The sequence below is a fragment of the Aureimonas sp. AU12 genome, from assembly GCF_001463705.1.
Taxonomy (GTDB): Bacteria; Pseudomonadota; Alphaproteobacteria; order Rhizobiales; family Rhizobiaceae; genus Aureimonas.
In genome coordinates this window covers 1-56,915 of the sequence record NZ_BBWH01000052.1, presented here as the reverse complement: position 1 = coordinate 56,915, position 56,915 = coordinate 1, and the positions used below count along the sequence as shown (strand labels likewise).

Here is a 56,915-nt window from a genome sequence, read left to right as displayed (position 1 = left end):
GCGCCCACTACCTCTAGGCGCCCACCCCTCTCTAGGCGCTCTGCGAACCCATTCCGGCGGCGTCCTCGCATGCCCCGGGATGGCGCTCGTCGCGGTCCCGGTGCAGGCATGGCCGCCCGATCCCGCCGTTTCTCCATCGTCTTTCCGACTTCGATCATCGAGCGGCTCCGCATCGACCCTGCGGCGGCTCCCGTTAGACTTCATCCCGCCGAGACCGATCCAGTGCCCGGGCCTTGCCCGCTCGCCGCGATCCATCCGAAATGCGCCGTGCGCCTTCGTCTTCGGCAGCTTGCGGGCCTTTCGAAACCCTTCGCTCTTCCTCATCGACGATCGGCCCGTCAGCCCTTGCGTGGCCGCGCCGCCACAGCCGGACTTTGTCGGAGGCTTGCGCGATAAACGTTCAGGTTGCATCGCTGCAAGCTTGACGACAGGCGCGTGCGCTAGAGGTTTTTTCGAAGGCCAATGGAACTTTAATCGGCCTTAACAGATTGGCGCAAGCTCCTGACATTGCATCAGGTTTGAGGCAAGGTCGTAACGTCCCGTTAACCCTATAGTGATTTTTGGGGATGGCTCGATTCGGCTCCGAGCGGTTATCTTTTCCCTAACGAAACGCAAGACATGCGGCGGGGCCAAGATGATCGTAGTTGTGGACAATCGTGAGCTGGTCACGAACGGTTACAAGTCTCTCTTCGGTACGGAAGGCGTTTCCTCGGCCGGGTTCGGCGTCGAAGAGTTCCGCGACTGGGTCGAGACCGCGTCCGACACCGACATCTCCGCCGTCGAGGCTTTCCTGCTCGGCGACTTCCCCGAGCGCTCCACCTTCACCCGCCTCGTGCGGTCTCGCTCCGCGGCGCCGATGATCGCGCTGGCCGAGGCGAAGGCCCTCAATTCCACCCTCGATCTCTTTGCCGCCGGCATCGACGACGTCGTCGCCAAGCCGGTCCACGTCAAGGAGATCCTGGCCCGGGTCGGCGCCATCCGCCGCCGCGAGGTCGCCATCGACCGCAACCGCACCTCGGCCGACGAGATCTGCGTCTTCTCCGACGGCCGCGACGCCGAAGTCGCCGGCCAGCCGATGGTCCTGCCGCGCCGCGAGCGCCGCATCCTGGAATATCTGGTCGCCAATAAGGGCCGCCGCGTCTCCAAGCAGCAGCTGTTCAGCGCCATCTACGGCATCTTCGACGAGAACGTCGAAGAGAACGTCATCGAAAGCCACATCTCGAAGCTGCGCAAGAAGCTCAAGATGCGCCTCGGCTACGATCCGGTCTCGTCGAAGCGCTACCTCGGCTACGGCATCGGCGTCTGACACGCGAGCCTGGTCCGAACCTTCCTGCCCCATCGATCCCAACTCAAGTAACCCGGCGCCTAGCGTCGGGTTTTTCTTTGAGTTGTTAATAAATACTTAATAAACTAAATAACTTAATCTGGATGATGGCAGCTTCGGGCAAGGCTGCGGACCTATCCTTTAGTGCAATCTGAGAAGCGGACAAGGAGCAGGCATGAGCATCGGCGGCCTAATGCGCACGAGTGTTTCCGGTATGAACGCCCAGGCGACCCGCCTCAGCGCCGTATCCGAGAACATCGCGAATTCCAACACCAACGGCTACAAGCAGACGACGACCGAGTTCTCGTCGCAAGTGCTTGCCCATAGCGGCGGCCAGTACAATTCGGGCGCCGTGGATGCCAACGTGCGCACCCTCGTCTCCGAGCAGGGCGGCCTGACCTACACCGCCAACGCGTCGAGCTCGAAGAAGATCGACCTCGCGATCCAGGGCAACGGCTTCCTCGTGGTCGGCGACGGCCGCGGCGGCAACTTCCTCACCCGCGCCGGCTCCTTCACGCAGCAGGCCGACGGCACGCTGGTCAACGCGGCCGGTTTCACGCTTCAGGGCTACCCGGTCACGGCTGGCGGCACCGACGCCGTGCTGAACGGATATGCCGGCCTGAAGGACGTCAACATGAGCGCGGCGCTTCTCAGCGCCAACCCGACGACCTCGGGCACGCTGAGTGCCAACCTCGACAAGAGCAGCACGATCGTTGCCGCTGCCGAGCTTCCCTCTGCCAGCACCGTGGCCGGCGCGAAGGTCAGCCCGACGTCGTCGAGCTCGATCGCCACCTACGACAACTCGGGCAAACCGGTTAAGCTCGACGTCTATTACACGAAGATCGCGGACGCGACGGCTACGGAAGGCGACAAGTGGGAAGTCGCCATCTTCAACGCGGCTGACGCTTCGCCGGCCACGGGCACCGGCGCTTCGACGACGGCTCCGTTTCCCTACACGGGAGGCGCCCTCAGCGTCACGACGATGACGTTCGATCAGTCGACCTCCAAGCTCGCGAGCCTTCAATCGACGAAGCCCGCAGGTGCCGTCGCTGCCGTCAATACGACAGCGCGGGACGGGTTCATCAATGTCGATCTGTCCGGCGCCAACGGCCAGAACATCAAGCTGAACGTCAGCGACTTCACATCCTTCACGAAGGCCTACCTGCCGCTCGCGGCCAAGGTGGACGGCAACCCCGCCGAGGTCATCGACAAGGTCTCGATCGGCACCAACGGGACGATCACGGCGACCTTCACTTCGGGCACGACGCGCGATCTCTTCAAGATCCCGTTGGCCATGGTCGCGGCACCCGACAACATGGAAGCGCTGGCAGGCAACGTCTACAATGCCGGCGTCGAGTCCGGCACGGTGCTCATGGGCTTCGGCGGCTCGGGTGGTCTCGGCGACCTGATCTCGGGCGCGCTGGAGAATTCCACCGTCGATCTCGCCTCCGAGCTGACGACGATGATCGAGTCGCAGCGCTCCTATACGGCCAATTCGAAGGTCTTCCAGACCGGCTCGGAAATCATGGACGTTCTCGTCAACCTCAAGCGTTGACGCGCCCGGCAGCCCGTTCGCGGGCGGCCGCTTCTTCTTCGTAGCCGCTTTCGCCGCGCCGCACGCCCCAGCGACGGCCGGCCGTCACGACCCCTCCTTGCCCGCGGACGCCCCCCATGACGCTTTCGTCTGCCCTCAACACCGCGACCTCCTCGCTCGCCGCCACGCAGACGCAGACCGCGATCGTCTCGCGCAACGTCGCCAACGTGAACGCGGCCGGCGCGACGCGCAAATACGCCAACGTCGTCACCGGGATGGACGGCCGCGTCGAGGTGCGCTCCGTCTCGCAGTCGCAGAACAGCGCCCTGTTCCGCAACATGCTGGACACCACCTCCGCGGTGCAGGCCTCGTCCGTGGTGGCCGGAGGGCTCGACCGGATCAGCGAAGTGATCGGCGACACCGACGCCGCCGGCTCGCCGGCCGCGCTCGTCGCCAAGCTCTCCGACGCGCTCCAGACCTACGCCACGACGCCGGGCAACCAGGGCTTCGCCAGCGCCGCCGTCTCGGCCGCACAGAATCTCGCCACCGGCCTCAACCAGGCCAGCACCACGGTCGACCAGATCCGCCGCGACGCCGACGACGAGTTGAGCCTCGCCGCCGACGACATGAACAAGATCCTCGGCAACATCGAGACGCTGAACCGCCGGATCGTGTCCGGCACGATCGGCGGCACCGACGTCACCGACGAGGTCGACAAGCGCGACATCGAGATCGCCAAGCTCGCCACCTATGTCGGCGTCAACGTCCAGTCGCGCGGCGACAACGACGTGGTGATCTACACCGACTCCGGCGTCACCATGTTCGACCGCACGGCGCGTCCGGTCGAGTTCGCCAAGACCTATCCGCTGGCACCCGGCCAGACCGGTAACGTCCTGCGCATCGACGGCACGGTGGTGACCGGCGACAACGCCTATATGGGCATCTCCACCGGCAAGGTCGCCGGCCTCGTGGAACTGCGCGACAAGGCGACGGTCACCTTCCAGGCCCAGCTCGACGCGGTGGCGGGCGGGCTGATTGCGGCCTTCGCCGAGACGCACACGGTGGCGGGAACGCAGACCGCCGGCGTCTTTACCGACGCAAGCTTCACCGGCAACCTCGTCACCGCCGCGGATCTCGCCAAGCCCGGTCTTGCCGGTCGTATCAGCGTCGCGGCCGCGGTCATCGCCGATCCCTCAAAGATCCGCGACGGCGTCGATCCGACGGCCGACGCGATGGCGGGCTCGGGCGCCGCCGGCTTCTCGGGCCGTATCCTGAAGCTTCAGACGGCGCTCAACGCCGAGCGCACCTTCACCGCCGCCGGCGCCGACCCGAAGGGCTCGATCGCCGTCTTCGCGGCCTCCTCGATGGGCTGGCTGCAGGCGCAACGCGCCGAGAAGACCGCCGACACCGACTACCAGCGGACCCTTCTCGAGAAGACGCAGACGACCCTCTCGAACGAGACCGGCATCGATCTCAACACCGAGCTGACGCATCTCCTCGACCTGCAGCGGTCCTTTCAGGCCTCGTCCAAGATCATTTCCACCGTCGACCAGATGATGGCGGCCCTACTCCAGTCCATCTGACCGAGGATCGATCCGACATGAGCATCTCCAGCCTCACCCTCAGCAATTTCTCGCGCGCCTCGATCCAGAAGATCCAGTCGCAGATCCTCGACGCCAACAAGGAGTTCACGAGCGGTCGGCACGCCGATGTCGGCCTGACCCTCGGGCGCCTGACGAGCAACACGATCACCTACCGGGCGCAGGACTCGAGCATCGAGCGCACGCTGGAATCCAACAAGCTCGTGAGCTTCCGACTGGAGTCGACGCAGGACACGCTCGATGCCGTGCGCGCCACGGGCGAAAAGCTCCAGTCGACCTTCATCACCGGTGTCGCCACCCCGGCGGGCACCGCCGCGCTGGTGACCGAGGCGACGAACGCCATGCAGCAGTTCGTCGGCCTCCTCAACACCTCGGACTCCGGCCAGTATCTGTTCTCGGGCACGCAGAGCGACGTTCAGCCGATGACCGACGGGTCTGCGGCGGTCAGCACCGCCTTCGACGCGTTCCTCGCGGTCGCCGGCACGGGCGGCACGCCGGTGACGCGGGCGACGGTCTCGAAGGACGCGCTCAGCCAGTACTTCTCGTCCACCGGCTACACCGCCGGCGGCAACACCTATCGCTACGACGATCTCTTCAACGACGCGGTGGGGACGACGCCCGGCGACACCAGCTGGAACCCGGCCTTCTCCAAGGTCGACGGCGACATCGCGCAGGTCCGCATCTCGAAGACCGAGACGATCGGCACCTCCGTCAGCGTCAACGATCCGGCGATCCGCAAGACGGCTGCGGCCTATGCGATGATCACCGCGCTCGGGATCTCGGATATGGGCACCGAGGCCCGCGCCGTGGTGGCCAAGGCCGCCGCCGAGAAGCTGGCAAGCGGCATGACCGGCATCGTCAACCTGTCGGCCGAGGTCGGCGCGCGCGAGACGCGGGTCGAGGCCGCCAACACGGCGCTGACCAAGCAGCAGGACATCGTCAAGGCGTCCTACGAGAACCTCGAAGGCGTCGACCAGACCGAGGCGTCGCTGCGCATCACCACGCTCAAGACCCAGCTCGAGGCCTCCTTCGCGGTCACCGGCAAGCTCCAGGGCCTTTCCATCCTCGACTACATCTGACCCCGGCGGCGGGCGCTGGCCCGCGGCGATCACCTTCAACCCTGAACAAGGGGGCATGATTGCCCCGCCGCTTTGAGGAATGGGAATGTATCAGTTCTCCTACGCCGAGGTTGCCCAGGAAAGCTCGGCGACCGCGCGCGATCGCGAACACGAGGCCTTCGGCCACATGATCGAGTCGCTGAAGCGCGCCGAGGCCGCCGGTCCCCGCTCGCGCGAGGCGATCGACGCGATCCACGTGACGCGCAACCTCTGGTCGGTTCTGGTGGAAGACCTCGCCAGCCCCGAGAACGTGCTTCCCGAAGAGCTGCGCGCCGGCCTCATCTCGATCGGCCTCTGGGTCATGCGCGAGGCCGAGGCCATCCGGCTCGGCCGCGTCCAGAGCTTTGCGGCGATGATCGAGGTCACGACGATGATCCGCGACGGTCTGGAGGCCTGATCCCATGTCCACCCTTCGCATCACGCTGCGCGCGGGAGAACGCATCTTCGTCAACGGCGCCGTCATGCGCGTCGACCGCAAGACGCATCTGGAATTCATGAACGACGTGACGTTCCTTCTGGAAAGCCACGTGATGCAGGCCGCCGACGCCAACACGCCGCTGCGCCAGCTCTACTTCGTCGTCCAGCTGATGCTGATCGACCCGGCGGGCGCCGCCGAGGCGCGCGCCGTGTTCGAGCGCACCTACCCCGCGCTGCTCGCCGCCTTCGCCGGCGTCGAGATCCGCTCCGGGCTGCAGGACGTCGCCGACCTCGTGGGCCGCGAGCGCAATTTCGAGGCGCTGAAGCGCCTGCGGACGATCATTCCCCTCGAAGACGACATCCTGGCCGGCGAGAGCGCCGGTCTTCCCCCGGTCGAAGCGCCCGCACGCGTGCCGATCGCCGTTGGAGCCCGCTGAGCCCATGTCCAACATTTCCGCCGTCTCGGGCGCCAGCGCCGCGAGCGCCGCCACCGCCACGTCGAGCGAGATCAAGACCGGTCTCGACTACAACGCCTTCCTGCAGCTCCTCGTCGCGCAGATGAAGAACCAGGATCCGCTGAACCCCACCGATCCCACCCAGCAGATGAGCCAGCTCGCCTCGTTCTCGAACGTCGAGCAGTCGATCAAGCTGAACCAGAAGCTCGAGGCGATGACTACGCTGACGGCGCTGACGCAGGCCAACTCCCTGATCGGGCGCACCGTCACCTCCGGCGACAAGTCGGTCACCGGCGTCGTCAAGTCGATCCAGGTCACCTCCGACGGCACCATCGCCACGCTCGCCACCGGCAAGACCGTGACACTCGATACCGGCGTGAAGGTCGAATAGCCATGAACGAGGCTGACGCCATCGACATCGTCCAGTCCGCGATCTGGACCGTGGTCATCGCCTGCGGCCCCGCGGTCGGCGGCGCCATGCTGGTGGGTATCGTCATTGCGCTGTTCCAGGCGCTGACGCAGATCCAGGAGGTGACGCTCACCTTCGTGCCGAAGATCCTGGCGATCTTCGTCATCATCGCCTTCACGGCGTCCTTCACCGGGGCGCAGGTCTACGCTTTCACGCAGGAAAGCTTCTCGCGCATCGAACACGGCTACTGATCGTATTCGAAGGCATCGAGCCGTCGTCAGGCGCCCCCCGGTCCGACCGGTGGGGCGCCTTTTTCGTTTTGCGGCGCAAGGGGGCGGCGAGGGGGGCAACGCCCGCCAGCCCGGCACCAGTCCGATGGAGAATAAAGCATTAACGATCGGGTGAGGTTTGCCCGCCCGGTCCTCTTGTTCCCAGGAGCTTGCCGCATGTCGGTCGACACGCTGAAACTCGCGCCCCCGCTGCCGAAATCCTCGATGCGCGACATCGGCTTCGCCGTCGGCATCGTGGCGATGCTCGCGGTGCTGTTCGTGCCGATCCCGGCCTTCCTCATCGATGCCGGGCTGGTGATCTCGATCGCGCTGTCGATCCTCATCCTGATGGTGGCGCTGTGGATCGAGCGCCCGCTCGACTTCTCGGCCTTTCCGACCGTGCTGCTGCTCGCCACGATGCTGCGCCTGTCGCTGAACATCGCGACGACCCGCGTCATCCTCTCCAACGGCGACCAGGGCCACAACGCCGCCGGCTACGTCATCGGCGGCTTCTCGCAGTTCGTGATGGGCGGCGACTTCGTCATCGGCATCGTCGTCTTCATCATCCTGATCACCGTCAACTTCCTCGTCATCACCAAGGGCGCCACGCGTATCGCCGAAGTCGGCGCACGCTTCACCCTCGACGCCATCCCCGGCAAGCAGATGGCGATCGACGCCGATCTCTCGGCCGGCCTCATCGACGAGAAGCAGGCGCAGTCGCGCCGCCGCGAACTGGAAGAGGAATCCTCCTTCTTCGGATCGATGGACGGTGCCTCGAAGTTCGTGCGCGGCGACGCCATCGCCGGCCTCATCATCACCGCCGTCAACATCTTCGGCGGCATCATCATCGGCGTCACCCGCCACGAGATGGACGCGGCCCACGCCGCCGACGTCTTCGTCAAGCTCTCGGTCGGCGACGGTCTCGTCACGCAGATCCCCGCGCTCGTGGTGTCGCTCGCTGCCGGCCTTCTCGTCTCGAAGGGCGGCACGCGCGGCGCCGCCGAGCAGGCGATCATGACGCAGCTCGGGCACTATCCCCGCGCGCTGATGGTCGCCGCCGCGCTTCTCGGTATCCTGGCGCTGCTGCCGGGCCTGCCCTTCATGCCCTTCGCGATCGTCGCCGCTGGTCTGGCCGCGCTCGGCACGATCATCCCGCGCCGGCGCGCCGACGAGCGCCAGCGCGAACACACCGCCAAGCGCGAGCAGGACGAGCGGACCGTCGAGGCCGAGCGCCAGTCGGTGAAGGAGTCGCTTCGCATCATCGAGGTCGAGCTGGTGCTCGGCAAGCAGGTCGCGGCGCACCTGTCCTTCTCGCGCGACGAGCTGGCCAGCCGCGTCCAGAAGATGCGCCGCCGCTTCGCCTCGCGCTACGGCTTCGTCATCCCCGAGATCAAGCTGTCGGACGATCTCTCCATCGATTCCAAGTCCTATGCGATCAAGGTCCACGGCACGACGGTGGCGAGCCAGCCGCTGCGGCTCGGCGACCTCCTCATCGTGCTCGGCGAGGCGCCGACGCCCGACATTCCGCACGACCTGACGAAGGAGCCCGCCTTCGGCCTTCGCGCCGCCTGGATCTCCGACACCTTCGCCGCCGCCGCCCGCCGGGCCGGGTTCGAGCCGGTGGACACGCTGTCGATCGTCCTGACGCATCTTTCGGAAGTCCTGCGCAACAATCTGGCCCATCTCCTCTCCTACAAGGACATGCGCGCGCTGCTCGACCGGCTCGAGCCCGAGTACAAGCGCCTCATCGACGAGATCGTGCCGGCCCACATGTCGCATTCGGGGCTGCAGGCGGTGCTGAAGCTGCTGCTGGCCGAGCGCGTCTCGATCCGCAACCTGACGCTCATCCTCGAGGCCATCGCCGAGATCGCACCGCACGTGCGCCGCTCCGAGCGCATCGTCGAGCACGTGCGCACCCGCATGGCGCAGCAGATCTGCGGCGATCTCCTGCATAACGGCCAGCTCGGCGTGCTGCGCCTGGGCAACCGCTGGGACCTCGCCTTCCACCAGGCGCTCAAGCGCGATCCGAAGGGCGACGTGGTGGAGTTCGACATCGACCCGCGCCTCGTCGAGCAGTTCGCGACGGAAGCCTCGAAGGTCATCCGCGAGAAGACCGACCAGGGCGAGAACTTCGTGCTCGTCGCCTCGCCGGATGCGCGCCCCTACGTGCGGATGATGATCGAGCGCATCTTCGTCAACCTGCCGGTGCTCTCGCATCTGGAAATTGCGCGCGGCGTCGACATCAAGGCGCTGGGTTCGATCTCGTGACGCCGGAGACCGAGGCCACGATCCTGGCGGTCTTCCTCGTCTTCTGCCGGATCGGCTCCTGCCTGATGCTGCTGCCCGGCTATTCGAGCGTGCGCATTCCCTCGCAGGTCCGCCTCTTCATCGCCTTCGCCGTGGCGCTCGCCGTCTCGCCCCGGCTGATGCCGCAGATCGTGCCGCTGGTGCGCGACGCCGCAGACGACGTGCGCATCGCCATGATGGTGGGCGAGCTCTTCAACGGCCTCCTCATCGGGCTGCTGGGCCGCGTCTTCATGATCGCGCTGCAGTTTTCGGGCTCGATCGTCGCCAACTCGATCGGCATGGGCCAGACCCTCGGCGTGCCGATGGAGGACCAGGAGGCGGTGCCGGCCCTCGTCTCGCTGATCACGCTGACGGCGACGGTGATGATCTTCTCGCTCAACCTCCATGCCGAGATCGTCAACGCGCTCATCGCCTCCTACAAGGCGATGCCCGTCGAGATGGGCTTCTCGATCCGCTCCGGGCTGAACTCGCTCGTCGACAATCTCGACGAGACCTTCAAGCTGTGCCTGCGCATCGCCAGCCCGTTCGTCGTCTATGCCGTGGTGGTCAACTTCGCCATCGGCCTCGCCAACAAGATGACGCCGCAGATCCCGGTCTACTTCATCTCGCTGCCCTTCGTGCTGGCGGGCGGGCTGGTCCTCCTCGGCATCTCGGTCGGCGACTTCCTCACCCTCTTCATCGACGGCTTTCGCGCCTGGGTCCTGTTCGGATGAGCGGGGGCAGCCGTGCCGACCGGCTCGCCCGCGTCCTCGCGGTGCAGGAGCAGAAGCGCAAGCTGGAGGAATGGCGCCTCGCCGAGGCGGTCCGAGAGGAACAGCGCCTGCAGGAGAACGAGCGCGAACTGCTGGAAACGCTCGGCAACCAGTCGCTGATGCACGGGCTCTTCCTCGACGCCAAGGTCTCGGCGCTGCGGCGCAACGACGAGGCGCTCGGCAAGACGCGCGAGCATCAGGGTGTCGTGCGCGAGGCGCTGAAGCTCGCCGCCACCGCCGAGAAGCGGCTGGAGCGCGCCAGCGCCAAGGCGCGGGCCGCGGAGCGCAACGCGCGCGAGCGCAGCGACCTGCTTCTCGCCCTCGACGACCATCTCGCCGCCAGAGCATCGGACGATCGATAGGTCCTATCGGTCATCCGATGCTCAAGGGCCGCAAGTTTCGAATAAGTAGCGGCGGTTAGAAGGGAAGGCAGAGCGAAGTCGCCGCCGGTCCCGAACGATCCGCCGGTGCTTCCACCCCCATTTCCGCATCCCGACGGGACACGTCCGATGACCGTTGCCGCCGTTACCAACCTCCAGCCGGGCGAGCGCGCCGAGCAGACCCGCGCCGCGAAGGGCCCGTCGTCCGCGCCGGCATCCGACACGGCGGGCGTGAAGGCATCGGTGAGCCCGAGCTTCGCCGCCACCGTCGATGCGGCCGCGCGCACCGGCGCCGTGGCGCCGACCACCGCGCAGGCGAGCGATCCCCGCTTCTTCCACCAGACCTCGCGCTCCGGCGAACTCGAGCCGCTGCAGAAGTTCGAGAGCTTCGTGCTGCGCTCCTTCATCGAGAACATGATGCCGAGCGAGGACACCGCCTTCTTCGGCACCGGCACCGCCGGCAAGATCTGGAAATCCATGCTGGCCGAGCGCATCGGCGACGAGATGGCGGCCTCGGGCGGCATCGGCATCGCCGACATGCTGGCCAAGCACGGGCGCACGGCCGCGCCCGAGATCCCGGCAGCCGAGGGACCGGTGGTTCAGCTGGACAAACCGGGCGCCTGATCGGCGAACCGGGCAGGGCGGCGGCAGGCCGCCCGCAAGACGACTTGACGACACGGCTGCGGCCGGACGACCAAAGGGCAGGCACTTGGAAGCGGTACTCACTCAGGCCATCAACCGTCTCGAAGCCGTTCTGGCGGGGGAGACGATGGCTCTCCGCTCGGGCGACAACACCGGGCTCGGCGACATCAGCAACCGCAAGAACCAGAGCCTCATGGAGCTGTCGCGCATCGCGCGCGGCTTCGAGCCGCAGGGTGCGAGCGAGGCGATGCGCGAGCGGCTCGGCACGCTGCGCGAGCGTCTCGCCGACAACAGCCGGCTGCTGGAACTGCACATGGAAGCAACGGCCGAGGTCGCCGGCCTCATCACGCAGGCGATGACCGATGCCGAGTCGGACGGCACCTACGCCGCCACGATCGGGGGGGCGCGGCTGGTTCGATGATCAAGATCCTGGGCATCGGCATCTGGGTCTGCCTCGTGACGCTCGGCTCCGGCTATGCGGTCGCGACCCTGCGCTCCGGCGAGACCGTCGAGGCTCAGAAGGAACCCGACTATTTCGAGGGACTCGACTACAAGAAGACGGACACGATCGCCGTTCCCCTGATCTCGGAAAACGCGATCCAGGGCTACGTGCTCGCCCGCTTCGTCTACACGATCGACGGCGAGACGGCGGCCAAGCTCGCCGTGCCGCCCGATCCGATCATCCTCGACGAGGCGTTCCGCGCGGTCTACTCGGTCTCGGGCTTCGACTTCCGCAATCCCGAGCGCTACGATCTGCCGGCGCTGCTCGCCTCGATCAAGGAGGCGGTGAACACGCGCTATGGCCAGAAGGTGGTCGAGGACGTGATGATCGACAAGTTCGATTTCATGCCGAAGAACCAGATCGGCGGCGAGGCCTACAAGACCGCGGCGACGCAGTAGGGAGCGGCGCTCCTGCACCCTCTTCACGTCCCGGAAACGATGTTCGCTTAAACTCGCCTCTCGGTCGGCGCCCATGCAAAGGGGCGTCGGCCTCGATCGTCCGGAGACGCGCCGTGATATCCACCCTCCTGAACTACCGCCTCTACACGAACAACATGGCGCAGACGCTCGAGCGCCTGTCCGACCAGGCGACGGTGGCCAAGAGCGCGCAATACTACGACGACAAGATCGGCGGCGTCTCCAGCGTCGACGAGTTCCTCGGCGATTTCCGGCTCTATTCCTACGCGATGAAGGCCTACGGACTGGAGGACCAGATCGGCTCCAAGGGCCTGATGCGCAAGGTGCTGGAGAGCGATCTCTCCGACACCGCGAGCTTTGCCAACAAGCTCGTCGACAAGCGCTACGCGCAGTTCGCCTCGGCCTTCAACTTCTCGGCCTCCGCCGCCAAGCCGACGGCCCAGAGCACCGCGCAGACCGACCGCATCGTGGAAGCCTATGGCGAGCGCGTCGATCGCTCCGCACCGATCGCGGCCGCGGCGACCAGCCATTTCGAAGACGCGATGCCGACCGTCACCACGGTCGCGGCTTTCGTCGGCGATCGCCGGCTCGTCGACGTGGCCCTGCGCGCCGCGGGGGTCGCGGACCCCTCGCGTGTCACCTCGAGCTATGTCTCGGGCCTCCTCGACGGAACGATCGCGCCGACGCCCGGCACTGCCTTCGTGACCCTCAAGGGGTTCTTCACGACGGGCGCGAACGCAAGCCTCAGCCAGAACGCCGCACAGATCTCCAATCTCGTCTACCAGTACAACGAGAAGACCGGCAACGCGACGAGCCCGCAGGCGGCGCAGGCCAATATCGACTATCTCAAGGCGGTCCTCGCCAAGTCGCCGCCGGTCGCCAACGTTACCGAACTGACCGGCGACGACCGCATCCTCAAGATGATGCATGCGTCGGTCGGCCTGTCCGAGACCTACACGGCCACGTTCATCGCCGACATCCTGAAGAGCCAGGCGAATGTCGACGCCATGCCCACGGTGTCCGCCAGCGGCGAGGTGCTGCCGGCGCGCGTCGCGGCGAAAGCCAAGATGCAGGCCCTGCGCGACATGTTCCGGTTCGACGCGAACGGTGCGGTCCGCCCGTCGACGGAGACCGACGCCAACGGCGTCAGCCAGCCCTACAATGTGCCGCTGCCGCCCAAGGCCACGGAGACCTTCTTCAACGGCTACCTCGCCAACTACAAGGCGGCCGCGACGAAGGCCGACGGCAATGCCAGCGCCGTCTTCGTCGCCGGTATCGCCAAGGTGACGTCGGTCACCGACCTGATCCGCGCCGATGCAAGCGTGGTCGGCAGCACCCGGCGCACCAACCTCGAATATGTCCTCAAGGCCTTCGACATCGATCCCGCGACCGCCAGCCTGTCGACGATCCGCGCCGTCCTGACGAGCGATCCGTCCGATCCCGACAGCTACGTCTCGAAGCTAAAGGACGAGCGCTATTCGAAGCTCGCCGCCGCCTTCAACTTCGGCGAGGACGGCAAGCTGCGGGCGGAGCGCTCGGTCCAGTCCGTAACCGACCGCACCAAGACCGCGACGCTCTACAGCGCGACCTTCGGCACCGACCAGTCCGATGCGAAGAAGGCGGTCGTGAAGGCGGACACCCAGCGCTATCTCGAGGCGACCGGCGCGATCTACTCGATCGACGGGCTTCTCGCCGACGAGAAGACGGTTCGCTACGCCCTGACCGCTTATGGCGTGAAGGATACCGACATCTCCAAGGCGGATCTGCGCAAGATCCTGACGAGCGATCTCTCCGATCCCAAGAGCTTCGCCAACGCGCAGACCGACAAGGCCGTCGCGAAGTTCGCCGCCGCCTTCAACTTCGAGACGGACGGCAGCCTCGAGAACACCGGATCGGGCGCGCAAAGCGGCGCAGCCCGGCGCACGACCGACAATCTCTACCTCCTGCAGACGCTCGAGGAGCAGTCCGGCGAGACGAGCGAGGGCACGCGCCTTGCGCTCTACTTCCTGCGCAACGCGCCGAACGTCACCACCGCCTACGGCCTTCTCGCCGACAAGGCTCTCTTCCAGGTCGCCCGAACCGCGCTCGGGCTGCCCGACGGGATGAGCAGCATGGATGTCGCCAAGCAGGCCAAGCTGCTGGAAAGCCGCATCGACTTCACAGACTTCGCCGATCCCGCCAAGCTCGACAAGTTCATCGCCCGCTTCGCCGGCATGTACGATGTCGCCTCCACCGACGCGTCCTCCTCGCCGATCCTGGCCCTCTTCAACGGCGGCAGCGGCTCCGGCAGCGGGCTCCTCTCGCTCTTCTGAGCGAAAGTGTCGCTTGGAGTGCGCGCGCCGCCGGCGCGGAACCCCATCGCGCGCAAATCTCTTTCTCCTCATCAGACCGAGGAGAAAGAATCCATGTCATCCGACAAGCCAAACCGTCTCGACGATGCCCGTCTCGATGCCTCCCTCTCCGTGCTCGGAGACGACGAGGGCGGCGATCCCAAGGTCGGCCGCATCGGCTCGGCGCCCCGACCGCAGAGCCGCGACGGGTTGCAGCCCGGCGAGACCGGGGTCGCGGCCCCCGGCACGATCGAGGAAATCGATGCGCAGGATGCGCTGGACAGCCAGCGCGCGGCACGCGACTCGATCAACGACGTCGCGGGCCGTACCGGCAAGGCCTGAGCTGGCCCGTCGGAGAACCGCCGGTCTGAACAGGCCGGCGGTTCCCCTTCCTGTCGATCAGCGAAGGCTCTATGACGGGGGGCCGCGCGTGCTGTCGCCGCCGGCGGATCGACGGGACGGGCAAGGGCCATGGTTCACGACAGTTTCTTCATCCGCAAGCTCGAGCATTTCGTCACCTTCTCCCCCGAAGAGCGACAACTCTTTGCCCGCCACACACGCCGCACCGTCCAGCTTCCGCCCAAACACGAGATCTCGTCGGAAGGCGACAACCCGCAGGACGTCCATCTGATCCTTTCGGGCTTCGCCTGCCGCTACAAGATCCTCGAGGACGGCAGCCGCCAGATCGTCGCCTATCTCGTGCCCGGCGACTTCTGCGACCTGCATGTGTTCATCCTGAAGGAGATGGATCATGCGATCGCGACCCTGACCGACTGTCACGTCGCCAAGCTGTCGAGCAGCGATATCGCGGAACTCTGCGAAAAGCCCGCGATCGCCAAGGCGCTCTGGTGGTCGACGCTGGTGGACCAGTCGGTGCTGCGGGAATGGCTGGTCAATGTCGGGCGCCGCTCGGCCGAGGAGCGCATCGCCCATCTCCTGTGCGAACTCCTCGTGCGCCTGCAGAGCGTCGGTCTCGTCGATCACGACAACCGCTTCCTCTTGCCGGTGACGCAGACGGAACTCGCGGACACGATGGGTCTGACGGTGGTCAGCGTCAACAAGATGATCCGCAACCTTCGCAGCGAGGGCATGATCTCCGCCGAGGGCAAGAACCTCGTGGTGCGCGACGTCGGGCGCCTGAAGGAATTCTGCGGCTTCAACGAGACCTACCTGCACCTTCGCGAAAAGGCGCCGGCGAGCCAAGGCAACCGGGTCGCTCGTGACGAGGCGCGCGACCTCTCGTCGGCCTGACCGACCTCGCCTCCTGAGGTCTAGAAAAAAGGAGCGATCCCCGCGGATCGCCCCTTCTCCCGTCCTATCCTATCGCAAAGAGCTTTCGCTCAGTTCGCCGGCTTGGCCGCGCCGGTCGAACTGGTGCTTTCGCTGGATGGTGCGGCGGCAAAGGCGGCGGCAAGCCGCTCGTTCGCCAACGTCATCGCCTGCTTGGCCTCCGGCACCACCGTGCCCATGCCGAAGAACTCGTGCGTCACGCCGGCATAGGTCTTCTGCTCCACGGGAACGCCGGCGGCGCGAAGGTGCTCGGCATAGGTCTCGCCTTCCGAGCGCAGCGGATCGATCTGCGCATTGATCACCGTCGCGGCAGGCAGGCCCTGCAGCTCGGTGCGTCCCACGAGGTTGAGGCGTGGATCGGCCGATTGCGACTGCTCTGCCAACACGTTGGTGAAGAACCACTCCATCGCCGGCTTCGACAAGGGCTTGGCCTCGGCGTTCTCGACATAGGACGGGGTCTTCAGGTCGTTGCCCGCGACGGGATAGACGAGAAGCTGGTGGATCGGCTGGATGATCCTGGCGTCGCGCGCCATGATCGCGACGTTCGCCGCCATGTTGCCGCCCGCGCTCTCGCCGGCGACGGCCAGACGCGTCGTGTCGGCGTTGAGCGAGCCGGAGTTCTCGACGATCCACTGATAGGCCGCGAAACCGTCCTCATGTGCCGCCGGGAACTTGTGCTCGGGCGCATGGCGATAATCGACCGAGACCACGACGGCTTTCGCACCAGCCGCGATCGCGCGGGGCGAGGCGTCGTAGGTGTCGAGATCGGCGATCACCCAGCCGCCGCCATGGTAGTAGACGACGAGCGGGAAGGGCCCTTGGCCTTCCGGGGTGTAGACACGGGCATCGACCTCGCCGGCGGCGCCGGGGATCTTGATGTCGCGCGTTTTCACCGCCTGAACGGCGGCGCCCGGCTGGATGTTCTTCTCCTTCATGATCGCCATGACGGCGTCGGCAGGCGTCGGCTGGGCGCGGGTCTCGGCCACCGGAAGCGTGCCGAGCGGCTTGGCGCCGAGCGCGGCGAGCTTGTCGAGAACCGACTTCATCTCGGCTGTCGGCTGCGCCATCGTGCGGGCGGCGGCGGCGGTGGAGGTCGAGGCTGGCGGCGTCGCGGTCTGGGCGGAGGCGGCGGACAGGCCGAGGGCGAACGTGCCGGCGATCGCGGCCAGCATCGTGGCGCTGCGAAGGGTCGTGCGGACCATGGGGGTCTCCTGAGTTGATGTCATGGGAAGGGAAGGCCACGACGCAGACGCCTGTTCCGAAACAAGGCTTGCCCAGCCTGCCTAACTGTCTGTGCGGCTAAATATATTGGCTGCGATCATCTGGTGCGATCGGCTTCGGTCGCGGCAAGGCCGCGCACTTGTGCCCGCGCTGCGCGAGCCGCTAAGACGGCGACCATGGTTCCGCCCATTCGCCCGCTCCGATGATCGATCCCACCGACGCCGCGCCGCTCAATGCCGAGCTCGATCGCTGGGAGGAGGGGGGCCTGACCCTGCCGCTCTGGTGGCGCGACGACGACGCGGCCGACGACACGCCGGCCCTTCGCCGCCTCATGGCGCTGGCCGATCGCCACCGCGCGGTGCCGGCCCTCGCCGTGATCCCCGAGCCGGCGACGCCGGCGCTGGCCGCGGTTCTTTCGGGTGGGGACGCCCATGTCCTCCAGCACGGCTGGCGCCATCGCAACCACGCCGCGCCCGGCGGGCGAGCGGTGGAGTGCGGCGGGGATCGCGACCTCCAGCCCATCCTCGACGAGTTCGCAGGTGGGCGCGAGCGCCTCGCCGCGCTCTTCGGCGACCGCTTCCTGCCGGTGATGGTGCCGCCTTGGAACCGGATCGAGCCGCGCGTGAGCCAAGCGTTGCCCGCCGCCGGCTATATCGGCCTCAGCACCTTCGGCCCGCCCGAGGCCGCCCCGCCCGGCCTTCGCGCCATCAACGGCGATCTCGATGTGGTCAGGTGGAAAGGCGGCGCGCGCTTTGCCGGGGCGACCAAGCTCTGCCGCTCGATGGTGGAGGATCTGGCGCTCCGCCGCGCCGCCGGGGATGGTCGACCCTTCGCTCTCCTCACCCACCATCTCGCCCATGATGAGGCGACGTGGGACTTCCTCGCCGCCCTCCTGCCGATGCTCTCGCGCCATCCCGCCGTGCGCTGGCGCGACGCCGCCACGCTGTTCGCGCCGCTCGCATGAGCGCCCTCGTACGCCCGGCGGGCGAGGCCGATATCGAGCCGGTGGCCGATCTCCTCCATCGGCTGATGAACCCGAAGATCCCGCCCGAGCGCTGGCGGCGGATCCTCGCCTATCCCTGGCGCCCGGTCGATGCCGAGCGCGGCTGGCTGGTGGAGGAGGCCGGCACCGTGGTCGGCTTCATGGCGACGATCTATTCCGATCGCGAGACCTCGGTCGGGCGCCGGCGCTTCTGCGATCTCGGCGCCTGGTATCTCCAGCGCGACCACCGCGGCACCGGCATCGGAGAGGCGCTGCTGCGCGCCGGCATGGCGCAGCCCGGCACGACCTACGCCACGATGACCGCCCGCCGCGCCACCGGTCGGCGCATCCGCGGGCTGGGCTTCACCATTCTCGACGACACCCGCCGCCTGTTTCGCCCGCAGGCCGGCGGCGCGCGCCTCTCGCTCCAGAGGCCCGAGCCCGAACGGCTGGACCCCCGCTCGCGCCGCATCCTTGGCGATCACCGGGGCCTTGGCTTGGATATGCTGAGCTTCGAGGCGGGCGGCGCGCCCGTGCTCCTCGTCCTCCAGAACAAGCGCAAGGGCGAGAACATCCTCTATCGCGAGCTTCTCCACTGCTCCGACCTCGGCGTCCTCGCGGCCTCCGCACAGGCGCTCGCCGATACGCTCTGCGGGCCCGCGTCGGAGGTGCTGGCCATCGATTCGCGCTTCCTCCCTGTGCATGTGTCGCCGGGCGAAATCGAGGTGATCCCGCTGGCCCGGTGGGTCCGCACGCCCGACGTACCCCCCGCGGATGTGGATCATCTCTATGCCGAGACGCTGCTTCTCGACTTGAAGCTTCCCTGACCGCCCCGCTCTCTGCCATGATCGCGGCGCGATCGCCGTCTCGGCCTGCGCGACACGCCTGACCGGAACCTTCATGCCGCCTCTTCTCAGCGTCGAAGACCTCTCCATCGAGTTTCGAACGCTCGAGGGGCGGTTTCGCGCCGTGAACGAACTCTCCTTCGCCGTCGAGGAGGGTCGCACTCTTGCGGTGATCGGCGAGTCCGGTTCGGGCAAGTCGGTGACGGCGCAGGCGATCCTGGGCCTCCTGCCGCCCGCCGCCTTCCAGCTCGGCGGCCGCATCCTCTTCCATGACAAAGGCGCCGCGCCCGTCGACCTCGCCACGCTGCCGCGCAACGGTCCCGCCTTCGGGGCGATCCGGGGCGACCGCATCGCCATGATCTTCCAAGAGCCCACCGCCGCGCTCTCGCCGCTCCACACGGTGGGCGACCAGATCGGCGAGGTGCTGCGGCGTCATCGCGGCATCGGCGCGAGCCAAGCCCGTTCGGCGGCGATCGAGATGCTCGGCCGCGTCGGCTTCGCCAAGCCGGAGAAGGCGGTGGACTCCTACGCGTTCGAACTGTCGGGCGGGCTCTGTCAGCGCGCCATGATCGCCATCGCGATGATCTGCCGCCCGGCGCTGATCATCGCGGACGAACCCACCACCGCGCTCGACGTCACCGTGCAAGCCGAAATCCTCAAGTTGCTGCGCGATCTCCAGCAGGCCGAGGGCACCGCGATCCTCCTCATCGCCCACGATCTCGGCGTCGTCGCCAACATGGCCGACGACATGATCGTGGTGCATCACGGCGAGACGATGGAGCGCGGGTCGGCGCGCGAGCTCTTCGCCCGCCCGCGCCACGCCTATCTGAAGGCGCTGATGGCCTCGGTGCCGCGCCTCGACATGGGGCCGGACGAGCGGCTGAAGCCGCTGCGCGAGATCGCCGTCGGGGGCACCGTGACCCGCTGGGCCGAGGCGCGCGCCGCCGCGCGGCAGGCCGGCGCCGGGGAGGCCGCGATGGGAACGCCGCTCGTGCGGCTTCGCACGGTGCGCAAGACCTTCGGCGAGCGCCGCGGCTTCGCCGTCAAGGGTGCGGCGGCGGCCCCGGCCGTCGCCGACGTCGATCTCGACATCTTCCGCGGCGAGTGTCTCGGCCTCGTCGGCGAGAGCGGCTGCGGCAAGACCACGCTGTCGCGCATCTTGGCGCGCTCCGAGACGCCGGACAGCGGCACCGTCGAGATGATGGGCGAGGACGGCTGGGAGGATCTTCTGGCGCTGCGCGGCGACGATCTGCGCCGCTGGCGCCGCCGGGTGCAATACGTCTTCCAGAACCCCTATCTGGCGCTCAATCCGCGCATGACCGTGGAGCAGATCCTCTCCGAGCCGCTCGTCATCCACGGGATCGGCACGCCGCAGAGCCGGCGCGCGCGGGTGCGCGATCTCCTGGCGCTCGTCGGATTGCAGGATGCCCATCTCGGGCGCTTCCCCCACAGCTTCTCGGGCGGCCAGCGCCAGCGCATCGGCATCGCGCGGGCGCTGGCGCTGGAGCCCGACCTCATCCTCTTCGACGAGCCCGTCTCGGCGCTCGACGTCTCGGTGCAGGCGCAGATCCTCAACCTCCTGAAGGATCTGCGGCGCGAACTCGGTCTGACCTATCTCTTCGTTTCCCACAATCTGGCGGTGGTCGACTATCTCGCCGACCGCATCGCCGTGATGGCGGCGGGGCGTCTGGTGGAGGTGGCGCCGCGCGAGACGCTGTTCCGCGCGCCCCTCCATCCCTACACGAAGAAGCTCATCGCCTCGGTGCCCGAGCCCGACCCGGACCGGCCCATCGACTTTTCCGCCTTCGGGCCGGGGCGCTCGCGCGATCCCGCCAGTTGGGGCTGGCCCTTCTCGATGGCCGGTGCGCCCGCCCCGAGCCAGCCGGAAGGGCCGGAGCCGCATCTCCTCGATCTCGGCGGCGGCCATGCGGTGCGCGCCTTTGCCGCCGGCCGCGAGGGCCTGCGGCCGTGAGCCGCCCGTTCGCTCCGCCGTTGCATGGCGCTGCGCCGCGTGCGAGCGTCGAAACGCAAGCGAAGCGCCAGCGCGAACAGGCGCTTGGGGCCGCGCTTCGCCCACCACTGACCGCTCCGGAGTCTTCGATGGCGACGCCCCGCCGCCTCATCGCCCGCTTCGCCCGCACGGCCCCGCCGCTGGCGGCGCTGACGCTCGTCGCATGCCTTGGCCTCGCGCAAAGCCCGGCACGCGCGGCCGTGGCCGAGCCGCCGGCCCTGGCCGACACGGTCGCGGCCGGAACGCTGGCGCCGATGGCCGAGCGCCTGCCGGCCGAGCCGCTGGTGGTCGACATGCCCGCCACCGGCCGCGAGATCGGCCGCTACGGCGGTTCGCTGCGCATCATCGAGGCGCAGGCCCGCGACACCCGCCGCATGGTGGTGTTCGGTTATGCGCGCCTCGTCGGCTACACGCCGGATGGACGCATCGAGCCCGATCTCGCCCGCGCGGTGGATGTCGAGGCGGGCCGGATCTTCACGATCCACCTGCGCCGGGGCCACAAATGGTCGGACGGCGCGCCCTTCACCGCCGAGGACTTCCGCTACTACTGGGAGGACGTCGTCAACGATCCCAAGCTCGGCAAGAACGGCCTGCCGCGCGAGCTTCTGGTCGACGGCGAGGGGCCGCGCGTCAGCTTCCCCGACGACGTGACGATCCGCTACGAGTGGACGAAGCCGAACCCGTTCTTCCTGCCGGCCATGGCGCGCTCTCTGGCGCTCGAGATCTTCCGGCCCGCCCATTATCTCAAGCAGTTTCACCAGAAATACGCCGATCCCGCTTCGCTCGAGGCGCGCGTAGCGGCGGAAGGCCAGCGCAACTGGGTAGCGCTGCACTTCAAGTTCGATCAGCCCTACAAGAACGCCAATGTCGAACTGCCGTCGCTGCAGCCCTGGGTGCTCGCGACCACGCCGCCTGCCGACCGCTATCTCTTCCGCCGCAATCCCTACTTCCACCGGGTCGACGAGACGGGGCAGCAGCTCCCCTATATCGACGAGGTGGCAATGACCATCGCCAGTCCCGGTCTCATCCCGGCGATGGTCGGGGCGGGCGCCGCCGACCTGCAGGCGAACTACATGACCTTCGGCAATTACGCCTTCGTCAAGCACGCGAGCGAGCGCTGGGACTACGACGTCCTGCGCTGGCACAGCGGCCGGGGGGCGCGCGTCGCGCTGTTTCCCGATCTCAACGTCGTCGACGAGACCTGGCGCACCCTGTTCCAGTCCGCCGACTTCCGCCGCGCCCTGTCGCTGGCGATCAACCGCGAGGACATCAACCAGGCCATCTACTACGGCCTCGCGCGGCCGACGAACGACACGGTCCTGCCGGCCTCGCCGCTCTGGACGCCCGACCTGTCGCAGCGCTTCGCGACCTACGATCCCGCCGCCGCCATCGCGCTTCTCGACGCGATGGGCCTGCGCAAGCGCGACACCGGCGGCATCCGCATCCTGCCCGACGGCCGCTCGGCCAACATCGTCGTCGAGGTCGGCGGCGAGGAGGGCGAGCAGGTCGACGTTCTCCAGCTCGTCGCCGAGGACTGGCGCAAGATCGGCATCGGCCTCGTCCTGAAAACGGTGGAGAAGGACACGCTGAGCTCGCGCCTCGCTGCCGGATCGACGCTCATGTCGGTGGGCCCGGGCCTCGAGAACGGTCTGGCCAAGCCGGTGGACAGCCCGGCGGAACTCGCCCCGACCGATTCCTCGCAGGCCTCCTGGCCGGCCTGGGGGCTCCATTTCGAAAGCGGCGGCAAGCTCGGCGCCGAGCCCTCGCTGCCTTTCGCCCGCGAGCTGCTGGCCTTGAACATGCGCTGGCGCGAGACGCTGATCGAGGGCGAGAAGCGCGAGATCTGGCGCCGCATGCTGGAGATCAACGCCGCCGAGATGCCGCGCATCGGCATCGTCGCGGGCGTCGACCAGATCGTCGTGGCGTCCCGGCGCCTGCGCAACCTGCCGCGCGAGGCGACCTACAACTGGGAGCCCGGCGCCCTCTTCGGCACCTACCGGCCCGACACGTTCTTCTTCGCCGACGACCGGCAGGCCGCCGGGGCGCTGCCGACGCCCCAAGCGGACGCGCCCTGACCCCATGCTGCGCTATCTCGCCGTCCGCTTCCTCACCATGCTGTCGACGCTCGCCGTCATCAGCGTCCTCGTCTTCACCATCATCCAGCTGCCGCCCGGCGACTACCTGACGAGCTACATCGCGGAACTGCGCGCCGAAGGCGAGACGAACACCGACGAGAAGGTGGCGTTCTTGCGCGAGATGTACGGGCTCGATCGCTCGCTGCCCGAGCAGTATCTCACCTGGGTCTCCGATTTCGCGCGCGGCGATTTCGGCTATTCCTTCGAGTACCAGCGCCCGGTTTCCGAGGTCGTCGGCGACCGGCTGTTCCTGACGATGGTGCTGAACTTCGCCACAGTCTTCTTCATCTACCTCGTGGCCTTTCCGGTTGGGCTCTATGTCGCCGCGCGCCAGCACAGCGCCGCCGACCACGGGCTGACGCTGCTCGGCTATCTCGGATTGGCGACGCCCAACTTCCTCCTCGCGCTCATCCTCCTCTACGTCTCGAACGCCGTGTTCGGCGTCTCGATCGGCGGGCTGATGGATCCCGCTTACATGGACGAAGGCTGGTCGGCGGCAAAGATCGTCTCGCTGATGACGCATCTCATCGTGCCCGTCGTGGTCATCGGCATGTCCGGCACGGCGGCGATGATCCAGCGCCTGCGCGCCAATCTCCTCGACGAGCTGCGCAAGCCCTACGTCGTGGCGGCGCGCGCACGCGGCCTGCCGGAGGGCCGGGTGATGCGCAAGTATGCGCTGCGCTCGGCCCTCAATCCGTTCGTCTCCGACATTGGCGACCTGCTGCCGCAGGTCGTCTCCGGCTCGGTCATCATCTCCGTCATCATGTCGCTGCCCACCACCGGGCCGATGCTGCTCTCCTCGCTGCGCAGCCAGGACATGTATCTGGCCGGATCCTTCCTCATGTTCCTCGCGATCCTCACCGTGGCCGGCATGCTCGTCTCCGACATCGTCCTGGCCTTCGTCGATCCGCGCGTGCGCCTTGCGGGGGCGAGACGCCGATGAGCGATCTCACCGGCCACTGGGTCTCGCCCAAGCCCTTCGACCCCGGTCGCACCACGGCCGAGCTGTCGTCGGTCTCGACGGCGTATCTCGACGCCTCGCAGCGCCGGCTCTTCTGGTGGCGCTTCCGGCGGCACCGGCTGGCCATCGTGTCGCTGGCCTTCCTGGCGCTCGCCTATCTCTGCGTCGTCTTCGCCGAGTTCGTCGCGCCCGCCGGCGTCGCGACGCGCGACACGCAGCACATCTTCATGCCGCCGCAGCGCGTCCATCTCTTCCACGAGGGCAGCCTCGTCGGGCCCTTCGTCTACCCGATGGTCGGGCGGCTCGACATGGACACGCTGGAGCGCCTCTACGAGGTCGATCGCACGACGCCGATGCCGCTGCGCTTCCTCTGCCACCACGAGCCCTACCGGTTCTGGGGCCTGTGGGAGAGCGATCGCCACCTCGTCTGTCCGCCGCAGGGCGGCACGGCCTTCCTCCTCGGCACTGATCGGCTGGGGCGCGACATCTTCTCGCGCCTCGTCCACGGCGCGCGGATCTCGCTCACCGTCGGCCTCGTTGGCGTCACCCTGTCGCTGATCCTTGGCCTCGCGCTCGGCGGGCTCGCGGGCTATCGTGGCGGCTGGGCCGACTGGATCCTGCAGCGCGTCACGGAAGTGCTGCGCTCGCTGCCGCAACTGCCGCTCTGGCTGGCGCTCTCCGCCGCGCTGCCGGTGACGATGAGCCCGATTCTTGTCTATTTCTGCATCACCGCCATCCTAGCCTTCCTCGAATGGCCGGGGCTGGCGCGCGCGGTGCGCTCGAAGCTGCTCAGCCTTCGCGAGGAGGATTTCTGCCGCGCCGCCGAGATGATGGGGGCGAGCGACGCGCGCATCATCTCGCGCCACCTCCTGCCGAACTTCATGAGCCACATCATCGTCTCGGCCTCGCTCGCCATCCCGACGATGATCCTCGCCGAAACGGCGCTTTCGTTCCTCGGCCTGGGCTTGCGCGCGCCGATCACCAGCTGGGGCGTCATGCTGTCGGAGGCGCAGAACATCGAGGCCGTGGCGCTCTACCCCTGGCTCCTGATGCCGATGCTGCCGGTCATGCTGACGGTGCTCGCCTTCTCCTTCCTCGGAGACGGCCTGCGCGACGCGCTCGACCCGCTCGCCGCCAGCTGACGGCTTTTCAGGCCGCCGAGGCGATGGCCGCGGGAACGGCGAGGCCGTAGAGCGCCACCGGCTCGCGCATGCCGCGTAGCGGATAGGAACCGAGGCACCGCCAGTCGGCCGCCGCGTGCGCGATCACCTCTTGCGTCGCCAGCACGGGAACGCCGAGTTCCTTCGTCATGCGCTCGATGCGCTCGACCTCGTTGGCGCTGGGGCCGACCACCGAGAAGGACAGGCGCTGGGGAATGCCGATATTGCCGAGGCGCACGTCGCCGACGCACATGGCGATGCCGAAGTCGATGGGCACCGCGCCCTCGCCGGCGCGCCGAAGATTGACCGCGTGACCGGCCGCGACCGCCGCCGCCGCCGCCGAGACCGCCCGCCGCGCGACCTCGCCCGTCGCGCCCGCCGCCTCGTCCATCGGGAAGATCGCCATCACGGCGTCGCCGATGAAGGCGAGGATCTCGCCGCCGGCCTCCACCACCGAGCGCCCGGTGCAGGCGAAATAGTCGTTGAGGAGGGCGAGATAGCTTTCCTCGCCGAGCTCCTCCGCCAGCCCCGTCGAGTTGCGCAGGTCCGAGTACCAGACGAGCGCGCGCACGTGGCTGCCGCTGCCGAGCCGGATGCGCCCGCCCAGCACCTCGCGAGCAATCGTCGGCCCCAGATAAGTGTCGGCGACGTTCGAGATGAGGCGCGGATAGATCATCAGCTTGCAGAGCAGCGCCATGTAGCGCTGCAGGCTGCGCAGCGTGTCCACCACCGTGTCGTGGAAACCGCCCGGCGCCTTCGTCGCCCAGGTGACGTAGAGGCCGAAATCCTGATCGTCGCGGCGCAGCAGCGAGGCGTCCGTGAACATCGGCGTGCGCAGCGCGATGAGGTCGCGGTAGCCCTGAAGCCGCAGTTCCTCGAAGAGCGGAAACTGCAGGTCGCCGGCGTCGCGCTCGAGGCGCGAGCGCAGGAAGCGCTCGTCATGGTCGAGCATCCACTTGACCGGGCTGCGCCGCCATTCGTCGCTGTCGCGGTCCTGATGGTCGAAGCGCTGCGAGGACAGGCCCTCGTCCTCCTTCCAGACCACGGTCTCCGCCTCGAACAGGGGATGCAGCGTCGGCCAGGAAAGGCGGCAGCGGTCGATGGGAATGCCGACCTTGCGCAGGCGATGCACGAGCGCCTCGAGCGTCGCCTCGATGCTCCGCTCCGCCAGCGCCTCTTCGAGGAGCCAGTCGCCGATCTCGAGAATCTTCGCGGTCGATATGCTCAAGCCGTCTCACTCCCTGCATCGCGTCGGGGCGCGCGTTCCTGCAGCGTCCCGACATTGAGGACGCTGTCCCTGCGACAGGAATTCGTCATCAAAGCGGCCCGAGCGCGATCTCCAGCCCGACGCGCGCCGCGATCGTGCCCGGCCGCTGGCCTTGCGCCTTTGCTTCGATCACCCGCAGTTCGGCATCGCTGCGCTTATGGGAATGATGGAACAGCACGAGTTGCCCGACCCCGGCGCGCTCGGCGATGCGCAGACCCTCCTCGACGGAGGAATGGCCGTAGCCCTTGTAGGTCTCCATCTCGGCGTCGACGAAGGTCGTGTCGTAGACGAGGATGTCGGCCCCCGCGACGAAGGCGTCGAGCGCGGGATTGGCGACCCCCGGTACGTGCTCGTGGTCGGTGGCGTAGACGATCGAGCGGCCGCGCCAGCGCACCCGGTAGGCCACGGCCCCGTCGGGATGGTCGAGCCGATGCGTGTCGATGACGAGGCCGGGCTCGGGCTCGAACCGGTCGCCCGGCCGGAAGGAGCGGTAGTCGATGGCGGCGCGGAAGACCTTCGGCGTCACGGGATGGAAGGGCGCGCGCATGTAGTCGGCGACGAGCCCGGCGCAGTCGTGGTCGTCCAGCATGTGGCCGGCATGGATCCGGGCGCTGACGCCCTCGAAGTAGAGCGGCGCAAAATAGGGCAGGCCGAGAATGTGGTCGTAGTGGGTGTGGGTGAAGTAGAGGTCGATGTCGGTGGCGCCCTCGGCGACCAGCGACTGCCCGAGCGCCAGAATGCCGGACCCCGCGTCGAAGGCGAGGCGCCGTGCACCGGCGCGGATCTCGACGCAGGAGGTGCGCGCCCCGTATTCCGAGGGATCGTCCGGCGCCCACGGGATGCTGCCCCGCGCGCCCCAGATCACGAGCCGCAGTTCATCGAGAACAGGCGTCGGCGGACCGTCAGACGGCAGGGCCGCCTCCCGATCGCGACAGGACGAGTTCTGCGGTGGTGCGGCTCAGCCGCAGCGCCAGTTCGCGCAGCATGGTGCGCGCCATGCCGGGGAAGGCGTCGAGGAGGTCCGACAGGCAGTCCTTCGAGATGCGCAGCGTCTTCAGCGCCGTGAGCGAGCGCACGGTGGCGGTGCGGGGCATGTCGCAGAGGATGCCGATCTCGCCGACGATGTCGTTGGGGCCGAGCCGCGCCAGCTCGATTTCGCCGACCGGCGTTTCCGCCACGATCGCGACCTCGCCGGACAGGATGAGATAGGCGCTGTCGCCGGGGTCGCCCTGGCGGAAGATCGTCTCGCCGGGGCCGAAGAGGGCGATGTCGGAGGTGAAGGCGATGAGCTTCAGCTTCTGCGGCTCGATCCCCTGGAACAGCGGGATGCGTCGCAGGATCTCGACTTCATGGCTCAGCTGACTCATCGAAGGCACCGTCTTCCCGAGAGACCGGGACTGGTCTCGTTGTCCATCACGCTCTCGCCACCTGCGACGATAGGACGGCGGGTTCCTCCCGCGCAAGCCGCACGTCCGCTGCGATCTCGCCCCGTTCGAAACGCACGAGGCGGTCGAAGAGTTCGGCATGCCCGTCGTAGCTCACCACCCAGAACGTGCCGAAGGGTCGGGCGGGGTCGCGGGCCCGCGCCAGCATCGCCTTGATGATGGCGCGCTGCGTGTCGAGATCGAGCGCCGAGAGGCAGCGATTGGCCACGAGATAGTCGGGCGCCTTCAGGATGGCGCGGGCGAGCCCGAGCTTCTGCTGCTGGCCGAGCGTCAGCCGCTTGGCCCCGGCGCCGATGTCGAAGTCGAGCGCCACCTCCTGCACGACGTCGGCAAGGCCCGCCTCGGCGATCGCCGCGAGGAGGTGTTCCTCCACCGCGTCCGCCGCGCTGGCGGTGGTCTGCGAGACGCGGCCGAAGATGACGTTGTCCTGGATGTTGGCGGCCGGGTTGAAGCGGTCGATGTCGTAGAAGACGATCGTCTGCGCCACGTCCCGCGAGGCCTGATCGTGGAAGAGCCGGCGGGCCTCGACGATGCGCGCGCGCAGCGTGTCGTCGATGAGGCCGAGGCGATAGCGCGGCTCGACGTAGTTCAGCGCCAGTCGGATCAGCTTGGTGCGGTCGGCCGCCACCTGATCGGCGTCCCGCGCGCCGGTGCGCGTCAGGATCTGGCGATAGTCGTCGATCTCCTCGGGGCGGATGATGTCCATGCGGCGCAGGAGCGGGCTGGATTCGCCCATGTCGCCGAAGAGTTCGACGAGCGTCTCGGCGATCGAGCGCCCGATCGTGGCGAGATCGTTGCCGAGCCCGGTCTGCTGCAGCACGCGGCGCGCGTCTCCGCTGACGAGAAGCCGCGTCGCCGCGATCTCGTCCTGGAAGGAGGCACCGAAGACGACGTTCTCGATGATCGAGGCGTTGGCGAGGTAGCGGTCGGGATCGAAGGCCTCGACCTCTCGTGCGATGCCCGCCTTTTCCAGCCGCTCGCGGAAGATGCGGCGCGCCCGCAGCACGGCGCCGGCCGCCCCGTCGCGCTCGGCCTCCGGGATGCGCCGCCGCAGCCCGAATCGCGCGACGTCGCGGTCGAGCCGCACGATGCGCAGCACCTCGGCGATGGCATGGGCGCGGTCGGCCGCCGAACTGCCGCCGACGGCCTCGGTGTCGATCCAGTCGTCGCGCGGGTCGAGCGGCGTGTTGCCGGCCGCCAGCGTCTCCATACGCAGCAGCTGCTCGGACTTGCCCTCGCGGATCGCCGGCTGCCCGCGCGGATGGTGCTTGAGCGAATAGAGCAGCGCGTCGCGCAGGCTCGACTGCGGATAGAAGGTCGCCGCGTCGGCATAGGCGAGGCGCCGCCCCGTCACCGCCTCGGGATAGGAGGTGAGCGCGCGCCCGGCGAGCCAGATCTCGCCCGACGTCGCCAACTGTAGCGAGACGAGCGCCTCGGCCACCTTCTCGCCGCCGTCGCCGACCGGGCCGGTGGCCGCCACGGTTTCACGAAGGGGTAGTTCGAGGCTGATGTCGTTGACGAGCTGGAGCCCCGAATCGTCGCGGATCGTCAGGTTGCGCAGCGCGAAGGCACCGACCAGCGGCGCCACGCTCTCGGCCACCGGCGCCTGCCGGCTTTCGTCGGCGAGGTCGTCCACCTCGAACTGCTCGGCCACCTGCTCGTATTTGACGTTCACATCGAGGCGCATCAGGTCCCAGTCGATGAGATCCTTCAGCGGCGCCGGCAGTTCGCGATAGGCGGCGATGACGGCGACGAGCTCGCCGATGTCGAGCCGGCCCGTGACCGCGAAATAGCCGCCGAACATATAGAAGATGAAGGGTGTCGCCTGGCTCAGGAAGTTGTTCAGGAACTTGACGAAGAATTTCCACTGGTAGATGTCGAAGCGGATGAGGAAGATGCCGCCGAGATCGTTGGCGATCTTCGCCCGCACAAAGTTCGAGGCGTCGTTGGTGCGGATCGAGGGCATGCTCTCGATGATCTCGCCGACGCTGCCCGCAAGCCGCCGTGCCGCGAGCTGGCGCTGACGGCCGAGCACGAGAAGCCGGCGCCGCATGCGCGGGATCAGCGCCACCTGCACGATCGTCGCGGCAAAGGCGATCAGCCCGAGCGTGACGCTCTGCACGAAGATGAATACCATCGCCGTCAGGATCTGGCTCATCAGGTAGATCGGCTGCACGAAGGCATCGCCGATGAAGCCGCCGATCGGCTCCAGCTCGTCCTTCACCATCGAGGCGACCTCGGAGGAGCGCAGCCGCCGGAACTGGCGCATGGGAAAGCGCAGCAGCCGGTCGACCAGTTCGTAGCGCATGCGCCGCAGCATCCGCTCGCCGAGCCGGCCCTTGTAGATGTTCAGGTAGAATTTGAACGCGCCGTTGATGACGACGAAGACGAGGAACAGCGTCGAGAGAACGAACAGAGCCTCCAGCCGCTCGAACTCAATGCCGTGGAACACCTCCCATTCCGGCGTACCGAACCAGCGCTCCGACAGGGGAACGGCGAAGCGTAGATAGGTCTGCGTCGCGCCGTCCGCCTCGAAGCCGCTGCCCTGGATCGGGCCGTTGATGATGAGCTTGGGGATGTTCAGCGAATAGAACAGCGGCGGGATCGACAGGAGCACGACCACGAGCATCCAGATCTGCTGGCGGCGGGTGTGTTTCCAGACGTAGCGGTAGAGGGATGAGGCCATGATGCCGGCTGGGTACTCCTCGCCGCGTCAGGTTACCAGCGCCCTGTCGCGCTGCACAGATGCCCCCGTTCGAGCGCGGGCTCGTGTCGGTTGCCAGCGGGCGGGGGAGGGGCTAGGCCGCAAGGGGCGAGGGCGACGACGCACGCGCTCGGCTCGATGAGACGGACGCGTCGGTTGCCGGCGGAAGGTGACGAACACGGGAGCGGGCGGTGGACGAGCGGGAAGACGGGGCACCGGCGATCGCCTTCCATGCGCCGCTGAAGGCGCCGGGCCACGGCGTGCCGTCGGGCGACCGCGAGATGGCGCGGCTGATGCTGCGCGCCCTCGATCGCGCCGGCTTCGCCCCGAGCCTCGCCAGCCCGTTCCGCTCTTTCGACGCCGCCGGTGATCCCGCCTTCCAGGCCGCATGCCAAAGCGCGGCGCAGCGCGAAATCGAGCGGCTCGTCGCGGCGTTCCGCGTCCTGCCGTCCGCGGCCCGCCCCCGCCTCTGGTTCACCTATCACGGGTACTATAAGGCGCCCGACCTCATCGGGCCCGCCGTCGCCGACGCGCTTGGCATCCCCTATGTCGTGGCCGAGGGCTCGCACGCCGCCAAGCGCGCGAACGGTCCGTGGGCGGCGTGGCACGCCGCCTGCGAGCGCGCGCTGCGTCGCGCCGACCTCCATCTTCTCCTCAACCCAGCCGATCGCGCCGGGCTCGAAACGCTGGCCCCGCGCGGCATCGCCGAGTTGCCGCCGTTTCTCGATCCCGCCGACTGGCCGGTGCCGGAGACCGCGCGCGAGCATAGGGAACCGGTGCGGCTGCTGGCCGTCGCGATGATGCGCGAGGGCGACAAGCTCGCCTCCTACCGTCTGCTGGCCGGGGCCCTCGGGTCGCTCGGTGGCGACTGGCGGCTCGCCATCGTCGGCGACGGCGCAGCGCGCGCCGAGGTCGAGCGCCTCTTCGCGCCCTTCGGTACGCGCGTGCGCTTCCACAGCCTCGTCACTGAGCGCACTGTCCTCGCCGCGCTTTATGCCGGGGCCGATCTCCTCGTCTGGCCGGCGATCAACGAGGCCTTCGGCATGGTCTTCCTCGAAGCGGCGTTGCAGGGCTGTCCGGCCCTGGCGGGCGCGGCCGGCGGCGTTTCGGGCGTCGTCGAGGCGGGGCGGGGCGGGCTTCTCGTGCCGCCGGGCGACGCGCCGGCCTTCGCCGCCGCGCTCGAACGCCTCGTCGGGGATCCCGCCCTTCGCCGGCGTCTCGGCACCGGCGCGCGCGCCGCTGTCGGCGAGCGCCACACGATCGCCGCGGCAGCCACGCGCCTGCGGGCCGCGCTCCTCCCGCTGCTCCAGACCGGCGAGGGGCCTCGATGAGCCTGCGTGTCCTCATCGCCGTCACCCATCTCCTCGGCGTCGGCCATCTCACGCGCTCGGTGGCGCTCGGCCGCGCTCTCGGCCGGGCGGGTCACCGCGTCACCATCGTCAGCGGCGGCCGCCCGGCGCCGCTCATTGAGTCCGGCGAGCTCGATCTGGTGCAACTGCCACCGGTTCACTGCGTCGATGCCGATTTCACCCGCCTGCTTCGGCCGGACGGCACCGAGATCGACGCCGCCTATCGCGAGGCGCGCATCGCCGCGCTGCTGGCCGCCTTCGAGCGGGCACGGCCCGACGTCGTGGTCACCGAGACCTTCCCCTTCGGCCGGCGCCAGCTTCGCGCCGAATTTGGCGCGATGCTGGATGCCGCCTGGGGCCGGGACGAACGCCCCGCTGTTCTAGCCTCGATCCGCGACATTCTCAACCCGCCCTCGCGTCCCGAGAAGGCAGTCGAGGCCGAGATCATGGTGCGCGAGTTCTATGACGGTGTCCTCGTCCACGGCGACGAGGCGGCCGCGCCGCTGGCGCTGTCCTGGCCGGTCGGCGAGGCGCTGCGCCATCGTCTGTCCTATACCGGCTATCTCTCCACCGAGACCGCCAGCCTGAGCGAACCGCTGCCACCGAGCGGCGAGATCGTCGTGTCCGGGGGCGGCAGCGCTGCCAGCCTGCCGCTCTTCGAGGCCGCGGTCAGTGCCGCCGGGCTCGATCGCTCCGGCCGGCGCTGGCGCCTTCTCGTCGGCCACGGCGTGTCCGAGCCTGCCTTCGCCGCGCTCGCTGCCAAGGCTGCGGCGAACCTGACGATCGAGCGCGCCCGCCCGGACTTTCGCGCGCTGCTCGCCGCCGCCGACCTCTCCGTCAGCCAGGCCGGCTACAACACGGCGCTGGATCTCGCCGCCATCGGCGTTCCCGCCGTTCTCGTGCCCTTCGAGGCCGGCTCCGAACGGGAACAGCGCCTGCGCGCCGAAGGTCTCGCCACTGCGGGGCGTGCCGTGCTCCTGCCCGAGCGCGACCTGACATCCGATACGCTCCTTCAAGCCGTGAGGCAGGCCTTGGCTCGCCCGCGCCTTGCCCCGGCGCCCATCCTCGACGGCGCGGCTGTGAGCGTCGCGGCCGTCAAGAATGCCGCGCACGAGCGGCGACGCACTGAAGCCGCGTGGGACGCGTTGACCGCACGCCTCGACGCGCTCCACGCCGCCGGGCGCCGCGTCGCGTTCTGGTGGCGCGACGACGACGCCGCCGAGCCGACGCCGGCCCTCGACCGCCTCCTCGCCATCGCCGCCAAGGCTCGGGCGCCGCTGGCACTCGCCGTCAGCCCGATGCTGGCCACCGACGCGCTGGCGGCGCGCCTCGAGGACGAGGCCGACGTCACTGTCCTCGTCCATGGCATCCGCCATCGCAACGAGGCGCCCCCCGGCGCCAAGTCGCAGGAGCTCGGCCACCGCCCGCCCGAGGCGGTTCTTGCCGACCTCGCCAAGGCGCTGGCGGTCCAGACGGCGCGCTTCGGCGCCAAGGCGCTGCCCGTTCTCGTGCCGCCATGGAACCGCATCGATCCCGCGCTCGAACCCCGGCTCTCCGCCCTTGGGCTTAGCGGTCTTTCGACCTTCAAGCCGCGAGACACCGCGCAGCGCGATGGCCTTGCGATCGTCAACACCCATTGCGACCCCGTCTGGTGGCGCGGCGGCGGTGGGCTGGCGGGCGAGGCCGCGCTCATCGAACAGCTGACGAAGGATCTCGACCGCGACGAGCCGATCGGTCTTCTCACCCACCATCTCGTCCACGACGAGCGACTCTGGGGCTTCACCGAGCGGCTGGTGATGGTGCTGGCGAACCATCCGGCCGTCGACATGCCCGCCATCGCGGCGCTCTTCGAAGACGCGCCGTAACCCGCCGCTGTGTGGCGCGGGGTTTCGCCGCCGGCCAAAGCCTTCTAGATCAGACCCCAGACGAAGCGCATGCGCGTCGTCGTCGGACCAGACGGGCTCGATGTCCTTCTGGTCTGCCCAACCGCTCGGGGACTGTCTCGATGACGCCGCCAACGATCGACACGCTTCTCAGCGCCATCGCCGGGCGCCGCGCCCGCATCGGAATCATCGGTCTCGGCTATGTCGGCCTGCCGCTGGCGCTGGCGCTGGTGCGCGCCGGCTTTCCGGTGCTCGGCTTCGACATCGATGCGCGGCGCGTGGCGCTGCTCAATCGGGGCGAAAGCGGCATCGAGCATATTCCGTCGAAGCCCATCGCCGACGCCATCGCAGCCGGGCGCTTCGAGGCGAGCGCCGACTTCGCGCGATTGGGCGAGGCCGACGCCGTCCTCATCTGCGTGCCGACGCCGCTGACCCGCCAGCGCGAGCCCGACCTGTCCTACGTCGTCGCCTCCACCCGCTCGATCGCCGCCCACCTTCGGCCCGGCCAACTCGTGGTGCTGGAATCGACGACCTGGCCGGGCACAACGCTGGAGGTGGTGAAGCCGATCCTCGAAGCCACCGGGCTCCGCTCCGGCCACGAGTTCTTCCTGGCCTTCTCGCCCGAGCGCGAGGATCCCGGCAATGCCGAGTTCGGGACCACCGACATTCCGAAGATCGTCGGCGGCGACGGCACTGACGCATTGGCGCTCGCCGATGCGCTCTACGGCGCGGCGGTGGCCCGCACCGTGCCGGTCGCCAGTCCCTCGGTCGCCGAGGCCGTGAAGCTCACCGAGAACATCTTCCGCTCCGTCAACATCGCGCTCGTCAACGAGTTGAAGGTGATCTACGAAGCGATGGGCATCGACGTCTGGGATGTCATCGAGGCCGCCAAGTCCAAGCCCTTCGGCTTCATGCCCTTCTATCCCGGCCCCGGCCTCGGCGGGCACTGCATCCCCATCGACCCGTTCTACCTCACATGGAAGGCGCGCGAGTTCGACATCGCCACGCGTTTCATCGAGCTGGCCGGCGAGATCAACACGGCCATGCCCCGCCATGTCGTCGACCGCCTCGCCGAGGCGCTGGACATGCGCTTCCAGCGCGGGCTCAACGGCGCGCGCATCCTCGTCCTCGGCGTCGCCTACAAGAAGAACGTCGAGGATACCCGCGAGAGCGCCTCCTTCCGGCTGATCGAGCTTCTGGAGGCGCGCGGCGCTGCGACGGATTTCCACGATCCGCATGTCACGGTCATCCCGCCGACCCGCGAGCACCCCGCGCTCGCCGGGCGCCGCTCGGTGCCGCTCGATCCTGGGAAGGTCGAGGCCTACGACGCCGTCCTCGTCTCGACCGACCACGACGCGGTGGACTACCGCGCGATCGCCGCCAACGCGCGCCTCGCGATCGACACGCGCAACGTCTTCGCCAAGGCCGGCGCCGACATGACGCGGGTGGTCAAGGCCTGACGGGGTCAAACCTGACGAGCTCCGGTCCTGCCGGCTCGCCCGTCCGCGTGCCCTCGAAGCGCGCGGCGAGATGGCGAAGGCCGGCCTCGAAGGAGAAGTCTTCGCGCACCCGCCGCTCGGCGGCCCGGCCGAGCGTCTGGCGCAGGTCGGGATCGCGGGCGAGGCGTTCGAGCGCCGCGCTGAGAGCCGGTGCGTCGCCCGGTGGAACGAGCAGCCCCTCGCGCCCGTCCTCGACGAATTCCGGCACGCCGGCATAGCGGGTCGAGAGGATCGCGAGCGCCTGCGTCGCCGCCTCCATCAGCACGTTCGGCAGGCCGTCGCGGTCGCCGCCGTCGCCCTCCTTGCAGGGCAGCACGAAGAGGTCGGCCTCGCGCAGCGCCGCGATCACCTCCGCCTGCGGCAGCGCTCCCCGCCAGTCGATACGCGCCCCGAGGCCAAGGCGCTCCGCCTGCGCCTTCAGCGCCGCCTTCAGCTCGCCGCCCCCGACATGCGTCCAGCGCCAGTGCAGATCGGGGGGCAGGCGGGCGAGAGCGTCGAGGAGATCGTCGAACCCCTTCTTCGCCACCAACCGCCCGACCGAGACGAAGCGCACGGGATCGCTGGCCGCGCCGCCATCGCGCCGCGCCGCAGGAGCGGGGCTCGGCGGAAAGCGGGCGAGATCGAGCCCGTGATAGACGAGCTCGACGCGGGGCACGGGTTCGGCAGGCGACAGGCGGCGCAATTCGGCGAGCCCCGTTCGCGTGCAGGTGACGCCCCAGCGGCTGGCGGCGATCTTCTCGCGCTTCTCCCAGTCCGGTGTCGTCCAGATGTCCTTGGCGTGGGCCGAGAAGGTGAAGGCGTCGCCGCGCAGGAGCGCCGCATAGCGCGTCACCGAGGCGGGCGTGTGCAGGAAGTGCGCATGCAGGTGGCGGATCGTCGGATCGAGCTCGTGCGCCAGCACCAGTGACTGCCCGATGCGCCGGGCGCGACTGGCGCTGGGATCGCGCTTCAGGTCGCACCACGCCTGGGCGGCGAAGGCGCGAAAGCCGGGTCGCCTCAGGGCGGCGGTGAGCCCGCGCAGCACCCGCACCGGCCCCTGGTAGAGATATTCCGGCAGGTAATGGACCTCCGCCCGGATTCGCCGATGCAGCTCGTGGACCGCGCCGTCGGTCGGCTTGCGCAGCGACCAGATCTGGATCGGGAGGCCCGCTTCCTCCAGCCCGAGGATCTCCTGCGCGATGAAGGTTTCCGACAGGCGCGGATAGCCCTTCACCACCATGGCGACGGGGCGGCGGCCTCCGTCCGCGGGGACCGGCGCTGGCAGGTTCACGCGGGCGAGCGCTCGGCAAGGGCGGGCGCGGCCTCGAACCAACCGCGCGTCACGCGCTCGATCGTCTCCAGCCCGTCGAGGAGGCCGGCGGGGAAGGCGGCTGAGGGCAGCGGACGGGCCGAGAGATTGCGGATGGCGTCGGCCATCATGAGGGGATCGCGCCGCGCGCCGGTCTCCAGATGGGCGCCGTCGAGCATCGAGACGAGGCCGAGCCCGGCGGCGCGCTCGGCGCGGATCGACTGCTCCAGCCGCGGCGTGCGGCGCGGCACGATGAGCGCGCGCTTGTCGAGCGACAGGATCTCGCAGAACGTGTTGTAGCCGCCCATCGCCACGATGCCCTCCGAACGGCTCATCAGGTGCTCGATCTTGGCGTCGAAGGTGATGGCGTCCACCTTCGGCAGCTTCGCCATGCGCTCGACGAAATTGTCGCGCCGGTCGCGATGCACGAAGGGGCCGAAAACGAGAAGCGCCCCGACGGGAATGGTCGGGTCGGCCTCGTAGGCCGAGAGCACCCAGTCGATCAGCTCTTCACCGTCGCCGCCGCCGCCGGTGGTGACGAGCACGAAGGGCTCGCGCGTCAGCCTGGGATAGCGCGTCGACTGGGGTTTGGGCGGCAGCTCGCGCCGGAGATAGCCGGTGTAGAGGATGCGCGCGGCGATCTCCGGCGGCAGATCGAAGGCGGCGAGCGGCTCGTGGATGGCCGGCAGGCCGTAGACCCAGACATGGTCGTAATAGCGCTTCAGCGCCTCGATCGCGCCCTTGCGCTCCCATTCCGGCACCAGCGTCGTGGCCTCGTCGAGAACGTCGCGAAGGCCGAGAACGATGCGGGTGCCGGCGTCCTTGAGATGGGCGAGCGCCGGCAGCAGCTCGTCGCGAAAGCCGGTGGGCTCCTTGTCGACGATGAGAAGGTCGGGCTTCAGCGTGCGCGCGGTGGCCATGATGATGGCCTCGCGCATCGCCACGGTTTCCTCGAGGTCGAGCGACAGCGATGACGTCGTGTAGTTGCCGTCCGGCAGCTTCACGACGCCGGGCACGCGCACATAGTCCACCCCGTCGCCGAACTCGAAGGAGCCGATGATCGGCGAACCCGAGATGATGACGACGGAGACGTCGCCGCGCGCCTTGACCAGACGGTTGGCGATGGCGCGGCACCGCCGGAGATGGCCGAGGCCGAACGTGTCGTGACTGTAGATGAGGATCCGCGGACCGGCGGTCTTGCCGATCCGGTCCGCCAGACGCTCGCCTGGATCGTGCAACATGCCGAACGCCTTCAACCGCTTCGCTCTCCCGGGTGCGCAGCGTGTCATCGCGGCTTCGAGAGATCGTGGCCTTCGTTCCCACGAAGGTCCACGATTATGGCGGCTTTCGCGATTCGCTCCAAGGGGGTGGCCGGGAGGCCGCCGACACCTGCCGATGGCAGGCGCCGTCCCGTCCGCTCAGACCTTCGGCAGCTGGTCGAGGTCGACATCGCCCTTCTGCGAGGAAAAGCGCAGCGTCGAGGACGAGCCCTGCTGCTGCGAGATGCCGCCGATCTTGTGGTCGCCCGTGTCGTGAACCGAGACGTCGCCGTCCCGCTCGATGGCGAGGCGATGCGCTTCTGGGAAGACGGCGTAGCGCACGCCGTTCTGCGAGCCGCTCGACCCCGGACGGCCGAGATCGCCGGGCCACCAGTTGCCGGACGAGCCGCCCTTGGCATGATCGTCGTTCGCCGCCCCATGCGACTTCGGGGCCGCGCCGGAAGCGTCGTCCGACGAGCCGTCTTCCGCTGCGCCGGCTTCCGACAGGTCGCCGGCGAGGGCGGCGACCCGGCCCTTCAGCTCGTCGTTGAACATGTCTGATATCATCAGCATGCCGCCCTTCGACCACTGACCCATCCCGCCGAGATCGGGATGGCTGAACTGGGCCTGACTGCCGCCGCCCGAGCGCAGCGCGTCGGCCATCGCCTGCCCCGCCGCCTCGCTGAAACCGTGCCGCTTGGCGATCTCGCCGACATCGACCTTGTTCGCCATGGATCGTCTCCTTCGAATGGTTTTGCCGCCCCGTCCCGTGGGCGATCGTCACGCGGGCAACGCGATGGGCGGCGGCGCGTTGCGTTTCGCCGTCGATTTCGACGTGCGCCCGCCGTCAGGGATGCTTGTGGATGGGATCGACCCAATGCACCGCTTCCGGCTTCTCGACCGGCTCGATGTCGGTGAGGTTGGCCACCACCGCCTCGTTGTCGGAGCGCACGAGAACGCATTCCAGCGTCTCGTGCGGATCGGCGTTGATCTCCTGGTGGGGGACGTAGGGCGGGATGAAGATGAAGTCGCCGGCCTTGGCTTCCGCCGTGAACTCCAGCCGCTCGCCCCAGCGCATGCGAGCATGGCCCCGCACCACGAAGATGACGCTTTCGAGCGCCCCGTGATGATGCACGCCGGTCTTGGCGTCCGGTGCGATCGACACGGTGCCCGCCCAGATCTTCTGCGCGCCGACGCGGGCATGGTCGATCGCCGCCTGTCGGAACATGCCGGGCGTCTGCGCCGTGTTGGGATCGAGCCGGTCGCCGGGGATGACGCGCACGCCGTCATGCTTCCAGCGCGGTTCGCTCTCGTGGTGATGATCGTCGCTCATGCCGCTCTTTGCCTCCCTGCCGTCGTGTCACTCAGACTACCGCAATCCGGCACGGCGGGGAGAGGCCAAGCGTCGTCAGCCGGGATCGATCACCCAGAGGTCGCGCGGCAGCGGCGAGAGGCATTCGAGGCCGCGGGCGCCGACGAGGAACTGGTCCTCGATGATGAAGCCGCCGAGGCCGCGCACGTAATAGGGTGTCTCGAAGGCTAGCATCATGCCGGCTTCCACCTCGACCTCGCAATCGGCGGAGACGAAGGGCCATTCCTCGTTGAAGACGCCGGCACCGAGCCCGTGGCCGAAATGGCCTCGCGAGAAGCCGCTGAAGCCGGCCTCCCGCATCGCCGTGGTCGCGGCCCGGTGGGCCTCGCGCATCGGGCGACCCGGCGTCAGGGCGGCGAGCCCGGCGTCGAAGGCGCCGAGCAGCGCCGCGTGAACCTGCCGCTGCGCCGGGCCGGGCTCGCCGATCACGGCGGTGCGGGCCATGTCGGCGCTGTAGCCGGCGACCACCGCGCCGACGTCGATCTTGACGATGTCCCCGGGTCGGGCGGGGCCGCCGGGGGCAAAGCCGTCGGGGCCGACGGAGATGTAGGCCCAGCTCGTCAGGGGCTCGCGCAGGCCGCGCCGCCGCGCCTCGGCCTCGACCTCGCCGCGCCAGATCGCGGCGATCTCGGCGGCATCGAGACCCGCGCGCAGCTCCGTGCGCAGCCGCGCCAGGCCGGCGACGGTGAGTTCGGCGGCGGTGGTGAGATGGGCGATCTCGGTGGGGTGCTTCACCATTCGAAGGCGCGCGACGAGTTCGGTGGCGTCGACGAAGGTGACGTCGGGGAGGGCGGCTTGCATGGCCGCGAGGTCGGCGGCGGGGATGAAGCCCATCTCGCAGCCGATGCGGGCACAGGAGAGGCCGCGCTCCGCCAGGAGGGCGCGCAGTTCGCCGAGCGCCAGCGTGGCATCGAAGGTCTCGGGACGGTCGAGCCCGGCGGGGCGGCAGGCGGTGGAGGTGAGGGCGGCGTCGAGACGGCCGGCGGGGTCGAACCGGGCGGAGGCGGTCTCCACCCAGATCGGATGGGTGCGGATGTCGGAAAGGCCGCTGGCGGCGCGGAAGCTCGCGGCCTCGAGATCGCCGACCACGGCGGCGATGGACGCGGCGGGGTCGGCGGGTATGAGCGCTAAGGCGGCGCCGGCGCGGCGGAAGAGGGTGGCGACGCCCGGAAAGGCGCCGGTGGCATGGCGCAGGCTCGCGGGATCGGTGAGGACGAGGGCGTCGAGGCGGGCGGCTTCCATCAGGCGGGCGGCGCGGGCGCGGTCGAGAAAGCCGGAGCTCATGCGGCGGGGTCTCCTTGCGGGGAAGGGGGTCGCCGGGGGGCGGACGCATGCCGCCGTATCCGCCCCCTGTTGCCACGGCGTAGCGCGGCGCGGCATGCTCGTCAAAGCCGACGTCCCCGGGGAGGATCCCATGACACAGCTCGTCTTCATCAACCTGCCGGTCACCGACCTGCCGCGCGCCATCCGCTTCTACGAGGCGGTGGGGGCGAGCGTGAACCCGCAGTTCACCGACGAGACGGCGGCCTGCATGGTGTTCTCGGAGACGATCTTCGTGATGCTGCTGACGCACGCAAAGTTCGCGCAGTTCGCCAGGAAGCCGATCGCCGACGCGCATGCGACGACGCAGGTGCTGATCTGCCTGTCGCGCGACAGCCGCGCGGCGGTGGACGAGATCACCGACAAGGCGGGCGCGGCGGGTGGGGTGCCCGATCCCTCGCCGGTGCAGGATTTCGGCTTCCTATATGGCCGGTCCTTCGAGGATCCGGACGGGCATGTCTTCGAGGTGATGTGGATGGACATGGAGGCCGCGAAGGCGGCCTGGGCCGTCGGCTGACGACAAGCGGGGGGCATTCGGGCGGGGCGGAAGACGTTCGACGGGCGTCGCGGCAGCGCGGAACGCTGCGCGTTTCACGGAACAAGCGACAACATCCCCGCGCCCGGTCGGGTGCGAGGGTGGGGCGGGCGATGAGGGCCGGTCCCGATGGGACGGGCGGGTGGAGCGCCGGAGGCTCGCCTCCGATGTTTGTAAGTATATGGCTCGCCTCCGGCGCTCCACGCGGTGTTGTCCAGCTCCCGCGGGATGGTCCGCATCCCGTTCCGCTTCCCGGGCCGCACTGGCCTGCCTCTCGGCCCGATCTCCCGGTCCGGGTTCACACCCCGGCGGGTTGGGCTGTCGCGAAGACAGGGTGCCCGCGATCCTTCGGACCCCTTCGTAGTGAGGGGACGCCCGGCTTGCGAAGAGCCGTCCGAGCCGCCTCGTCTCCGGAAGACGACGCACCGCGGACACCGCCCGCCGGCCCCCGAACGATCCCGGTGATCATTCGCGCCCATCCGTGGGCCAGCGGTGACAGGAGTATGGGCGGGCGTCCCGGCCGTGTGGAGAAAACGGGGAGAGATGAAACGCGCCGCCGCCTCCAAAACGCCGCGGGAGTGGCCGAGGGCGGCGGTCCCGTTCCTCGTGTCCCGGACTGAGATTCCCATGAAATTCCTCACCGCCGCTCTCGCCCTTTCGCTCCTGACGCTCGCCGGCTGCGCCGAGATCAACAAGCCGATCACGCCCGGCGACCCCTGGCGCGAGACGGCGACGCGCGACAGCAATTCGCTGCCGCGCTGAGGGCGCGCCGCAGCCGTCAACCATAAGTAGGCATGATAATTCGGTTCAGGAACCATTCAGGCGGTGGGGTGCTTACTGCGGGCACGTTCACCTGTTCGAGAGTGTCTCATGAAGAAGTCCCTGATCCTCGCCGTTGCCGGCGTCCTCCTCGCCACCGCCCTGCCGGCCGCCGCGCAGAGCGTGCGCGTCACGCGTGACGGCGAGGTCCGCATCTCGCGCGATGGCGGTCGCCATCACGTCGGCCCGCGCGAGGCGCGGCGCATCGAGCGCGAGCGTCGCCAGTGGCGCCGCGACCATGGCCGCCGCCACATCAGCCCGCGCGAGGCGCGCCGCATCGAGCGCATGCGCCATCATGAGCGGGTGGAGCGCCGCATGGAGCGGCGCGGCTACTACCGCTAGCACCACCAACGCCCGGCCACCGGGCGCGCGATCACCGAACGAAGGGCGCGGGACCGAGAGGGGTCCGCGCCCTTCTTGCGTGAGGCCGAGGTCCCCGCCCATCCGATGTTGACGCGCGTCGCATTTCCGCCATGCGGGTCCGGTGAAGCGGACGCGGCCGACACGGTCGGGCCGCCTGCTTCAGGAGACGTCAACGTGGCTTCCTCATTCTCCCGCCGCCACTTCCTCGGCTGTGCCTGCCTCGGGGCGGCCTCGCTCGCCGCCGCCGCCTCCGCCGGCCTGGCCGGCTCCGCCTTCGCCGCGACGGCGGTGGCCGGCGGCGACGTCGTGCCGTCCGTCGGCGGGCGCACGGTGCTGACGGCCGACGAGGCGCTGGCGCTCCTCAAGAAGGGCAATGCCGAGTTCATCTCGGATGCGCCGATCCACGCGGCGATCGGGCGCGAGCGGCGCATCGAGATCGCGCGCGAGCAGCATCCGTTCGCGGTGCTCGTCGCCTGCTCGGATTCGCGGGTGTCGCCGGAGCTGCTGTTCGGGCGGGGCCTCGGGGAGCTGTTCATCGTGCGCAATGCCGGCAACACGCTCGACACGGTGGCGCTCGGCAGCCTCGAATATGCGGTGGAGCACCTCGGCACGCCGCTCGTGCTGGTGATGGGCCACCAGCGCTGCGGCGCGGTCTCGGCGGCGGTCTCGGTGGTGCGCGACAACAAGATGTTCGACGGCGCCATCGGCCAGATGATCGAGCCGATCATCCCGGCGGTGCTGGCGGTGCGCGACCAGCCGGGCGACCTCGTCGACAATGCCGTGCGCGAGAACGTGCGCCGCGTCGTCCACAACCTGCGCAACGCGTCCGAGCCGCTGCTGGCGAGGCCCATCGCGGCGGGCCAGGTGCGCATCGTCGGCGCCGAATACAGCCTCGACGACGGCTCGGTGAACTTCTTCGACGAGGCCTGACGCGGCCAGCCGTCCCGCATCTTCCGCGAGGGCGGCGTCCCGCGCGCCGTCCGGCTCGGCCCGCCGGCCTTCGCCATCGGCGGGCGGGGCGGCGGGGGTCCGGTTCAGGAACCGTTCAGGCGGCGGGGCGTCTTCTGTCGGACCGATCCATCGTTCCAACGGAGATCCATCCGATGAAGACCGCCGTGATCCTGGCCCTCGCCGGCCTCCTGACCGCCACCGCCGCGCCCGCCTTCGCCCAGAACGGCTTCGTGCTGCCCTCCGCCCCGCGCAACGCGCTGGAGCGCCAGCTCAACGACCGCATCGAGATGCAGACCCGCGCCGACGAAGCCCGCGGGATCACCAACTCGCGCGCGATCCAGGAGCGCGAGGTCCGCCGCGACCGCCGCGACCGCCGCGACCGCGACGCGCGGCGCTGGGATCGCGATGATCGGCGCGGGCGCGATGCCGGACGTTGGGATCGGGACGACCGGCGGGGTGAGGACCGGCGCCGGGGGAGGGGTTGGGATGGGTGGTGAGGTACGAGGGGCGGCTGCAAGTCAAGCGAAGTCGATACCTTGAATCGGCACGACCCAATGGGAATTAGCTAAAAACTGACCATGAGGTCCATTGGAGACTTGAATTATTCAACCTGCGAACGTAGCTAGAGCCTGTGAGGGTTCTCATACGGGCTTGCCTGGATCGCCAGTTACGCGGCGAGGCACATGTTTGGACTGTCAACCATCATAATGGCGGCAATCAAGAGCAATGTTCGACGCATTCGAGCTACCTCTTAGTTTTCGTTACGTGATGTGCGATAGCGATGATAGACATAATGATATCTATCTTAGCTAATACGCTGACATTATAGCATACTTCGTTTTAAGGACTTAGTGGCTTGTTAGGCCATGATTTTTTGGCGGAGGCAGTAACGTTACCATGCCTAGTGGTGTTGCTGCCTCCACTCGCACCAGTTACTGGAAAATGCGAGACAAAGATGAAAAGAGATATTTTCACTTTGATCGTAAGGTTTCAAGAAAAAATCTTGAAAGCTTGGCTAACAGCCCAGATTTAGTAGCAAAACATTCATTTTATCCGCTTCTCTCGTTTAAGGAAGAATGGATAAGGTATCGCGGTGACGGGGTCGGTAAGAAAAAATCGCGCCCTATACGTTATGCTTCTCGCAAAGATGCTGCGATATACGCTAGATATAGAGCTATTCTCCTTCCTTGTTACGAGGAGGAACTTTCTAAACGCGAAATCTCCGACGTTCCTATCGCATATAGGAAGATAATAGGGCCGAGCGGCGCTGGGAAAAACAATATCGACTTTGCCGTCGATGTATTCCGATTCGTTCAAAAAGCCGGCAATTGTGTTGCCACCGTCGTTGATATCAGTAGTTACTTTGATAGTTTAGATCATGGAATAATTGAAAAAAACTGGAAGTTGCTAATGGGCGGCGTGCTTCCTGCCGATCACAATAAGGTATTGAAGTCTCTCACAAATTACGTGACTGTTGACTCAAAAAAATTGTTTGAGAGGCTGGAGCTATATAAAAAAGGTGAAGGCGCTAGCAAGGTAGAGCGGCGTATGAGGCGGATCGATAGATTGCGGTCCCTTCGGCATGTCCAATTACTCTCGCCAAAGGACTTTCGGGCGAAGGTTTGCGGTGGCGATCCTAATCTTCCTAGTCTACTTCAGAAAAATCCATTTAAGTATGGAATACCTCAGGGAACGCCAATCTCTGACTTGATTGCAAATTTCTACCTATTAGATTTCGATACCGTTGTGTCAGCATGGGTATCTGAGCGGTCCGGCATTTATCGACGCTACTCGGACGATATCGTAGTCATAGTCCCAATTGAGAATGTTAAAAGCCCACATGATGTTGCAGATTGTTTAAAAAAAGAGATTATAAATCACGGTCCTAAAATAAAGATTCAAGATAAAAAGGTTGCTGTCGGTATATTCACGATAATCTCAGGACAGCAGAGTTATAAACACTGCTTTGGAATGGCGTCGAAGAATGGGCTGGAATATCTGGGCTTCGAGTTTAATGGGCTAGTGGTAAAAATAAAAGATGCCACCCTTTCAAATGCTTGGCGTCGTTTGAAGAGACGTTCCTACGGTTTTGCTAAACGATATGTTCGACAATATCGACAGAAGGGGGATGATTGGATCTCAATCAACTATCCTTCTGAGATGTTAGAGATTAAGATATTGAAGAAAGTTACGGCTGGGCAAGATGTTGGCTTCAAAAGTTGGACGTTCATCCGATATGTCCGGCAGGCTTCTGTAAAATTCATTGGCTTTGACCGCGATTTTTCCCATCAGATCAAACGATATCGACGCATGGCCGGTAAGCTAATAAAGATGGATCTCAACAAGGCCCTTGAAAAATACGGAAATAATTCCGAGAGATAAAAATCAGGGTCCTCAATTGTTAGGTATCTCCGATATCCTTGTCGAATAAGGTCTATTGGATATTTTATTCTAAATACTGATAATCCAGCATTTTCATGCATGTCACCGCCCCGGCCTCCCCGTCTTCCCCGGCCGGCGCTTGCGGCGCTTTTCGTCCGCCGGGTCCTCGTAGCTGCCGGCGCCGATCTTTTCGCGGCGCAGGGGCTTGAGGTCGTCGCCGGGCTTCGGGGGGAGGGCGCCGGCGTGGAGGGGCTTTTCGGTGCGGCCGACCGTCATCTCGTCGAGCGAGTTCTTGCGGAAGAGCGGGCGCTGGGGCGTTGGCGTGTCGGTGCCCGGGCCCATGTCGTCGAGGCCGGGCTTGGCGAAGTAGGAAGCGCCGGCACCGCTGCCCCTCATCCCCCTGCCGGACTCGTCTCCCTCTGGTGAAGACGGGGTGCCGTCCGTGCCGAGCTTGGGTTGGAGGGCGCGCACGCCCGCGTGGTCGACGGGCTTGATGCGGGCGGCGAGCGGCTCGCCGTTGGGGCCGAAGCGCGGGTTCTCGCGGTTGGCGGCGGATTTGCCGCGCGGGCGCGCGGAGGCGCGGGGCTTGGCGGTGGGGCCGTCGGCGAACATGTCGACGTCGGGCGTGCGGGCGAGCGGGTCGTCGGCGATGGCGAGTTCGGTGGCCTGGAGGCGCTTGATCTCGTCGCGTAGGCGCGCGGCGGTCTCGAAGTCGAGATCGGCGGCGGCGTGGCGCATCTCCTTCTCCAGATGCTCCAGATGGCTCTTGAGATTGTTGCCGACCATCGCGCCCGAGGCGGCATGCGCGCCGGTGGGCACGCGGACATGGTCCTTCTCGTAATAGCTGTCGAGAATGTCGGCGATCTTGGCCTTCACCGATTCCGGCGTGATGCCGTTGGCGACGTTGTAGGCCTCCTGCTTGTCGCGGCGTCGGTTGGTCTCGGCGATGGCGCGCTCCATCGAGCCGGTGACGCGATCGGCATAGAGGATCACCTTGCCATCGACATTGCGCGCGGCGCGCCCGATCGTCTGGATCAGCGAGGTCTCCGAACGCAGGAAGCCTTCCTTGTCGGCGTCGAGAATGGTGACGAGGCCGCATTCGGGAATATCGAGGCCCTCGCGCAGCAGATTGATGCCGACGAGCACGTCGAACGTGCCGAGGCGCAGATCCCGGATGATCTCGATGCGCTCCAGCGTGTCGATGTCGGAGTGCATGTAGCGCACGCGGATGCCCTGCTCGTGCAGGTATTCGGTGAGATCCTCGGCCATGCGCTTGGTGAGCACGGTGACGAGCGAGCGGTAGCCCTTGGCGGCGGTCTCGCGGATCTCGCCGAGGAGGTCGTCGACCTGGCTCTTGGCGGGGCGGATCTCGATCGGGGGATCGGTGAGGCCGGTGGGGCGGATCACCTGCTCGGCGAAGACGCCGCCGGCCTCCTCCATCTCCCACGAGCCGGGCGTCGCCGACACCGCGACGGTGGGCGGGCGCATGGCGTTCCACTCCTCGAAGCGAAGCGGGCGGTTGTCCATGCAGGAGGGCAGACGGAAGCCGTATTCGGCCAGCGTCGCCTTGCGGCGGAAGTCGCCCCGGTACATGGCACCGATCTGCGGGATGGTGACGTGGCTCTCGTCGATGAAGACGAGGGCGTTGTCGGGCAGGTATTCGAAGAGGGTCGGCGGCGGGTGGCCGGGCTGGCGCCCGGTGAGATAGCGCGAATAGTTCTCAATGCCCTGGCAGGAGCCGGTGGCCTCGATCATCTCGACGTCGAAGCCGACGCGCTGTTCCAGCCGCTGCGCCTCGAGAAGGCGCCCGGCCTTGTTCAGCTCGACGAGGCGAAGGCGCAACTCCTCCTTGATCGATTTCACCGCCTGCTGCAGCGTCGGGCGCGGCGTCACGTAATGCGAGTTGGCGTAGATCTTCACCGACTTGAGGTCGTCGGTCTTGGCGCCGGTGAGCGGGTCGAACTCGTGGATCGCCTCGATCTCGTCGCCGAAGAGCGAGATGCGCCAGGCGCGGTCCTCGAGGTGGGCCGGGAAGATCTCGATCGTGTCGCCGCGCACGCGGAACGAGCCGCGGGTGAAATCCATGTCGCGGCGCTTGTATTGCTGGGCGACGAGGTCGGCGAGGAGCTGGCGCTGGTCGAGCCGGTCGCCCACCGCCATCTGGAAGGTCATCGCCGTGTAGGTCTCGACCGAGCCGATGCCGTAGATGCAGGAGACGGAGGCGACGATGATGACGTCGTCGCGCTCGAGCAGGGCGCGGGTGGCGGCGTGGCGCATCCGGTCGATCTGCTCGTTGATCGACGATTCCTTCTCGATGAACGTGTCGGAGCGCGGCACGTAGGCTTCCGGCTGGTAGTAGTCGTAGTAGGAGACGAAATACTCCACCGCGTTGTCGGGGAAGAAGTTCTTGAACTCGCCGTAGAGCTGCGCGGCGAGCGTCTTGTTGGGCGCCAGCACGAGGGCGGGACGCTGCGTCCGCTCGATGACGTTGGCCACCGTGAAGGTCTTGCCCGAGCCGGTGACGCCGAGCAGCACCTGCGTCTGGTCGTTGTCCTCGCTGATGCCGGCCACGAGATCGCGGATGGCGGTGGGCTGGTCGCCCTTCGGCTCGTAGTCCGAGGCGAGTCGGAAGGCATGGCCGCCCTCCGACTTCTGCGGGCGGGCGGGGCGGTGCGGCACCCAGATCTCGCCGTTCTTCAGGAGCGGGTTGCCCTCGGAGATCAGCCGGGTGAGCGCCTCCACCGTGGCGGTGACGCCGCCCTCGGGCAGGAAGCCGGCATCCTCGAGCGAGACGTCCATGCCGGAGACGGGATTGAGGCCGGCGCGGGCGCGCTCGGCGGGCGTGGCGGCGATGCCCATCGAAGTGCCGCGCGCGGTCTTGCCGGGCTTGCCCGAAGGCGCGGCGTCGGGCTTGGCGGCCTTCTTCGCGGGCGCCTTCCTGGCGGGCTTGGGCGCATCGGCGGCACGCTCGGCCTCGACCTCCAGCGACTGCGCGATCTCGTCGGCCCAGCCCGAAAGCGGGCCGGTGAGCGGCGCGCCCTCGAACTCGGCCTGCGGCGCCTCACTGAAGCCGGGCGTCATCCGCTCGGAGGCATCGGCGAAGTCGAGGATCGGCGAGCGGCGGGGCTGGGGCGTCTTCTTGGAATGGGGCATGGTGGCAATATGGGCCGGGGCCGGGGCGGAATAAAGGGGGAACGGGGGTGTGCTGCCGGTCGAATTGAAGCGGCCGTCGCAACCCATCGCTAGCGTTTGGCGTGTAGGCGGGAGGACGGGGGCGTTCGCTTCGACCCCCCGTGTCCCGCATTCATGGGTGCCCGATGAGCTACCAGCTTCTCTTTCTCGATTTCCACGGACGAATCGGCCGCAAGTGGTTCTGGATCGCCTCGCTCTGCCTCGTGGCGTTGCAGGCTGCGGCCGGTTTCGCGGTGGACCTGCTCTTGCCCCCGACGGACGATCCGGTCCCGACCTTCACCGAGATGGCCGGGGCCCTCGAAGCGGGATCGGATCCGACCGGGCCGAACTGGCATGGGATCGCGAGGCTGGTGGCGGGGATCCTCGTCTGGATGGGGGGTGGCTACGTGAGCCTGGCGATATCGGCCAAGCGCTGGCACGATCGCGGCAAGTCCGGCTGGTGGCAGCTCCTCCTGCTGGTGCCGGTGATCGGCTTCATCTGGGTCTTGGTCGATACCGGCTTTCTCAAAGGCACCGACGGGCCCAACCGCTTCGGGCCGGACCCGCTCGTGGATCCCGTCGCCGCGCTCGACGGGGCGTGATCGCCTCACGCGAACGGGATCGCATTCAAACCGATCCGTTCATCCTTCGTTGACCAGACGGACCCTATCCTGACGATCATCCGCTCGAGTATCGCGGAGGATGAAAGGCCGCCCCGATGGTATCGCGTAAGACGGGTTGGCGCATCGTCACGCTCGCCGCCGCCGTGTATGCGGCGGCGGGCGCCGACGGGCCGTTCCATCCGGCGGCCGCGCGCGGGCCGATCCCCCCGGCCGACATTCCCAATGTCGCCTCGCGCCCGCCCGAGGGCCGCGCGAAACCCGGCCGCTCCCCGACGCGGCGCGAGCCCTCCGTTCGACGCGAAGCCCCCGCACGCGAGCCCGCCCCGAGCCGCTACGAGGCGCCGCCGCAGCCGGCACCGGGCGGCGGCAACCTCGTCTGGGGCGGACCGCTGCCGACGGACGACATGGGCTATGTGCCGAGCCCCGCCTATGGCGAGGCGCCCGCCCGCCGGGGCGGCGGGTTGGCCGCGCCGCCGGTGGCGCGCGAGCCCGAGCCTGCCATGGCCGAGCCGGCGCCGCCATCTGCCGAGCCGGATGCCGGCGTCGCCGAGACCGCGCCGGCCTTCGAGGCCGAGGAGCCGCCCGTCGATCCCGGTCCCGGCCAGTACGGCCGGACCTATCCGGTGCAGGAGCTGCGTCCGCAGGTGCGCGGCAGCGCCGAGCCGGCGGGAGAGCCACCTGGGGCGCCGCTCGTGCGCGAGGCCTCGTTGCCGACGCTTGGACCCCCGGTCGTGGTGGACGATGGCGGCGCGGGCTACGGCGCCGAGCCCGACGCGGACTTCGATCCATGGGAAGGGCTGACGGAGGCCGAACCCGAACCCGAGGTCGCCCCCGCGCCGCGGCAGGCGCCGCCACGCGAATCCCGCCGCCTCGCCTCGCTGCCGGCCACTGCGCCGCCGACGTCGCGGGGCGGTCTCGACGCGCGGCCGGGCCGGGGAACGCTGGAGGCCGAGGTGCCCGAGGGCTACCGGCCGCTCGCCAAGTCGGAGGCGCTGTGCCGGCGCGAGCTGAAGCGGCTCGGCGTCGTCTATCGCGACGTGTCGCGCGTCGCCTCCGGCGGGAGCTGCGGCATCGACCATCCCGTGCGGATCTCGCAGGCCGTGTCGGGCATCGCCATGTCGCCGCCGGCGGTGATGAACTGCCAGGCGGCGCTGAAGGTGGCGCGCTGGCTGAAGGACGACGTGAAGCCGGCGGCGCGCTGGAAGCTGTGGAAGCGGCCGACCGCGCTCATCAACGCCTCGTCCTATCGCTGCTCGCGCATCGCGGGGTCGCGCACGATCTCGGAACATGCCAGCGGCAACGCGCTCGATGTCGGCGGCTTCCGCTTCGCCGACAGCTCGGTGGTGAAGGTCGAGCCGAAGGGCGCCTTCTCGTTCCGCGAGCGGGCGTTCCAGACCGCGATCCGGCAGGGGAGCTGCCGCCATTTCGGCACGGTGCTCGGCCCCGGCTACAACCGCGCCCATGCCGACCATCTGCATCTCGACGTGAAGACGCGGCTCCTGCCGATCTGCAAGTAGGCGCAGTCGCATCGGTGTGGGAGCCGACAGGGGACCCGTCGCGAAAACTTCGCACGTCCGACGCGGCAACACTTCACCACCCCGTGCGTTGAGGACCCACGGACGTCGATCCGGGATCAACGACAGGAAACGGGTATGCTCAGGCAGCTCTCCCTTGCGGCCATACTCCTGGCCACGGCGGCGCCTCTGGCGCACGCACAGGATGCAAACGACTATGACGGCGACCGCTACGAGCGGCCGGCCGATCGCGAGGACGGTCCGCCGCCGCGGCCCGAGATGCGCGAGCGAAAGGACGACGATCGCGGCGACGAGAACCGGATGCGCGACGTCCGGCATGGCGATCGCTGGGCCCGCAGCGACGCGGACGAGCGCCCCGATCCCCGCAAGGACGATCGCGACCGGGATCGCGGCGATCGGCCGGGTCCGCGCGGACCGCATGGTCCCGAAGGCCGTCGCGGACCGCCGCCCCCGCCGCCGAAGGCCGGCTTCGAGATCCGTCTCGGCGAAGGCCGCGCGATCCGCGTCGACTGCGGCGACGAGATGATCGCCGACTGCGTCGACGCCTCTCAGCCGATCCTCGATGCCGTGGCGAAGATGGTCGGTCCCGCCGGACTGGCCGGCGAGGGCGACCGCGTGCCGCCGCCGCCGCGCAGCCTCGTGGACGGCGCCACGCCGCCGGCTCCGGCCGCAGGTGCGGATGCGCCGACACCACCGCCGGCTGCCGGTGGAACGACGCCCCCCGCGCCGGCCAACTGAGCCACGCCGGTTTGACCCGCGCCGGCCAACTGAGCCGCGCCTGTTTGAGATGACCGAAGAGCCCCGTTCCTGACCGGACGGGGCTTTTTCGCGTTCGAGGCGCCGGCAAGGGGGGCGGGGCTTGCGGCGAACGAGGCTCGCTCACCGACGAAGGCTTATGGATGCGGTGCCGGAAATCCGTGCCGCTCCGACAAGGTCGCGAGGATCCTGTCCTTGTCCGCAATGAAGGTGCGTCCCGCGTGAAGGCCGGTCCGGTGCGCGGAGGTCTCCCCATCGGCGAGGACGAGAAGGGGGAGGGACTGGTTCGCCTCGCCGACCCATTCGATCACGGCGTTTCGCGGCCTCGGCCAGGGTACGCGTCGGATGTCGAAGCGGGCGGCAAGATCGGGGAAGGAGGCCAGGACGCCTTCGAGGAGGGCACAGTGCCAGCAATAGAAGACTTTACCGGGATAGGCGGGATCCTCGAAGCCCGGGGCGAGCAGGAACAGCGTGTCGCGTTGGGTGTGGAGGCTCATCGATCTCTCGTGTTGTTCACGGTTCCGACCTTGAAGCGTGCGTTCGAGACCCGGGGCATGCGGAGGTGATCATGCCCATGTGGTCCCGGCGATTTCGCGAGGCCGGGCATTTTTTGATTTCGCCCAGGGCTCGTCACCCGTCGGCATCGGGGTCGGAGGGACGTTGCTCATTCCGGACCTCGTTGGACAGATGACCCGCGATCGAGGGCGTGAAGGTTCGCCCATTCCAGGTGCGACCGGTCGTGATCGCTTCAAGCGATCGGTGGGGCCGCGAGCGGGTCGGGGGGCACGGGGGTCGGCTGGGCGTCGTCGTCGAGCGCCACCATGACGAACGTCCCCTCCGTCACCTTCACGCGCTCCATCGTCAGGTAGCGCCGGGCCCAGGCTTCGATCGCCAGCGTGATCGACGTGCGCCCGACCTTTTCGAGCCGCGTGTAGACGCAGAGCGTGTCGCCGACATGCACCGGGCGGCGGAACACGAGCGTGTTCACCGCCATCGTCACGACGCGGCCGCGGGCCCGCTCGGCGCCGCGGATGCCGGCGGCCAGATCCATCTGCGACATGACCCAGCCGCCGAAGATGTCGCCGGCCGCGTTCGCGTCGGCGGGCATGGCGAGGATGCGCACGGTCAGCTCGCCGCGCGGCTGCGTCTCGTTCGTCTGCGGGGCATCGTCGGGCATCGCTCGGGCATCTCCGGGGTGGGCTTTTTCGGGATCATAGGACAAGTCCGGCAGGAGGGCACGGGGTGGGGCGGCTTCGCGCCGCGGATCGACGGATCGGTCGTGCGTCCGCCTGCCGGGGAGGGGCCTATCGCCTGTCTGCCGAGAAGCGGGGTGGGGTTCAACCCCGCCTGGACGGCCGTCCCGTCTGCGCTCAAGCCGTCGCCGGACGGCCGTTGCCTTGCGGGACGGACGGTGCGGGTCCGCTCGCAAACCCAGGCAGCGGGTCCGGTCACGCTCGCGTCAGCAGGCAGCCTTACCGGAACGGGGCGGATGGGCCCGCGTTCGATTCTCCAGAGGCCGGCGGCTGCCGGCACCATCGGAGGATTTTCCATGAACCGCGTTCTCGCATCCCTTGCCGTTCTCGCGCTCGCCTCGCCGGCCCTCGCGCTTCCCGCTGCCGCACAGGAGCCCGCGCCGATGCGCATCGAGTTGAAGGGCGCCGACGGCGCCTCGCATGGCACGGTGACGCTGACCGAGACGCCGCACGGCGTGCTCATCGACGGCGACCTGACCGGCATGGCCGATGGCGAATACGCCTTCCACTTCCACGAGACCGGCCTTTGCGAAGGCAATTTCGACAGCGCCAAGGGGCACCACAATCCGACGAACCAGGAGCATGGCTTTCTCGCCGCCAACGGCCCGCATGCCGGCGACATGGCCAATGTCTACGTGACCTCCGGCAAGGCGCGCTTCCAGCAGTTCAACCCGATGGTGCGCCTGGCAGGCGGCGATGCGCCGTTGCGCGATGCCGACGGTACGGCTGTCATGGTGCATGGCGGGGTCGACGACTACAGCTCGCAGCCGAGCGGCGATGCCGGCAGCCGCATGGCCTGCGGCGTGGTCTTCGCAGCGCAATAAGCGGGACTGGTTCCCTGAATTTTCGCAGGAAATTCCGGGAACCGGAAGCGCCCGGCAAGCGTCTCTCCCCCGAAGGACACGGCGTCGCAGGTAGCGACGCCTTTACTGAAAGGCCTACCCATCATGAAGTCATTCGTTCTCGCCGCCGGTTTCGCCACGCTTCTCGGCGGTGCCGCTTTCGCCCAGACCGCGACCACGACCACGATGACCCCGGCGGCCCCGTCCGCCGTCACCTCCAACACCGGCGGCGCCTTCTACACGATGCCGGCAGCCCCGGCGGCCGGCGCCATGCCGATGAGCCATCTGGCGAGCGATCTCGACGACAAGGACGTCTACGGCGCGAACAACGAGAAGATCGGCGAGATCGAAGATTTCGTCATCAACTCGGACGGCACGGTCGCCGCGGCGGTGATCGAGGTCGGCGGCTTCCTCGGCGTCGGTGAGAAGGACGTGCTGATCTCGTTCTCGTCGCTGCAGATGGCCATGGACGGCAACAAGATGCGGATCTCGGTTCCTGAGCTGACGAAGGAGTCGCTGACGTCGGCGCAGGACGTCGATCTGGATACCGTGTTCCCTGACCACGACTGATCCGATCTCATCGATCGATGACTGACGGAGACCCGCACCGGAAACGGTGCGGGTCTTCTTGCGTTCGGGCCGCCCCTCAGGGCGCGGGCGGCACCCAGTCGCGCGGGCGAAAGCCGGGGAGCGCCTCGATCGCCGCGATCCAGGCGCGAACGGCCGGCAGCGGCGTGAGGTCGAAGCCGCCCTCCGGGGCGCTCGCCGTGTAGGGATAGAGCGCGATGTCGGCGAGGCTCGGGCGATCGCCGCCGAAGAACGGGTATTCGGCGAGATGGCGCTCCATCACGGTGAGCGCGGCCGTGCCGTTCGCCAGCGTCAGGGCCATGCGCTCGGGCGTCGCAGCACTGGCGCGCTCGGGATAGACGGTGAGCGAGCGGCGCACCGCCACCGAGCCTTCATGCGCGTTCTGCTCGAAGAACATCCAGCGCAGCATCTGCGCTCGTTCGAAGGGCTCGGTCGGCAGGAAGGGCGTGCCCTCGCCGAGATAGACGAGGATGGCGTTGGATTCGGCCAGCAGCCGCCCGTCGCCGAGATCCAGCAGCGGGCACTGGCCCGCCGGGTTCTTCGCCAGGAACTCGGCCGTGCGCGTCGTGCCGTCGCGCGTCGAGGTCTCGACATGGCGGAAGGGGCGGTCGGTCAGCGCCATCAGGAGGCGCGGCTTGTAGCAATTGCCGCTGTCGAGCATTCCGTGGATCGTCGGCACCATGGCGGGTTACTCCTTCGCGAGCGTCTAGGCCGCGAACCTTGCGGCATCGCGCGGCGGCGTGCCAATTCCGATCCGTGATGTCCGGCATCAGCCGATGTCATGGGCCGGCCCCGTCGCGGGCCTCACCGTCCTTTCGTCTTGCACCGCACCCGCGCCGAGACTAGGGTCCGCCGATTTTGAACGGCAGCCGCGTCGATGGCGGCTTCCCGACGCGATCGCCCGAGCCCGTCCGATCCAGACCTCCGGAGCCGCCCCATGGCCTTCCTCGCCGCTTCCCTCGACCGCGTGAAGCCCTCCGCCACCATCGCCGTGTCGCAGAAGGCGCGCGAGCTGAAGGCGCAGGGCATGGACGTCATCGGCCTCGGCGCCGGCGAGCCGGACTTCGACACGCCCGACAACATCAAGCAGGCGGCGATCGAGGCGATCCATCGCGGCGAGACCAAGTACACGCCGATCTCGGGCATCCCGCAGCTGCGCGACGCCATCTCGAAGAAGTTCAAGCGCGAGAACGGCCTCGACTACAAGCCCGAGCAGACGATCGTCTCGACGGGCGGCAAGCATGTCCTGTTCAACGCCTTCATGGCGACGCTGAACCCCGGCGACGAGGTGATCATCCCCGCGCCCTACTGGGTCAGCTATCCCGAGATGGTGGCGCTGTGCGGCGGCACGCCGAAGGTGGTCGAGACCCGGCAGGAAGAGAACTTCAAGCTGACGCCGGAGGCGCTGGAAAAGGCGATCACGCCGAAGACGAAGTGGTTCCTGTTCAACTCGCCCTCGAACCCGACGGGCGCCGCCTATACGCATGACGAGCTGAAGGGCCTCACCGACGTCCTGATGCGCCACGAGCATGTCTGGGTGATGACCGACGACATGTACGAGCATCTCGTCTACGGCGACTTCCAGTTCGCCACCCCGGCGCAGGTCGAGCCGGCGCTCTACGATCGCACGATCACGATCAACGGTGTGTCGAAGGCCTACGCGATGACGGGCTGGCGCATCGGCTATGCCGGCGGGCCGCTGAAGCTGATCAAGGCGATGGACATGATCCAGGGCCAGCAGACGTCGGGCGCCTGCTCGATCGCGCAGTGGGCGGCGGTCGAGGCGCTGAACGGCACCCAGGACTTCATCCCCACCAACCGCGCCATGTTCGAGAAGCGCCGGGATCTCGTGGTCTCCATGCTCAACCAGGCGCGCGGCATCGAGTGCCCCTCGCCGGAAGGCGCCTTCTACGTCTACCCCTCGGTGAAGGGGACGATCGGCATGAAGACCAAGGCCGGCAAGGTCATCGCCAACGACGAGGATTTCGTCACGGCGCTGCTCGAGCAGGAAGGCGTCGCGGTGGTGCACGGCTCGGCCTTCGGCCTCGGGCCGAACTTCCGCGCCTCCTATGCGACCTCGGACGAGCTTCTCGAGGAAGCCTGCACCCGCATCCAGCGCTTCTGCGGCTCGCTCGACCGCTGAGCGTTTCGTTCGTCTAGATCAAAGGGGCGTCGGAGCGATCCGGCGCCCTTTTTGCGTGGGCCTCCTTCGCCTTGAGGGCGCTGGCGGCCTGCGCGTACCCGCCCGCGGCGCCGTCGAGGAAGTGGACGTGGTCGCTGCGGGTGGCCGAGGGCACGAAGCAGGTCATCAGCGAGGCCGTCTGGCGGAAGGTGCCGGTGCGCGCGACGCCGGCACCTTCCGCCGCCGCCAGCCGCGCCTCGATGCGGGTGGCGAGCGCCGGGGTGCAGTCGATCGTCATGCGAAGGCCGTCGTCGAACTTGCGAAAGTCGGTGTTCTCGACCAGCTCGCGCCGGTAGCGCGCGGGGTCGAAGCCGCCGACGGAGAGGCCGAAGCGGAAGAGTGCGGTGCTGAAGGCGGTGCGCAGCAGCACGCGCCCGCGCGCGGCCAGAGTGGAGCCGCCGGTCGCCGCGGCGTCGATCTCGGCCTCGACGCCGAACGCGTCGCTCGGCCAGCGGATCGGCGGGCCGC

General features: G+C 68.1%; 53 protein-coding genes. 38 read left to right on the top strand and 15 right to left on the bottom strand.

What is annotated here, in order from left to right; all coding sequences use genetic code 11:
* The first annotated feature begins 634 nt into the window (after nt 1-634).
* The 17 genes from AUL33_RS20065 (at nt 635) to AUL33_RS19985 (ending at nt 15,707) form a co-directional block, all read left to right on the top strand.
* Nucleotides 635-1,306 (top strand): response regulator transcription factor, encoded by a 672-nt coding sequence (locus AUL33_RS20065; RefSeq protein WP_062212658.1) that lies wholly within the window; start codon nt 635-637, stop codon nt 1,304-1,306.
* 193 nt (nt 1,307-1,499) lie between these two features.
* Nucleotides 1,500-2,879 (top strand): flagellar hook protein FlgE, encoded by a 1,380-nt coding sequence (locus tag AUL33_RS20060; protein WP_082652767.1) that lies wholly within the window; start codon nt 1,500-1,502, stop codon nt 2,877-2,879.
* Nucleotides 2,880-2,995: 116 nt separating this feature from the next.
* Entirely contained in the window at nt 2,996-4,441 is a 1,446-nt protein-coding gene (gene flgK, locus AUL33_RS20055) for a flagellar hook-associated protein FlgK (RefSeq protein WP_062212653.1), read from the top strand.
* Between the two features lie 17 nt (nt 4,442-4,458).
* Complete coding sequence (locus tag AUL33_RS20050; RefSeq protein WP_062212650.1) at nt 4,459-5,538, top strand: flagellar hook-associated family protein; 1,080 nt, start codon at nt 4,459-4,461, stop codon at nt 5,536-5,538.
* Nucleotides 5,539-5,623: 85 nt separating this feature from the next.
* A complete protein-coding gene (flaF, locus tag AUL33_RS20045; protein WP_062212648.1) occupies nt 5,624-5,974 on the top strand; it encodes a flagellar biosynthesis regulator FlaF in 351 nt (116 codons plus the stop codon).
* 4 nt (nt 5,975-5,978) lie between these two features.
* Nucleotides 5,979-6,431: a flagellar biosynthesis repressor FlbT gene (flbT, locus tag AUL33_RS20040; RefSeq protein ID WP_062212644.1), complete on the top strand. Its 453-nt coding sequence runs from the start codon at nt 5,979-5,981 to the stop codon at nt 6,429-6,431.
* A gap of 4 nt (nt 6,432-6,435) precedes the next feature.
* Nucleotides 6,436-6,840: a flagellar hook assembly protein FlgD gene (gene flgD / locus AUL33_RS20035; RefSeq protein WP_062212642.1), complete on the top strand. Its 405-nt coding sequence runs from the start codon at nt 6,436-6,438 to the stop codon at nt 6,838-6,840.
* A gap of 2 nt (nt 6,841-6,842) precedes the next feature.
* Nucleotides 6,843-7,109: a flagellar biosynthesis protein FliQ gene (gene fliQ / locus AUL33_RS20030; RefSeq protein WP_062212639.1), complete on the top strand. Its 267-nt coding sequence runs from the start codon at nt 6,843-6,845 to the stop codon at nt 7,107-7,109.
* Nucleotides 7,110-7,304: 195 nt separating this feature from the next.
* Nucleotides 7,305-9,395 (top strand): flagellar biosynthesis protein FlhA, encoded by a 2,091-nt coding sequence (flhA, locus tag AUL33_RS20025; RefSeq protein WP_062212636.1) that lies wholly within the window; start codon nt 7,305-7,307, stop codon nt 9,393-9,395.
* Nucleotides 9,392-10,147 (top strand): flagellar biosynthetic protein FliR, encoded by a 756-nt coding sequence (locus AUL33_RS20020; protein WP_062212633.1) that lies wholly within the window; start codon nt 9,392-9,394, stop codon nt 10,145-10,147. The genes flhA and AUL33_RS20020 overlap by 4 nt, the downstream gene beginning before the upstream one ends.
* Entirely contained in the window at nt 10,144-10,548 is a 405-nt protein-coding gene (locus AUL33_RS20015) for a hypothetical protein (protein ID WP_062212630.1), read from the top strand. Before AUL33_RS20020 ends, AUL33_RS20015 begins: the two co-directional genes overlap by 4 nt.
* A gap of 147 nt (nt 10,549-10,695) precedes the next feature.
* Nucleotides 10,696-11,190 (top strand): rod-binding protein, encoded by a 495-nt coding sequence (locus tag AUL33_RS20010; protein WP_062212627.1) that lies wholly within the window; start codon nt 10,696-10,698, stop codon nt 11,188-11,190.
* A gap of 145 nt (nt 11,191-11,335) precedes the next feature.
* On the top strand, nt 11,336-11,629 hold the full coding sequence (locus tag AUL33_RS20005) for a flagellar protein FlgN (protein WP_156419513.1): 294 nt from the start codon (nt 11,336-11,338) through the stop codon (nt 11,627-11,629).
* A complete protein-coding gene (locus AUL33_RS20000; RefSeq protein ID WP_062212621.1) occupies nt 11,626-12,108 on the top strand; it encodes a hypothetical protein in 483 nt (160 codons plus the stop codon). Before AUL33_RS20005 ends, AUL33_RS20000 begins: the two co-directional genes overlap by 4 nt.
* Before the next feature lie 113 nt (nt 12,109-12,221).
* Entirely contained in the window at nt 12,222-14,438 is a 2,217-nt protein-coding gene (locus AUL33_RS19995; RefSeq protein ID WP_062212619.1) for a DUF1217 domain-containing protein, read from the top strand.
* Between the two features lie 93 nt (nt 14,439-14,531).
* The gene (locus AUL33_RS19990) at nt 14,532-14,798 is read left to right on the top strand and encodes a hypothetical protein (RefSeq protein WP_062212615.1); all 267 of its coding nucleotides are present in this window, start codon (nt 14,532-14,534) and stop codon (nt 14,796-14,798) included.
* A gap of 129 nt (nt 14,799-14,927) precedes the next feature.
* The gene (locus AUL33_RS19985; protein WP_062212612.1) at nt 14,928-15,707 is read left to right on the top strand and encodes a Crp/Fnr family transcriptional regulator; all 780 of its coding nucleotides are present in this window, start codon (nt 14,928-14,930) and stop codon (nt 15,705-15,707) included.
* A gap of 89 nt (nt 15,708-15,796) precedes the next feature.
* On the opposite strand, the gene AUL33_RS19980 is transcribed toward AUL33_RS19985, so the two are convergent.
* Nucleotides 15,797-16,948, bottom strand: a complete 1,152-nt coding sequence (locus AUL33_RS19980) for an alpha/beta hydrolase (protein ID WP_202815318.1) — start codon at nt 16,946-16,948, stop codon at nt 15,797-15,799.
* Nucleotides 16,949-17,169: 221 nt separating this feature from the next.
* Between AUL33_RS19980 and AUL33_RS19975 the strand changes: the two genes are divergently transcribed.
* The 6 genes from AUL33_RS19975 (at nt 17,170) to AUL33_RS19950 (ending at nt 25,043) form a co-directional block, all read left to right on the top strand.
* Entirely contained in the window at nt 17,170-17,931 is a 762-nt protein-coding gene (locus AUL33_RS19975) for a polysaccharide deacetylase family protein (RefSeq protein ID WP_062212609.1), read from the top strand.
* A complete protein-coding gene (locus AUL33_RS19970) occupies nt 17,928-18,776 on the top strand; it encodes a GNAT family N-acetyltransferase (protein WP_062212608.1) in 849 nt (282 codons plus the stop codon). Before AUL33_RS19975 ends, AUL33_RS19970 begins: the two co-directional genes overlap by 4 nt.
* 73 nt (nt 18,777-18,849) lie before the next feature.
* On the top strand, nt 18,850-20,766 hold the full coding sequence (locus AUL33_RS19965) for an ABC transporter ATP-binding protein (protein ID WP_062212607.1): 1,917 nt from the start codon (nt 18,850-18,852) through the stop codon (nt 20,764-20,766).
* Nucleotides 20,767-20,894: 128 nt separating this feature from the next.
* Nucleotides 20,895-22,880: an ABC transporter substrate-binding protein gene (locus tag AUL33_RS19960; RefSeq protein ID WP_062212605.1), complete on the top strand. Its 1,986-nt coding sequence runs from the start codon at nt 20,895-20,897 to the stop codon at nt 22,878-22,880.
* Nucleotides 22,881-22,884: 4 nt separating this feature from the next.
* Entirely contained in the window at nt 22,885-23,883 is a 999-nt protein-coding gene (locus AUL33_RS19955; protein ID WP_062212603.1) for an ABC transporter permease, read from the top strand.
* Nucleotides 23,880-25,043 (top strand): ABC transporter permease, encoded by a 1,164-nt coding sequence (locus tag AUL33_RS19950; RefSeq protein WP_062212600.1) that lies wholly within the window; start codon nt 23,880-23,882, stop codon nt 25,041-25,043. The genes AUL33_RS19955 and AUL33_RS19950 overlap by 4 nt, the downstream gene beginning before the upstream one ends.
* A 7-nt stretch (nt 25,044-25,050) precedes the next feature.
* Here the strand turns inward: AUL33_RS19950 and AUL33_RS19945 are convergent, their stop codons facing one another.
* The 4 genes from AUL33_RS19945 to AUL33_RS19930 form a co-directional block, all read right to left on the bottom strand.
* Nucleotides 25,051-26,289, bottom strand: a complete 1,239-nt coding sequence (locus tag AUL33_RS19945; RefSeq protein ID WP_062212598.1) for an adenylate/guanylate cyclase domain-containing protein — start codon at nt 26,287-26,289, stop codon at nt 25,051-25,053.
* Between the two features lie 88 nt (nt 26,290-26,377).
* Nucleotides 26,378-27,193 carry an MBL fold metallo-hydrolase gene (locus AUL33_RS19940; RefSeq protein WP_062212595.1) on the bottom strand — a complete coding sequence of 272 codons (816 nt, stop codon included), beginning with the start codon at nt 27,191-27,193 and terminating at the stop codon, nt 26,378-26,380.
* Nucleotides 27,194-27,230: 37 nt separating this feature from the next.
* Complete coding sequence (locus AUL33_RS19935; protein WP_062212591.1) at nt 27,231-27,695, bottom strand: cyclic nucleotide-binding domain-containing protein; 465 nt, start codon at nt 27,693-27,695, stop codon at nt 27,231-27,233.
* A 46-nt stretch (nt 27,696-27,741) separates the two neighbouring features.
* Nucleotides 27,742-30,459, bottom strand: coding sequence for an ABC transporter transmembrane domain-containing protein (locus AUL33_RS19930; RefSeq protein ID WP_062212588.1), 2,718 nt, complete (start codon nt 30,457-30,459; stop codon nt 27,742-27,744).
* A 209-nt stretch (nt 30,460-30,668) separates the two neighbouring features.
* Between AUL33_RS19930 and AUL33_RS19925 the strand changes: the two genes are divergently transcribed.
* The 3 genes from AUL33_RS19925 to AUL33_RS19915 all read left to right on the top strand — a co-directional run bounded on the left by AUL33_RS19925 (nt 30,669) and on the right by AUL33_RS19915 (nt 35,169).
* Entirely contained in the window at nt 30,669-31,808 is a 1,140-nt protein-coding gene (locus AUL33_RS19925) for a glycosyltransferase family 4 protein (RefSeq protein WP_062212585.1), read from the top strand.
* The gene (locus tag AUL33_RS19920; protein ID WP_062212582.1) at nt 31,805-33,691 is read left to right on the top strand and encodes a glycosyltransferase; all 1,887 of its coding nucleotides are present in this window, start codon (nt 31,805-31,807) and stop codon (nt 33,689-33,691) included. Before AUL33_RS19925 ends, AUL33_RS19920 begins: the two co-directional genes overlap by 4 nt.
* 140 nt (nt 33,692-33,831) lie before the next feature.
* Nucleotides 33,832-35,169, top strand: coding sequence for a nucleotide sugar dehydrogenase (locus AUL33_RS19915; protein ID WP_062212579.1), 1,338 nt, complete (start codon nt 33,832-33,834; stop codon nt 35,167-35,169).
* On the opposite strand, the gene AUL33_RS19910 is transcribed toward AUL33_RS19915, so the two are convergent.
* From AUL33_RS19910 to AUL33_RS19890, 5 genes are all read right to left on the bottom strand, one after another.
* Complete coding sequence (locus AUL33_RS19910) at nt 35,159-36,427, bottom strand: glycosyltransferase family 4 protein (protein WP_082652765.1); 1,269 nt, start codon at nt 36,425-36,427, stop codon at nt 35,159-35,161. The genes AUL33_RS19915 and AUL33_RS19910 overlap by 11 nt on opposite strands.
* A 47-nt stretch (nt 36,428-36,474) precedes the next feature.
* Nucleotides 36,475-37,737 carry a glycosyltransferase family protein gene (locus AUL33_RS19905; protein ID WP_062212684.1) on the bottom strand — a complete coding sequence of 421 codons (1,263 nt, stop codon included), beginning with the start codon at nt 37,735-37,737 and terminating at the stop codon, nt 36,475-36,477.
* Between the two features lie 177 nt (nt 37,738-37,914).
* Nucleotides 37,915-38,487: a hypothetical protein gene (locus tag AUL33_RS19900; RefSeq protein WP_062212575.1), complete on the bottom strand. Its 573-nt coding sequence runs from the start codon at nt 38,485-38,487 to the stop codon at nt 37,915-37,917.
* 115 nt (nt 38,488-38,602) lie between these two features.
* On the bottom strand, nt 38,603-39,088 hold the full coding sequence (locus AUL33_RS19895) for a cupin domain-containing protein (protein ID WP_062212571.1): 486 nt from the start codon (nt 39,086-39,088) through the stop codon (nt 38,603-38,605).
* A 75-nt stretch (nt 39,089-39,163) separates the two neighbouring features.
* Nucleotides 39,164-40,411, bottom strand: a complete 1,248-nt coding sequence (locus AUL33_RS19890; protein ID WP_062212569.1) for a Xaa-Pro peptidase family protein — start codon at nt 40,409-40,411, stop codon at nt 39,164-39,166.
* Between the two features lie 130 nt (nt 40,412-40,541).
* Between AUL33_RS19890 and AUL33_RS19885 the strand changes: the two genes are divergently transcribed.
* The 6 genes from AUL33_RS19885 to AUL33_RS22335 all read left to right on the top strand — a co-directional run bounded on the left by AUL33_RS19885 (nt 40,542) and on the right by AUL33_RS22335 (nt 45,497).
* A complete protein-coding gene (locus AUL33_RS19885) occupies nt 40,542-40,964 on the top strand; it encodes a VOC family protein (protein ID WP_062212566.1) in 423 nt (140 codons plus the stop codon).
* 645 nt (nt 40,965-41,609) lie between these two features.
* Nucleotides 41,610-41,744, top strand: a complete 135-nt coding sequence (locus AUL33_RS22960) for a hypothetical protein (protein WP_280137841.1) — start codon at nt 41,610-41,612, stop codon at nt 41,742-41,744.
* Nucleotides 41,745-41,852: 108 nt separating this feature from the next.
* Nucleotides 41,853-42,143: a hypothetical protein gene (locus AUL33_RS19880; RefSeq protein WP_062212563.1), complete on the top strand. Its 291-nt coding sequence runs from the start codon at nt 41,853-41,855 to the stop codon at nt 42,141-42,143.
* Nucleotides 42,144-42,338: 195 nt separating this feature from the next.
* Nucleotides 42,339-43,094: a carbonic anhydrase gene (locus AUL33_RS19875; RefSeq protein WP_062212559.1), complete on the top strand. Its 756-nt coding sequence runs from the start codon at nt 42,339-42,341 to the stop codon at nt 43,092-43,094.
* Nucleotides 43,095-43,267: 173 nt separating this feature from the next.
* The gene (locus tag AUL33_RS19870; RefSeq protein WP_062212555.1) at nt 43,268-43,612 is read left to right on the top strand and encodes a hypothetical protein; all 345 of its coding nucleotides are present in this window, start codon (nt 43,268-43,270) and stop codon (nt 43,610-43,612) included.
* 400 nt (nt 43,613-44,012) lie between these two features.
* A complete protein-coding gene (locus AUL33_RS22335; protein ID WP_156419512.1) occupies nt 44,013-45,497 on the top strand; it encodes a hypothetical protein in 1,485 nt (494 codons plus the stop codon).
* A 102-nt stretch (nt 45,498-45,599) separates the two neighbouring features.
* Here the strand turns inward: AUL33_RS22335 and uvrB are convergent, their stop codons facing one another.
* The gene (uvrB, locus tag AUL33_RS19865; RefSeq protein ID WP_062212552.1) at nt 45,600-48,650 is read right to left on the bottom strand and encodes an excinuclease ABC subunit UvrB; all 3,051 of its coding nucleotides are present in this window, start codon (nt 48,648-48,650) and stop codon (nt 45,600-45,602) included.
* A gap of 164 nt (nt 48,651-48,814) precedes the next feature.
* Here uvrB and AUL33_RS19860 point away from each other — a divergent pair, with 164 nt between their 5' ends.
* From AUL33_RS19860 to AUL33_RS19850, 3 genes are all read left to right on the top strand, one after another.
* The gene (locus tag AUL33_RS19860) at nt 48,815-49,270 is read left to right on the top strand and encodes a DUF805 domain-containing protein (protein WP_062212549.1); all 456 of its coding nucleotides are present in this window, start codon (nt 48,815-48,817) and stop codon (nt 49,268-49,270) included.
* A gap of 116 nt (nt 49,271-49,386) precedes the next feature.
* Nucleotides 49,387-50,808 carry an extensin family protein gene (locus tag AUL33_RS19855; RefSeq protein WP_156419511.1) on the top strand — a complete coding sequence of 474 codons (1,422 nt, stop codon included), beginning with the start codon at nt 49,387-49,389 and terminating at the stop codon, nt 50,806-50,808.
* A gap of 135 nt (nt 50,809-50,943) precedes the next feature.
* Entirely contained in the window at nt 50,944-51,564 is a 621-nt protein-coding gene (locus AUL33_RS19850; protein ID WP_062212547.1) for a hypothetical protein, read from the top strand.
* A gap of 155 nt (nt 51,565-51,719) precedes the next feature.
* On the opposite strand, the gene AUL33_RS19845 is transcribed toward AUL33_RS19850, so the two are convergent.
* Complete coding sequence (locus tag AUL33_RS19845) at nt 51,720-52,079, bottom strand: DUF3088 domain-containing protein (protein WP_062212544.1); 360 nt, start codon at nt 52,077-52,079, stop codon at nt 51,720-51,722.
* A gap of 251 nt (nt 52,080-52,330) precedes the next feature.
* Nucleotides 52,331-52,759, bottom strand: a complete 429-nt coding sequence (locus AUL33_RS19840) for an acyl-CoA thioesterase (RefSeq protein WP_062212542.1) — start codon at nt 52,757-52,759, stop codon at nt 52,331-52,333.
* Between the two features lie 372 nt (nt 52,760-53,131).
* On the opposite strand from AUL33_RS19840, the gene AUL33_RS19835 reads away from it, so the two are divergent.
* Both AUL33_RS19835 and AUL33_RS19830 read left to right on the top strand, forming a co-directional pair.
* Entirely contained in the window at nt 53,132-53,659 is a 528-nt protein-coding gene (locus AUL33_RS19835; RefSeq protein WP_062212679.1) for a superoxide dismutase family protein, read from the top strand.
* Between the two features lie 123 nt (nt 53,660-53,782).
* Nucleotides 53,783-54,247: a PRC-barrel domain-containing protein gene (locus AUL33_RS19830; protein WP_062212539.1), complete on the top strand. Its 465-nt coding sequence runs from the start codon at nt 53,783-53,785 to the stop codon at nt 54,245-54,247.
* Nucleotides 54,248-54,323: 76 nt separating this feature from the next.
* Here the strand turns inward: AUL33_RS19830 and AUL33_RS19825 are convergent, their stop codons facing one another.
* Complete coding sequence (locus tag AUL33_RS19825) at nt 54,324-54,944, bottom strand: glutathione S-transferase family protein (RefSeq protein WP_062212675.1); 621 nt, start codon at nt 54,942-54,944, stop codon at nt 54,324-54,326.
* A gap of 258 nt (nt 54,945-55,202) precedes the next feature.
* Between AUL33_RS19825 and AUL33_RS19820 the strand changes: the two genes are divergently transcribed.
* The gene (locus AUL33_RS19820) at nt 55,203-56,408 is read left to right on the top strand and encodes a pyridoxal phosphate-dependent aminotransferase (RefSeq protein ID WP_062212536.1); all 1,206 of its coding nucleotides are present in this window, start codon (nt 55,203-55,205) and stop codon (nt 56,406-56,408) included.
* A 13-nt stretch (nt 56,409-56,421) separates the two neighbouring features.
* On the opposite strand, the gene AUL33_RS19815 is transcribed toward AUL33_RS19820, so the two are convergent.
* Nucleotides 56,422-56,915, bottom strand: a 494-nt coding sequence (locus AUL33_RS19815; protein ID WP_156419510.1) for a DUF3095 family protein, incomplete at its 5' end; no start/stop codon positions are given.

Coding starts and splice junctions, on each gene's coding strand:
- AUL33_RS20065 (WP_062212658.1), top strand. CDS start 635: ATGATCGTAGTTGTGGACAATCGTGAGCTGGTCACGAACGGTTACAAG.
- AUL33_RS20060 (WP_082652767.1), top strand. CDS start 1,500: ATGAGCATCGGCGGCCTAATGCGCACGAGTGTTTCCGGTATGAACGCC.
- flgK (WP_062212653.1), top strand. CDS start 2,996: ATGACGCTTTCGTCTGCCCTCAACACCGCGACCTCCTCGCTCGCCGCC.
- AUL33_RS20050 (WP_062212650.1), top strand. CDS start 4,459: ATGAGCATCTCCAGCCTCACCCTCAGCAATTTCTCGCGCGCCTCGATC.
- flaF (WP_062212648.1), top strand. CDS start 5,624: ATGTATCAGTTCTCCTACGCCGAGGTTGCCCAGGAAAGCTCGGCGACC.
- flbT (WP_062212644.1), top strand. CDS start 5,979: ATGTCCACCCTTCGCATCACGCTGCGCGCGGGAGAACGCATCTTCGTC.
- flgD (WP_062212642.1), top strand. CDS start 6,436: ATGTCCAACATTTCCGCCGTCTCGGGCGCCAGCGCCGCGAGCGCCGCC.
- fliQ (WP_062212639.1), top strand. CDS start 6,843: ATGAACGAGGCTGACGCCATCGACATCGTCCAGTCCGCGATCTGGACC.
- flhA (WP_062212636.1), top strand. CDS start 7,305: ATGTCGGTCGACACGCTGAAACTCGCGCCCCCGCTGCCGAAATCCTCG.
- AUL33_RS20015 (WP_062212630.1), top strand. CDS start 10,144: ATGAGCGGGGGCAGCCGTGCCGACCGGCTCGCCCGCGTCCTCGCGGTG.
- AUL33_RS20010 (WP_062212627.1), top strand. CDS start 10,696: ATGACCGTTGCCGCCGTTACCAACCTCCAGCCGGGCGAGCGCGCCGAG.
- AUL33_RS20005 (WP_156419513.1), top strand. CDS start 11,336: ATGGCTCTCCGCTCGGGCGACAACACCGGGCTCGGCGACATCAGCAAC.
- AUL33_RS20000 (WP_062212621.1), top strand. CDS start 11,626: ATGATCAAGATCCTGGGCATCGGCATCTGGGTCTGCCTCGTGACGCTC.
- AUL33_RS19990 (WP_062212615.1), top strand. CDS start 14,532: ATGTCATCCGACAAGCCAAACCGTCTCGACGATGCCCGTCTCGATGCC.
- AUL33_RS19985 (WP_062212612.1), top strand. CDS start 14,928: ATGGTTCACGACAGTTTCTTCATCCGCAAGCTCGAGCATTTCGTCACC.
- AUL33_RS19980 (WP_202815318.1), bottom strand. CDS start 16,948: ATGGTCCGCACGACCCTTCGCAGCGCCACGATGCTGGCCGCGATCGCC.
- AUL33_RS19975 (WP_062212609.1), top strand. CDS start 17,170: ATGATCGATCCCACCGACGCCGCGCCGCTCAATGCCGAGCTCGATCGC.
- AUL33_RS19970 (WP_062212608.1), top strand. CDS start 17,928: ATGAGCGCCCTCGTACGCCCGGCGGGCGAGGCCGATATCGAGCCGGTG.
- AUL33_RS19965 (WP_062212607.1), top strand. CDS start 18,850: ATGCCGCCTCTTCTCAGCGTCGAAGACCTCTCCATCGAGTTTCGAACG.
- AUL33_RS19960 (WP_062212605.1), top strand. CDS start 20,895: ATGGCGACGCCCCGCCGCCTCATCGCCCGCTTCGCCCGCACGGCCCCG.
- AUL33_RS19955 (WP_062212603.1), top strand. CDS start 22,885: ATGCTGCGCTATCTCGCCGTCCGCTTCCTCACCATGCTGTCGACGCTC.
- AUL33_RS19950 (WP_062212600.1), top strand. CDS start 23,880: ATGAGCGATCTCACCGGCCACTGGGTCTCGCCCAAGCCCTTCGACCCC.
- AUL33_RS19935 (WP_062212591.1), bottom strand. CDS start 27,695: ATGAGTCAGCTGAGCCATGAAGTCGAGATCCTGCGACGCATCCCGCTG.
- AUL33_RS19930 (WP_062212588.1), bottom strand. CDS start 30,459: ATGGCCTCATCCCTCTACCGCTACGTCTGGAAACACACCCGCCGCCAG.
- AUL33_RS19920 (WP_062212582.1), top strand. CDS start 31,805: ATGAGCCTGCGTGTCCTCATCGCCGTCACCCATCTCCTCGGCGTCGGC.
- AUL33_RS19915 (WP_062212579.1), top strand. CDS start 33,832: ATGACGCCGCCAACGATCGACACGCTTCTCAGCGCCATCGCCGGGCGC.
- AUL33_RS19910 (WP_082652765.1), bottom strand. CDS start 36,427: ATGGTGGTGAAGGGCTATCCGCGCCTGTCGGAAACCTTCATCGCGCAG.
- AUL33_RS19905 (WP_062212684.1), bottom strand. CDS start 37,737: ATGTTGCACGATCCAGGCGAGCGTCTGGCGGACCGGATCGGCAAGACC.
- AUL33_RS19900 (WP_062212575.1), bottom strand. CDS start 38,487: ATGGCGAACAAGGTCGATGTCGGCGAGATCGCCAAGCGGCACGGTTTC.
- AUL33_RS19895 (WP_062212571.1), bottom strand. CDS start 39,088: ATGAGCGACGATCATCACCACGAGAGCGAACCGCGCTGGAAGCATGAC.
- AUL33_RS19890 (WP_062212569.1), bottom strand. CDS start 40,411: ATGAGCTCCGGCTTTCTCGACCGCGCCCGCGCCGCCCGCCTGATGGAA.
- AUL33_RS19885 (WP_062212566.1), top strand. CDS start 40,542: ATGACACAGCTCGTCTTCATCAACCTGCCGGTCACCGACCTGCCGCGC.
- AUL33_RS22960 (WP_280137841.1), top strand. CDS start 41,610: ATGAAATTCCTCACCGCCGCTCTCGCCCTTTCGCTCCTGACGCTCGCC.
- AUL33_RS19880 (WP_062212563.1), top strand. CDS start 41,853: ATGAAGAAGTCCCTGATCCTCGCCGTTGCCGGCGTCCTCCTCGCCACC.
- AUL33_RS19870 (WP_062212555.1), top strand. CDS start 43,268: ATGAAGACCGCCGTGATCCTGGCCCTCGCCGGCCTCCTGACCGCCACC.
- AUL33_RS22335 (WP_156419512.1), top strand. CDS start 44,013: ATGCCTAGTGGTGTTGCTGCCTCCACTCGCACCAGTTACTGGAAAATG.
- uvrB (WP_062212552.1), bottom strand. CDS start 48,650: ATGCCCCATTCCAAGAAGACGCCCCAGCCCCGCCGCTCGCCGATCCTC.
- AUL33_RS19860 (WP_062212549.1), top strand. CDS start 48,815: ATGAGCTACCAGCTTCTCTTTCTCGATTTCCACGGACGAATCGGCCGC.
- AUL33_RS19855 (WP_156419511.1), top strand. CDS start 49,387: ATGGTATCGCGTAAGACGGGTTGGCGCATCGTCACGCTCGCCGCCGCC.
- AUL33_RS19850 (WP_062212547.1), top strand. CDS start 50,944: ATGCTCAGGCAGCTCTCCCTTGCGGCCATACTCCTGGCCACGGCGGCG.
- AUL33_RS19845 (WP_062212544.1), bottom strand. CDS start 52,079: ATGAGCCTCCACACCCAACGCGACACGCTGTTCCTGCTCGCCCCGGGC.
- AUL33_RS19840 (WP_062212542.1), bottom strand. CDS start 52,759: ATGCCCGACGATGCCCCGCAGACGAACGAGACGCAGCCGCGCGGCGAG.
- AUL33_RS19835 (WP_062212679.1), top strand. CDS start 53,132: ATGAACCGCGTTCTCGCATCCCTTGCCGTTCTCGCGCTCGCCTCGCCG.
- AUL33_RS19830 (WP_062212539.1), top strand. CDS start 53,783: ATGAAGTCATTCGTTCTCGCCGCCGGTTTCGCCACGCTTCTCGGCGGT.
- AUL33_RS19820 (WP_062212536.1), top strand. CDS start 55,203: ATGGCCTTCCTCGCCGCTTCCCTCGACCGCGTGAAGCCCTCCGCCACC.